At 57.8% G+C, this 57671-nt stretch carries 44 protein-coding genes (2 of these 44 only partly in view); 17 read left to right on the forward strand and 27 right to left on the reverse strand.

Translation table 11 applies throughout. The features are described from left to right. The 3 genes from AC27VJ_RS16420 to AC27VJ_RS16430 all read right to left on the reverse strand — a co-directional run. Positions 1 to 516: the 5' portion of a type I secretion system permease/ATPase gene (locus AC27VJ_RS16420; RefSeq protein WP_488684913.1), read on the reverse strand. The gene continues 1659 nt to the left of window position 1, outside the view; the window shows 516 of its 2175 coding nt (coding positions 1-516); it begins with the start codon at positions 514 to 516; its stop codon lies beyond the left edge, outside the window. 24 nt (positions 517 to 540) lie between these two features. Continuing rightward, a complete protein-coding gene (locus tag AC27VJ_RS16425) occupies positions 541 to 2556 on the reverse strand; it encodes a hypothetical protein (RefSeq protein WP_488684914.1) in 2016 nt (671 codons plus the stop codon). A 161-nt stretch (positions 2557 to 2717) separates the two neighbouring features. After that, complete coding sequence (locus AC27VJ_RS16430; RefSeq protein ID WP_353578481.1) at positions 2718 to 3704, reverse strand: fibrinogen-binding protein; 987 nt, start codon at positions 3702 to 3704, stop codon at positions 2718 to 2720. Positions 3705 to 4561: 857 nt separating this feature from the next. On the opposite strand from AC27VJ_RS16430, the gene AC27VJ_RS16435 reads away from it, so the two are divergent. The 3 genes from AC27VJ_RS16435 to AC27VJ_RS16445 all read left to right on the forward strand — a co-directional run bounded on the left by AC27VJ_RS16435 (position 4562) and on the right by AC27VJ_RS16445 (position 7600). After that, a complete protein-coding gene (locus AC27VJ_RS16435) occupies positions 4562 to 5338 on the forward strand; it encodes a helix-turn-helix transcriptional regulator (protein WP_488684915.1) in 777 nt (258 codons plus the stop codon). A 173-nt stretch (positions 5339 to 5511) separates the two neighbouring features. Next, the gene (locus AC27VJ_RS16440) at positions 5512 to 7257 is read left to right on the forward strand and encodes a chemotaxis protein (RefSeq protein WP_488684916.1); all 1746 of its coding nucleotides are present in this window, start codon (positions 5512 to 5514) and stop codon (positions 7255 to 7257) included. Between the two features lie 109 nt (positions 7258 to 7366). Further along, positions 7367 to 7600 carry a DUF2171 domain-containing protein gene (locus AC27VJ_RS16445; protein WP_113087652.1) on the forward strand — a complete coding sequence of 78 codons (234 nt, stop codon included), beginning with the start codon at positions 7367 to 7369 and terminating at the stop codon, positions 7598 to 7600. An 84-nt stretch (positions 7601 to 7684) separates the two neighbouring features. Here AC27VJ_RS16445 and AC27VJ_RS16450 read toward each other — a convergent pair whose 3' ends face one another. Both AC27VJ_RS16450 and AC27VJ_RS16455 read right to left on the reverse strand, forming a co-directional pair. Then, positions 7685 to 8854, reverse strand: a complete 1170-nt coding sequence (locus AC27VJ_RS16450; protein WP_488684917.1) for an acetyl-CoA acetyltransferase — start codon at positions 8852 to 8854, stop codon at positions 7685 to 7687. Positions 8855 to 8894: 40 nt separating this feature from the next. Then, positions 8895 to 10517 carry an ABC-F family ATP-binding cassette domain-containing protein gene (locus AC27VJ_RS16455; RefSeq protein ID WP_488685003.1) on the reverse strand — a complete coding sequence of 541 codons (1623 nt, stop codon included), beginning with the start codon at positions 10515 to 10517 and terminating at the stop codon, positions 8895 to 8897. 159 nt (positions 10518 to 10676) lie between these two features. On the opposite strand from AC27VJ_RS16455, the gene AC27VJ_RS16460 reads away from it, so the two are divergent. From AC27VJ_RS16460 to iolB, 5 genes are all read left to right on the forward strand, one after another. After that, on the forward strand, positions 10677 to 11492 hold the full coding sequence (locus AC27VJ_RS16460; RefSeq protein ID WP_488684918.1) for a MurR/RpiR family transcriptional regulator: 816 nt from the start codon (positions 10677 to 10679) through the stop codon (positions 11490 to 11492). Between the two features lie 117 nt (positions 11493 to 11609). After that, complete coding sequence (locus AC27VJ_RS16465; RefSeq protein WP_488684919.1) at positions 11610 to 13532, forward strand: bifunctional 5-dehydro-2-deoxygluconokinase/5-dehydro-2-deoxyphosphogluconate aldolase; 1923 nt, start codon at positions 11610 to 11612, stop codon at positions 13530 to 13532. Further along, positions 13529 to 15352 carry a 3D-(3,5/4)-trihydroxycyclohexane-1,2-dione acylhydrolase (decyclizing) gene (gene iolD, locus AC27VJ_RS16470; protein WP_488684920.1) on the forward strand — a complete coding sequence of 608 codons (1824 nt, stop codon included), beginning with the start codon at positions 13529 to 13531 and terminating at the stop codon, positions 15350 to 15352. Before AC27VJ_RS16465 ends, iolD begins: the two co-directional genes overlap by 4 nt. Before the next feature lies 1 nt (position 15353). After that, positions 15354 to 16253 (forward strand): myo-inosose-2 dehydratase, encoded by a 900-nt coding sequence (gene iolE, locus AC27VJ_RS16475; protein WP_488684921.1) that lies wholly within the window; start codon positions 15354 to 15356, stop codon positions 16251 to 16253. A gap of 15 nt (positions 16254 to 16268) precedes the next feature. After that, the gene (gene iolB, locus AC27VJ_RS16480) at positions 16269 to 17078 is read left to right on the forward strand and encodes a 5-deoxy-glucuronate isomerase (protein ID WP_488684922.1); all 810 of its coding nucleotides are present in this window, start codon (positions 16269 to 16271) and stop codon (positions 17076 to 17078) included. Between the two features lie 210 nt (positions 17079 to 17288). Here iolB and AC27VJ_RS16485 read toward each other — a convergent pair whose 3' ends face one another. Then, the gene (locus AC27VJ_RS16485) at positions 17289 to 17948 is read right to left on the reverse strand and encodes a peroxiredoxin (RefSeq protein ID WP_488684923.1); all 660 of its coding nucleotides are present in this window, start codon (positions 17946 to 17948) and stop codon (positions 17289 to 17291) included. A 515-nt stretch (positions 17949 to 18463) separates the two neighbouring features. Between AC27VJ_RS16485 and AC27VJ_RS16490 the strand changes: the two genes are divergently transcribed. After that, positions 18464 to 20281: an ABC transporter ATP-binding protein gene (locus AC27VJ_RS16490; RefSeq protein ID WP_488684925.1), complete on the forward strand. Its 1818-nt coding sequence runs from the start codon at positions 18464 to 18466 to the stop codon at positions 20279 to 20281. Positions 20282 to 20324: 43 nt separating this feature from the next. On the opposite strand, the gene AC27VJ_RS16495 is transcribed toward AC27VJ_RS16490, so the two are convergent. The 4 genes from AC27VJ_RS16495 to AC27VJ_RS16510 form a co-directional block, all read right to left on the reverse strand. Further along, positions 20325 to 21347, reverse strand: a complete 1023-nt coding sequence (locus tag AC27VJ_RS16495; RefSeq protein ID WP_488684927.1) for an LLM class flavin-dependent oxidoreductase — start codon at positions 21345 to 21347, stop codon at positions 20325 to 20327. An 87-nt stretch (positions 21348 to 21434) separates the two neighbouring features. Further along, complete coding sequence (locus AC27VJ_RS16500; protein WP_488684928.1) at positions 21435 to 22526, reverse strand: quaternary amine ABC transporter ATP-binding protein; 1092 nt, start codon at positions 22524 to 22526, stop codon at positions 21435 to 21437. Continuing rightward, positions 22519 to 23406: an ABC transporter permease gene (locus tag AC27VJ_RS16505; protein WP_488684929.1), complete on the reverse strand. Its 888-nt coding sequence runs from the start codon at positions 23404 to 23406 to the stop codon at positions 22519 to 22521. The genes AC27VJ_RS16500 and AC27VJ_RS16505 overlap by 8 nt, the downstream gene beginning before the upstream one ends. A gap of 99 nt (positions 23407 to 23505) precedes the next feature. Next, a complete protein-coding gene (locus tag AC27VJ_RS16510) occupies positions 23506 to 24507 on the reverse strand; it encodes an ABC transporter substrate-binding protein (RefSeq protein WP_488684930.1) in 1002 nt (333 codons plus the stop codon). Positions 24508 to 24890: 383 nt separating this feature from the next. Here AC27VJ_RS16510 and fba point away from each other — a divergent pair, with 383 nt between their 5' ends. Further along, on the forward strand, positions 24891 to 25955 hold the full coding sequence (fba, locus tag AC27VJ_RS16515; protein ID WP_488684931.1) for a class II fructose-bisphosphate aldolase: 1065 nt from the start codon (positions 24891 to 24893) through the stop codon (positions 25953 to 25955). 320 nt (positions 25956 to 26275) lie between these two features. Here the strand turns inward: fba and AC27VJ_RS16520 are convergent, their stop codons facing one another. The 8 genes from AC27VJ_RS16520 to AC27VJ_RS16555 all read right to left on the reverse strand — a co-directional run bounded on the left by AC27VJ_RS16520 (position 26276) and on the right by AC27VJ_RS16555 (position 34703). Continuing rightward, on the reverse strand, positions 26276 to 27997 hold the full coding sequence (locus AC27VJ_RS16520; RefSeq protein ID WP_488684932.1) for an ABC transporter substrate-binding protein: 1722 nt from the start codon (positions 27995 to 27997) through the stop codon (positions 26276 to 26278). A gap of 76 nt (positions 27998 to 28073) precedes the next feature. Beyond that, on the reverse strand, positions 28074 to 28355 hold the full coding sequence (locus tag AC27VJ_RS16525; RefSeq protein ID WP_062451179.1) for a DUF2160 domain-containing protein: 282 nt from the start codon (positions 28353 to 28355) through the stop codon (positions 28074 to 28076). Between the two features lie 15 nt (positions 28356 to 28370). Continuing rightward, positions 28371 to 29189, reverse strand: a complete 819-nt coding sequence (locus AC27VJ_RS16530) for a carbohydrate ABC transporter permease (RefSeq protein ID WP_488684933.1) — start codon at positions 29187 to 29189, stop codon at positions 28371 to 28373. Between the two features lie 14 nt (positions 29190 to 29203). After that, complete coding sequence (locus AC27VJ_RS16535; RefSeq protein WP_488684934.1) at positions 29204 to 30070, reverse strand: carbohydrate ABC transporter permease; 867 nt, start codon at positions 30068 to 30070, stop codon at positions 29204 to 29206. 3 nt (positions 30071 to 30073) lie between these two features. Then, positions 30074 to 31144, reverse strand: a complete 1071-nt coding sequence (locus AC27VJ_RS16540; protein ID WP_488684935.1) for an ABC transporter ATP-binding protein — start codon at positions 31142 to 31144, stop codon at positions 30074 to 30076. Between the two features lie 12 nt (positions 31145 to 31156). Beyond that, complete coding sequence (locus AC27VJ_RS16545) at positions 31157 to 32239, reverse strand: ABC transporter ATP-binding protein (protein ID WP_488684936.1); 1083 nt, start codon at positions 32237 to 32239, stop codon at positions 31157 to 31159. A gap of 70 nt (positions 32240 to 32309) precedes the next feature. After that, positions 32310 to 33821 carry a glycerol-3-phosphate dehydrogenase gene (glpD, locus tag AC27VJ_RS16550; protein WP_488684937.1) on the reverse strand — a complete coding sequence of 504 codons (1512 nt, stop codon included), beginning with the start codon at positions 33819 to 33821 and terminating at the stop codon, positions 32310 to 32312. 102 nt (positions 33822 to 33923) lie between these two features. Continuing rightward, on the reverse strand, positions 33924 to 34703 hold the full coding sequence (locus tag AC27VJ_RS16555) for a DeoR/GlpR family DNA-binding transcription regulator (protein ID WP_488684938.1): 780 nt from the start codon (positions 34701 to 34703) through the stop codon (positions 33924 to 33926). A gap of 209 nt (positions 34704 to 34912) precedes the next feature. Between AC27VJ_RS16555 and AC27VJ_RS16560 the strand changes: the two genes are divergently transcribed. From AC27VJ_RS16560 to AC27VJ_RS16590, 7 genes are all read left to right on the forward strand, one after another. Further along, entirely contained in the window at positions 34913 to 36511 is a 1599-nt protein-coding gene (locus AC27VJ_RS16560) for a peptide ABC transporter substrate-binding protein (RefSeq protein ID WP_488684939.1), read from the forward strand. A 148-nt stretch (positions 36512 to 36659) separates the two neighbouring features. Next, positions 36660 to 37583, forward strand: a complete 924-nt coding sequence (gene oppB / locus AC27VJ_RS16565) for an oligopeptide ABC transporter permease OppB (protein ID WP_488684940.1) — start codon at positions 36660 to 36662, stop codon at positions 37581 to 37583. Next, the gene (locus tag AC27VJ_RS16570; protein ID WP_113087676.1) at positions 37576 to 38706 is read left to right on the forward strand and encodes an ABC transporter permease subunit; all 1131 of its coding nucleotides are present in this window, start codon (positions 37576 to 37578) and stop codon (positions 38704 to 38706) included. The genes oppB and AC27VJ_RS16570 overlap by 8 nt, the downstream gene beginning before the upstream one ends. Position 38707: 1 nt before the next feature. Next, a complete protein-coding gene (locus tag AC27VJ_RS16575) occupies positions 38708 to 40318 on the forward strand; it encodes an ABC transporter ATP-binding protein (RefSeq protein WP_488684941.1) in 1611 nt (536 codons plus the stop codon). Between the two features lie 162 nt (positions 40319 to 40480). Then, positions 40481 to 40777 (forward strand): hypothetical protein, encoded by a 297-nt coding sequence (locus tag AC27VJ_RS16580; protein WP_488685004.1) that lies wholly within the window; start codon positions 40481 to 40483, stop codon positions 40775 to 40777. Positions 40778 to 40936: 159 nt separating this feature from the next. Beyond that, entirely contained in the window at positions 40937 to 43270 is a 2334-nt protein-coding gene (locus AC27VJ_RS16585; protein WP_488684942.1) for a bifunctional diguanylate cyclase/phosphodiesterase, read from the forward strand. Positions 43271 to 43502: 232 nt separating this feature from the next. After that, entirely contained in the window at positions 43503 to 44639 is a 1137-nt protein-coding gene (locus tag AC27VJ_RS16590) for a polysaccharide biosynthesis/export family protein (protein ID WP_488684944.1), read from the forward strand. Positions 44640 to 44940: 301 nt separating this feature from the next. On the opposite strand, the gene AC27VJ_RS16595 is transcribed toward AC27VJ_RS16590, so the two are convergent. From AC27VJ_RS16595 to tssE, 9 genes are all read right to left on the reverse strand, one after another. Next, complete coding sequence (locus AC27VJ_RS16595) at positions 44941 to 45804, reverse strand: protein kinase domain-containing protein (protein WP_488684945.1); 864 nt, start codon at positions 45802 to 45804, stop codon at positions 44941 to 44943. Further along, entirely contained in the window at positions 45791 to 47218 is a 1428-nt protein-coding gene (gene tagF, locus AC27VJ_RS16600; protein ID WP_488684946.1) for a type VI secretion system-associated protein TagF, read from the reverse strand. Before tagF ends, AC27VJ_RS16595 begins: the two co-directional genes overlap by 14 nt. Positions 47219 to 47300: 82 nt before the next feature. Further along, the gene (gene tssM / locus AC27VJ_RS16605; RefSeq protein WP_488684947.1) at positions 47301 to 50789 is read right to left on the reverse strand and encodes a type VI secretion system membrane subunit TssM; all 3489 of its coding nucleotides are present in this window, start codon (positions 50787 to 50789) and stop codon (positions 47301 to 47303) included. Further along, complete coding sequence (gene tssL, locus AC27VJ_RS16610) at positions 50786 to 52300, reverse strand: type VI secretion system protein TssL, long form (protein ID WP_488684948.1); 1515 nt, start codon at positions 52298 to 52300, stop codon at positions 50786 to 50788. Before tssL ends, tssM begins: the two co-directional genes overlap by 4 nt. Further along, positions 52297 to 53637 carry a type VI secretion system baseplate subunit TssK gene (gene tssK / locus AC27VJ_RS16615; protein WP_488684949.1) on the reverse strand — a complete coding sequence of 447 codons (1341 nt, stop codon included), beginning with the start codon at positions 53635 to 53637 and terminating at the stop codon, positions 52297 to 52299. The genes tssL and tssK overlap by 4 nt, the downstream gene beginning before the upstream one ends. Then, positions 53627 to 54832 carry an FHA domain-containing protein gene (locus AC27VJ_RS16620; protein WP_488684950.1) on the reverse strand — a complete coding sequence of 402 codons (1206 nt, stop codon included), beginning with the start codon at positions 54830 to 54832 and terminating at the stop codon, positions 53627 to 53629. The genes tssK and AC27VJ_RS16620 overlap by 11 nt, the downstream gene beginning before the upstream one ends. 10 nt (positions 54833 to 54842) lie before the next feature. Beyond that, positions 54843 to 55847, reverse strand: coding sequence for a type VI secretion system baseplate subunit TssG (tssG, locus tag AC27VJ_RS16625; protein ID WP_488684951.1), 1005 nt, complete (start codon positions 55845 to 55847; stop codon positions 54843 to 54845). 10 nt (positions 55848 to 55857) lie between these two features. Then, entirely contained in the window at positions 55858 to 57642 is a 1785-nt protein-coding gene (gene tssF / locus AC27VJ_RS16630) for a type VI secretion system baseplate subunit TssF (protein WP_488684952.1), read from the reverse strand. Continuing rightward, positions 57635 to 57671, reverse strand: partial view of a type VI secretion system baseplate subunit TssE gene (tssE, locus tag AC27VJ_RS16635; protein WP_113089249.1) — the end only. The gene runs 473 nt beyond the window's last position; only the last 37 of its 510 coding nucleotides appear in the window; its start codon lies beyond the right edge, outside the window — the gene reads right to left on this strand; the stop codon is at positions 57635 to 57637. The genes tssF and tssE overlap by 8 nt, the downstream gene beginning before the upstream one ends.

Consider the following 57671-nt stretch of genomic DNA (forward strand, 5'->3'; position numbering starts at 1 on the left):
GTTGCGGCGAACGGCGGAGATTCCCTTTGCAAGGCTTGCAGCGAAGTTGACGGGTTCGCTGCGTTTGTGAAAACCGTGCTGGTTGCCTCCGCCGCCCCCGCCGCCACCGCCATTGAGGTCCGGTTCCTTGCCGTTGCCGCCGCCACCCGTGGTGGGGCGGCGCTCATTCTCACGGATCGGACCGTCATTATTGTCGATGGTCTTGACGAAGGGGAGTTCAGGGCTGGATTTGAGATCGGCTTTTTCGCCCGGTGCATCGCGGGATGCAGGGTGAACCGGTGGGACTTCCTGCTCGGGCGTTACACGCGCTTCAATCACTTGTTCGGCAGCTTTTACCGTGTCCTGCGCCGCGGCCTCCTTGGCCGCTGCCGATGAAAGCTGACGCAGATTATCGACGGCATCGTTGATTGCGGTGATGCAGGCTTCGGTCAGGTTTCCATCACCCTCGCCATCCTTTTTTCCGGTCAGATCGAGAACGCGTCCCTTCTCGATCTCGTCTCTTGAAATATGATCCATATCCACGTTCCCCTGAAAAGTCCGTCACGCGACGGCCGTTTGCATCACATCGACGGGATGAGCCTGCGACCAGGAAAGGTCGTGCCCTGCATTGATGAGACCGTCTGTGTGGTCGCTGGTGGTGCTGGTGTCGTCATGAAGAAAAGCGATGGCTTCGTTGGCCAGCGCTGCCGGATGCGGATGGGCAGGGTCGTTCTCGATGAGACCGCCCTGTATCAGCACGGCGTCCGAATAGAGGTGGCCACCGACATAGGTGGATCCGCCAAAGCTGTCATAATCGGTAATCTGCGCGATGTTGACGACGGCATTGCTGCCGGTATCGATGTGGACCGTGGCGTTCTCATTATTAGCCAGCACCTTCGAGGCGGCCTGGGTCACGTCATCGGAGTCCCCCAGAACGCTGACCTGCTTGACATAGGTGACGTCATAGAGATTGCCGGTGATGTAGAGAACATTGAGACCGGCATAGCCTGCAAAATTGGGGTCGGTCGAAAGCCCCTCGGGCATATGCGGATCGCGCTCATTGATCGCCTTGGCGGCCTCTACCATATAGTCGGGCATCGATGCGAAGCGATCATTGGCGCCGACATTGTGGATCGATGCCTCGTTCCAGATCAGGTTGTTGCCGGTCTGGACGGTCGCGCCGGATGTCGAACCGGCCAGCGCATGAATTTTGTCGTTGTCATAGAGAACCGCGACCTGCGCGATCATGTTCATGTCCAGCACATTGCCGCCGACGATAACCAGATCATATTGCATGCCGATGCCGAGGAAGTTGGCCAGATTGACGGCGCTGTTGCCGCCCGTCAGCACGCTCACATCCGCACCTGATGTCGTCACCGTCATGGTGTCGTTGTCGGAAACGAAGTGATATTGCTCGATCCAGTGGACGAAGGACACGTCGCCTTCGATATAGCTCACCCGCCATGCGGTCGGGAAAACCGCAGCGTCTGGCGTGCTTTCTGTGTGGCTGCCATCGGCGCTTTCGCCCCAGACCGTTCTCTGAAAGGCTGCGATATTGTTGGCGACGGTGCCTGCGTGATCCTCGCGGGTGAAGGCTGCATCGACCGTGTCGTGATCGCTATAGACATAGGACTGGGTGATGGCATCGATCTGGTGATAATCGCCCATCACGGCCATGACAGGTGCGACGACGCCCGTATTGACCACGGATACGATGTTGGCGACCACATTGGCGCCGGCGGCCACATCCAGACTGTTGCCAGCACCGGTGTGACTTTCCAGCGGCGTATCGCTCTCTGTCGGGTCCGTCGGTGGCTTGGCAATGCCGCGATCCGGCATGAAGTCATCGACATCAGGCAGTGCCGTTGCCGCGACGCCATTCACATAGGTGCCGGTAATCGAATGGCTGGCAACGACGAAATCCTGATCCGCACCGGTGCCGAGCGATGAGACATTGTTGTCTCTGGCCTGCGTGATGTAGTCGTGCAAATCCTTGGCGATAGATTGCAATCCATCATAGGTGTCGGTGCGGTGGTAGCTGTCGAAGGGGGTAAAGCGGGCGGCCTCGTTGTAATATTCGGTGGTGCGCTCGGTGACATAGGTCGTGTCGCGCGCAACATTGGGACCATCCGTCATGTTGAGATAGTCGTCATCTTGCAGCAGTGTTAGCTGCGACACATGGGCGATGGTGGAGCCGGGGCCGGTGTAGAGAACGAGCTTGGGCTGCTCCTGATACTCATCGACTTCACCCGGCATCCTGAAATGCGAGCCGGAGAAATCATAGGACGCGGCGTGCGAATGTCTGCGAATTGCGTCTTCGAAAGACAAAGCATGGTGCGTGCGTGTGACGCTGAACTGGTAATGCCCGTCGCGGTATTTTACGCCCGGATCGTAATCTTCAAGAGGTGTGTCATAGGTCTGGTCGAGGTCCTGGGCGCCCTCATGCGGTGGCAGCGCGGTGTCGTCATGCAGACCCTGGCCTCCAGCGTAATGCGCTCTCAGTCGTGTCTCTTCGATTTCGGTATCAAAAAGCCCAATAAAGTGGGCGATCATGTCTGAAATCTTGTCCATATACATGGTTTGTCCCTCCTCTTCAGACCCGTCCCTGTCTTGCTGCCGTGGAGGAAGCCGGGTTTCGGCTTCAGGCGGCGCGCCGTGCAGCTGGGTCTACCGGCTGTCCAGCCGGAAACTGCACCGGCATCAGCCGGTGCAGTCTTTTCGATCTAGAGAGTGAGGTCTCAGGAGCCGCTTGCGTCTTCACCAGTGTGGTGCGAGTCGCCGCCAATGACGCTACCGTCGAAGGAGTTGGTGAGAAGGTTTGCACCCTGCACCAGTTCCAGGTGGTAGCCGGAGTTCGCCAGTATGGAGGAGGCATTGGTCGAGCTTGTGCCCGAAGCATCGTCGCCAACCTTGAGGTCCCAACCCTTGCCGTCCATGTCCATACCCTGTGCACCGTGTGCTTCGCCACCGCTGGTGCTGAGGTCGTTATGGGCGTTCTGGTTGTCCATGGTCACATTGTAGGCCGTGTCCTGATCAGCCAGATGGCTGGCCTGCACAAGGCTGAATGCGCTGTCGTTGCCATCACCGTTCAACGAGTTGTTGAGGATGTTGTCGACATTGAGCGAGAAGGAGAAGTCGTCACCGAGGTTGAAGGCGATGTCACCACCGGCAACACCCAGATTGCCGACATCCTTGACGTGTTCGATTGTCGAGAAGTCGCTATCCGTCTTGGAGAAAGCTGTGTTGAAGCTGTCCGACGTGGTCTTGATGTCGGTATCCGTGTTGGAATAGCTGAAGTTCTTAGTGTCGGTATCTGTGTGTGTGTTGGTGATTGTTTTGTTGTCGTTGTCACTGATGCTCGTAGACTTGCTGTCGTAGCTCCAGTCGTAATCGCTTTTCACATTCGTGTCGTTATCGGTGACACTCGTGTTGTTCGAATTCGTGGTGGTGTTGGTGTCGATGTCAGTATGGGTCTTGCTGTCGTAATTCCAGTCATAGCTGTTATCGCGGTTGTCACCATTGTCGGTCGCGACCTGTACCTTGGCATCGACGTCCAGGTTCTGGCTATTGTCGGTATAGGTGTTGTCGCGGTTGCCACCGTTGCCAACGCCGACATTGCTGTCGTCAACGCTGCTGTCGTTTGTGGCTGTGTTGGCAAATCCATCGGCGAGAGCGCCGACTTTCGTGATATCGTCGCCTGCTGGCTGCTGTTGTGGGTAACCCATGTTTATATCCTCCGAAAAAGTTCGGAGCAGCTTTTCGAAATCCCTCTCATCTTAAATGGGATTTTACTCGCGCTTACTCCGAGGTTCACACATATGCAGACGTACTCACCGACGTTTCGTCTGCGGCTATTGGCCCGGATTTTTCAGGCCGTTGTTTTTGGGAATGCACAAGACACTGCTACGGACATGCGCATATCCAGTTCCGCAACCGCCAAGGCGCTTGCAGATGTCATGCTTTCTGTCTGTCTGATCATTTCGTCTCGGACTGCCCGTTCCATCGCAACATAAACAGAGATGGTAGGGTCGAACCGGTTGCGGTCTGTTGCAACGGGGCTGAATGTGTCCGAGATGTTTGCGGGTTTCCAGCTACCAAATGGGATTAAGCATTCTTTAACCCCGATGTGCGGATCGTGATCATTTTCGAAGGGATTATGTCCACGATCGGCACAATTTTCGAAATATGGTCACTTGCTGAAATAAAAAAATTGCGTCTTGGCTCAAGTGTTCGCCCTGAAAAGTAGCGAAAAGCCATCGCTATGAAGGAAAAAATACACAAGCAAAAATTATTGCATGATGTTTATGCAACTGAATAATGTAATTTTTTACTTATATTTTTATTGCGCGCGCGTAATGCATTAGAAAAATGAAAAACCCCCTACTTATTATGCCTTTAGCGCCACACTAACCCGTTTGGGCAATTTATTTCGGGTTCAATTTGTACTATTTCTCATGATTAATAAATAACTAAAAAAATGAAAGCAGTGATAACTTCGAAGCGCCCGTTCAATGGTACTTCGCCGGTTCACCGCGCGCCAGCATGGAACAGAGTATCTGCGTAACGCTACAGGGAGGCGTATATGTTCATGGTTGCATCACGGGTTATAGACGCAAAACAAAATAACAGAGTTCTGTCGACAGACGGCACGATACTTGTCGTGGCCAATGCGGATCTTTTTTCCGAATGTCTTGTGGAGGCATTGGGCAAGAAGTTTCCGGCATGCGATGTTCTCAGCGCCGCCTCGTCCACCTCCATACCGGAAGGGCAGCTACGAGACGTCAAGCTCGTTCTGCTTTACCGCTTGTCCGGCTCCAGACTCGGTGAGTTGCTGACGGAAGTCCGTACCAAACATCCTGACGCACAGATTGCGCTGGTGATAGATGCGATCGATATGATTGAGGCCTATCTCAAGCAACTGGTGGAAACACGCATTATAGATGGTGTCCTGCCGCTCAATCTACGGCTCGATGTCTTCATGGCGGCGGTCGATCTTCTTATCAAGGGCGGAGAGCATTTCCCCTCCGCACTGCTGGGCAGGCTGACTGCCGGGCCTGAGGTTTCCAGCCGCACCGTTTATGATACGCGTGCCGTGGTTGCGAACAGAGCTGATGCGCTAACTGCCCGCAAGAACGAGTTTTCCGCACTGACGACACGCGAAGTTCAAATTCTGGACCTGCTTTGCAAGGGCACCCAGAACAAGATCATAGCAGATCGTCTGCACCTGTCGGAAAACACCGTGAAAGTCCACGTTCGCAACATCTATAAGAAGATGAATGTCCGCAACCGGACCGAGGCTGCATCCCGCTTCTTCAACAAGGATGATGCCACGAACGACGGCAATAAATGGCACAACTGAGTGGCGATTTTCGCCACTCCATCTCTGACGCATTCCGTTAACCAGAGTATTTTACTCAACTGTTAACTGTAAATACCATTTCGGTTTTCTAGCCCTCTTTGATTTACCTGTCGTTTCCTAAATGCCGCTAGCGTTTGCTCGTAACGCAAGATCGGAAAACGACGATGAATGCCATGCTGAAACAGAAAGCGACCTACAGGATTGATCGGCAGGCCGAATTCAGCGGCAAGCTGACGGCAGCCCATGCCAAAATCGAGAAGACGTTTCTCGATGGCGGTGCAGTGCTGGTCTCCGTCATGGAAATTCTTGGCAATCTTGTTGGTATTCTCGATGGAATGACCGGAACGATTGATGGAAAGACGGCGCAGAACACGCTTGATGGGCTGCGTCAGACCATCAACGATCTGGCCCAGTTGCCCAAAACGGAGCAGGCCCGTCAGGCCGCCTTCAATTCGCTGGCAGCCATGTGTTCGTCTACCGGCGGCCATATAGACGATATCCATGAGACAATCCGCTATCTGAAGACCTTTGCCGTGACCGTTAAGATCACTGGCGCTGGCCTTGCGGAATTCGCAGGCTTCGCGGATGAAATTCGCGAACGCATTCAGTCCGGCGCGGACGAGGTTGGTCGCTTCGCGAAGAATTTGGATGCAATGCATTCGCAGCTCGTTAAGGCCCGTTCCTTTTCCAGCACCACGCTGGCGGATTTCGACGCCACCATTCCGCACATCATTTCCGGCCTGAACGAAAATTCCGAGCGCATCTCCAAACAGCATCAGGAAATGACGGATATTGCCGCGCAGGTGAAGAAGATCGCCCAGACCATTCAGGGCAAGATCGGCTCCGTTCTGTCCTCGCTACAGATCGGCGATATCACGCGTCAGCGTATCGAACATATTCAAAGCATGCTGGAAATGCTGGACGAGTTTGCGTCGTCCGCAGAAGGCAAGGAGCTTGATGGCACGGAACATGCCATTCTTCAGGAAGCGGTCCTGCAAATGGCCAGCGCCCAGATGGATGAAACCGCTGCCGATTTCCATCGCGACTGCACCAAAATTTTCGCCAGCATTTCCAGCTTCGCGGATGATGCCGCACGCATTCTGTCGCTGCGCGACGAGTTGATCGACAAGACACGCAATGGCGATAGCAGCACTCTGGCGCTCATGGAGCAGGGCATTGTCGAAGCCTGCGCTCTGGTGGCCCGCGTACAGGAAAGCAGTGCGGATGCCGACGACGTGGTTCTTTCGGTCACCAACAGCGCGCAGGAACTGTCGCGTGGCATCGAAATTCTGCGGTCTATCAAGATCGACATTCACTATATGGCGCTGAACTCCAATCTGCGCTGCTCCAAACTTGGTGACGCCGGCAGGTCCGTCAACGTCGTCAGTGGTGAAATGCGCGTCTTTGCGGGCAAGCTCGAAACGCCAGCCGACGCCATTGTTGAAGAGTTGCAGCGCGTGGAAAGCGCAACAAGCCAGCTTGCAAAGCAGGGGCAGGGCCTTTCCGCCGATATGGCCGTGCCTTTGAACGATGCCCTTCACGCCATTCGCGGCGCCAAGGAGCAGATGGACGCCGGTATCGAGTCGCTAGCCGAAGAAGGCCAAGCCGTTTTCAGCCGCATCAGCTCTGCGGTCGTCACGCTCGATTTCGAAAACGCGCTCGGCCACACCTTCAATGAATGCTGCCAGATCGCAGCGCAGCTCTCCGAAGGTTTCGATGCCGACGTCTCCGGCTTTAGCGACAAGGTCGAGGGCTTCAGCCACCGGGTTTACAAGCTTTACACCATGTCTCAGGAACGCGACATCCACGTCCGCTTTCTGCCCGCCTATGTCGCGACAGCCAATGCTGCCGCTGTTGCATCGGCCAGCCAGTCCGCTGCCGCTGACGACGACGATCTTTTCGCAGATGCGCTGTTCTAAACGTCGATAGGCTGATTGTCAGAAATTGTTTCCCGTTAAAAGCGGGAACGAAACCGAAGCATTTCCATTTCCTCCTCGCAACTTGAAAAACAAACAGGAGGAAACAGAAATGATTTCTGGTGACCAGATTCGCGAGCACATGGAAGTGCGTTCCGCCGATGGCAGCCATGTTGGCACTGTCGACCATATGGACGGCAAGAGCCGCATCAAGCTGACCAAGACCGATGCAGCCGATGGCAAGCACCACCTCATTCCGCTGGAATGGGTCGATCATGTAGACGCCCATGTCCATCTCAGCAAGTCGGCTTCCGACGTGCGCAGCGGTTGGGAAACCCTGAACTGATTTCTTGAGATCGGTTCAAATATTCCAAAAATGCGGCCAGCCAGGCCGCATTTTTTTGTGGGCAAATTGCGCCGTATGTCTGCGCTATTTCACGCGTTCCAAAATTGAAACGTAATTGGCTACCGACGTTCCACCCATGTTGAAAACACCGGCGAGCTTGGCGTTTGGTATCTGCATGTCACCCGCATCCTCGGCCAATTGCATCGCGGCCATGATGTGCATGGAAACGCCTGTCGCACCAATTGGGTGACCCTTGGCTTTTAGCCCGCCGGATGGATTGACGGGAAGGCGACCGTCTTTTCGCGTAATGCCCTCGCGCACCACACGGTGTCCTTCGCCGGGCTTTGCCAGTCCCATCGCCTCATACTCGATGAGTTCGGCGATGGTGAAGCAATCATGCGTTTCGACCAGCGACAGATCGTTAAGGTCAATACGAGCCGTCTCCAGCGATTTCGCCCAAGCCCGCCGCGCGCCCTCGAATGCCAACGGGTCGCGGCGGCTGAGCGCTATGATGTCATTGGTCTGCGTGCGCGCTCTAAATCCGATGGCCCGTTGCAGCGTCGCGGCAATCTCTTCATCGGCCAGAATGATGGCTGCGGCTCCATCCGAAATCAGCGAGCAATCCGTGCGCCGCAGCGGCGGCGCGACATAGGGGTTCTTGTCCGACACCGTATTGCAGAACTCGAAGCCGAAGTCCTTGCGCATATGGGCGAAGGGATTTCCCATTCCATTTGCGTGGTTTTTGGCGGCAATCATCGCCAGTTCTTCGGAACGGTCGCCGTAGCGCTGGAAATATGTCTGAGCGATGCGACCGAACTGTCCGGCAAACCCGCCGGGAATATCGCCTTCTTCCGCACGGTAGCTGGCCGAAAGCAGAATATCGCCCACCTCTTCGGTCGGCAGCGCAGTCATTTTTTCCGCACCGACCACCAGTGCAATGCGCCCACGACCAGCTTCGATGAAATCCATGGCGCTGTAAAGCGCGGCAGATCCCGTGGCGCAGGCGTTTTCGAAGCGGACAGCTGGCGTATGCGCCAGCCGCTCGTCGCTCATGGCAACGAGGGCTGCCTGAAAGTCCTGTTTGGAAAAGCCGTTATTCATGACGCCGACGAAAATTCCGTCGATATCTGCAGCCTCGATGCCTGCATGGGCTATGGCCGGAGCAACGACGGAGGCCATCAGTTGCTCGGTATTTTCGAGCGGTGATTTGCCGAACTGGCCATGCGCCCAGCCGACGATCTGCGCTTTACCCATTCCTGGTTCCTCCCAAAACCTTAATGTACCTCAAGCAGTCCTATGATAGCAGCCCGGGAGCCTCCGCGCCCGTTCTTTCGACATACTCCGTATAGCCGCCACCGTATTGGTGGATGCCCTCGGGCGTCAGTTCCAGAACGCGGTTGGAGAGGGCTGCGAGGAAATGGCGGTCATGCGAAACAAAGAGCATGGTGCCTTCATATTCGCCCAGCGCCTTGATCAGCATTTCCTTGGTGTCGAGGTCAAGGTGGTTGGTCGGTTCATCCAGAACGAGGAAGTTCGGCGGGTCGAACAGCATGGCCGCCATGACGAGGCGGGCCTTTTCACCGCCGGAGAGAACGCGGCACTTCTTGTCGACATCATCACCCGAAAAGCCGAAGCAGCCACAAAGCGCGCGCAACGGAGCCTGTCCGGCCTTTGGAAAACGCTGTTCCAGCCATTGCAGGATCGTGGCCTCGCCATCCAGCAAATCCATCGAGTGCTGGGCAAAGTAGCCGAGCTTAACGCTGGCGCCGACATTGACGCTGCCGACATCCGGTTCGGCTGTACCTGCAATCAGCTTGAGAAGCGTGGATTTACCCGCCCCGTTCACGCCCATGATGCACCAGCGTTCCTTGCGGCGGATCATGAAATCCAGACCTTCATAGATCGTGCGCTGGCCATAGGCCTTATGCACCTGCTTCAAGGACACGACGTCCTCGCCGGAGCGCGGTGGGGTCTGGAAATCGAAGGCCACCGTCTGCCTGCGCTTGGGCGGCTCCACGCGGTCGATCTTTTCCAGCTTCTTGACACGGCTCTGCACCTGCGAAGCATGGGAGGCACGAGCCTTGAAACGCTCGATGAACTTGATTTCCTTGGCAAGCATCGCCTGCTGGCGCTCGAACTGTGCCTGTTGCTGCTTTTCGCTCTGGGCGCGCTGCTGTTCATAAAAGCCATAGTCACCCGTATAACTCGTCAGCGATCCCGCATCGATTTCGATGATCTTGTTGACGATGCGGTTCATGAACTCGCGGTCATGCGAGGTCATCAAAAGCGCGCCGTCATAGGTCTTCAGGAAGTTTTCAAGCCAGATCAGGCTTTCGATATCCAAGTGGTTGCTCGGTTCGTCGAGCAGCATCACGTCTGGGCGCATCAAAAGAATGCGGGCCAGCGCCACGCGCATCTTCCAGCCGCCCGAAAGCTTGCCGACGTCGCCGTCCATCATTTCCTGGCTGAAGCTTAGACCTGCCAGGACTTCGCGCGCGCGTCCCTCGAGCGAATAGCCGTCAAGCTCCTCATAGCGTGCCTGCACTTCGCCGTAACGCTCGATGATCTCGTCCATCTGGTCGAGTTGATCAGGATCGACCATGCGGGCTTCCAACTCGCGGAGTTCGGTCGCGACCGCGCTCACCGGTCCGGCACCTTCCATGGCTTCCGCCACGGCGCTGCGGCCTGCCATTTCGCCGACATCCTGATTGAAGTAGCCAATGGTCACATGTTTGTCGGAGGCAACCTGACCTTCATCCGGCTGTTCCTGACCGGTGATCATGCGAAACAGCGTGGTCTTTCCCGCGCCGTTGGGGCCAACCAGACCGACCTTTTCGCCCTTATTGAGCGCAGCGGAGGCCTCGATGAAGAGGATGCGGTGGCTGGCGGATTTGCTGATGTTTTCGATGCGGATCATAGAGACGTAACCGATAAGCTGGAGGATTGGCGTCCCTATGCCACGCCGGGCTCCCACTGTCATCAGATGAATCGCCATGGAAACATTGTGAAATATTTTGGAATAGATATTCCATTTTGCTATGGTCATTATTCCATTCGTAGAAAAGAAGGACGTGCGATGAACGCAAATGCGGCCCCGGCAACAGTTGAAGCTTTTCAGGAGCGATTGCTGGAGGTGACGGACAGCCTGCCGAAACGCCTGCGCCAATGCGCCGATTACGTCGCCGGTCATGCAGATCGCATCGCGGTGTCCACCGTGGCAGAGCTTGCGGAAAGTGCTGGTGTCCAGCCATCCGCCATCATGCGTTTCAGCCAGATCATGGGCTTCACCGGTTTTTCGGACATGCAGCGGCTGTTTCGCGAGCATTATACCGGCGGCTGGCCGGATTACACCACACGGCTGAGCAACCTGCGCAACAATGGCGAAGACGGCGGCGCGCTGCTGCTTGCCGAATTCGTGGATGCAGGCCGTGCCTCACTTGAAAGCGTGTTGAATACCGTCGATCCGCAGGAGTTCGAAACTGCCATCAAGGTTCTTGCCGAGGCGGCTACCATCCACATCATCGGGCTGCGCCGCTCATTCGCGGTCGCAAGTTATCTCGCCTATGCGTTTGAAAAGATGGGTGTTCCCGCCATGCTGCATGCCTCTGTCGGGCAGTTGCACAATGAAAGCGCGATCCGCAGCGGCGATGTCGTGCTCGCCATAACCTTCTCACCCTACTCGGCGGAGACGATGGACCTCGTCTCGTCCAGTCTGGCAAGACGTGTCCCGGTCGTTGCGCTGACGGACACGGCGGTCAGCCCGATGCGGAAGCTTGGTGCGACCATCCTTGCGGTTTCAGAGGTGGATTTCGGTGCTTTCCGCTCGCTTTCGGCAACGCTTTGTGTTGCCATCGCGCTGGCCGTCGGCGTCGGCACATATCGGCAAAATTGAATATTTATGTTGAAAATGGGAAAAATGGAATTTATAGTCCAAAAATAATCTGACATGGAATGATGGTGGAGTGTCATTCCAGATGCAGGGTTCGCGTCACAGCGAGGGAGGACGGTCGTGAAGAAGCTCGATCTCATTACCATTGGCCGTTCGTCGGTCGATCTTTACGGCGCGCAGGTTGGCGGGCGGCTGGAGGATATGTCCTCCTTCAACAAATATATCGGTGGTTCACCCACCAATATCGCCGCCGGTGGCGCACGGTTGGGCTTGAAGACCGCCGTGATCACCCGCGTGGGTGACGAGCATATGGGCCGCTTCATCCGCGAACAGTTGGTGCGCGAAGGCGTCGATATCAGGGGCGTCAAGACCGACCCGGAACGCCTGACGGCTCTGGTGCTGCTCGGCATTCGCGACCAGTCGCAATTTCCTCTGATCTTCTACCGTGAAAACTGCGCCGACATGGCGCTGTGCGAAGACGATATCGATCCCGCCTTCATTGCCGATGCCGGTTGCGTCTGCGCCACCGGCACGCATCTATCGCATCCGCGCACCGAAGCCGCTGTGTTGAAGGCGCTGCGTCTGGCGCGGGAAGGCGGTGCAAAAACCGCGCTCGATATCGATTACCGCCCCAACCTCTGGGGTGTTGCCGGCCATGGCGATGGCGAAAGCCGCTTCGTGGAATCCCAGGCGGTCACCGCCAAGCTGCAATCCACGCTGCACCTCTTCGACCTGATCGTCGGCACGGAAGAGGAGTTCCATATCGCTGGTGGCTCCACCGATACGTTGGAAGCGCTGAAAGCCGTTCGCAAGGTGTCGAAGGCGACGCTGGTCTGCAAGCGCGGGCCGATGGGCGCAGTCGTGTTTCCGGGTAATATCCCGGCCAGCCTCGATGATGGCGAATCCGGCGAGGGTTTCCCCATCGAGGTCTTCAACGTGCTGGGTGCGGGCGATGGCTTCATGGCCGGCCTGTTCCGCGGGTGGCTGCGTGGCGAAGACTGGCCGACGACACTGAAATACGCCAATGCCTGCGGCGCATTCGCCGTCTCCCGCCACGGCTGCACCCCCGCTTATCCCAGCTGGGAAGAGTTGCAATATTTCTTCCGCACTGGCATCAAGAACAAGGCCCTGCGCAAGGATGAGGCGCTAGAGCAGGTGCATTGGGCCACCAACCGCAAGGGTGACTGGAACACCATGCGTGTCTTCGCCTTCGATCACCGGATGCAACTGGAAGCGATGGCAGATGAGGCGGGTGTTGCGCACGACAAGATTGGTGATTTCAAAAAGCTTTGCCTGAAGGCAGCCCTTCAGGTGTCCGGCGGCGACGCCGGTTACGGCATTCTCTGCGACAGTCGCTTGGGCCGCGACGCGCTTTACGAGGCGAGCGGCACGAACCTCTGGATTGGCCGCCCCGTGGAATGGCCGGGCTCTCGCCCGCTGACATTGGAGCCTGAACTCGGCCTCGATTTCGGCGGGCTGAACGAGTGGCCCGCCAATAATGTCGTCAAGGTTCTGTGCTTCTATCACCCCGACGATGCAGCCGAGCTGCGCAAGGAACAGGAAGACACGGTGCTTCGCCTGTTCCAGGCCGCGCGCCGCAACCGTCTGGAACTGCTGCTGGAGGTCATTCCCTCCAAGGTCGGTCCTGTGGATGACACGACGACGGCCAAAATTATCGATCGTTTTTACGAGATCGGCGTCTACCCCGACTGGTGGAAGCTGGAGCCGATGAAAAGCGAGGCCGCGTGGAAGAACGCGACCGATGCCGTGCAGCGCAACGATGCCTATGTGCGCGGCATCGTGGTTCTGGGTCTCGATGCACCGCAGGCGGAACTGGAGGAAAGCTTCCGTCTGGCCGCAGGATTCGATCTGGTCAAAGGCTTTGCCGTTGGCCGCACGATCTTTGCCGATGCTGGCCGTGCATGGCTTTCGGGCAAGATCAGTGACGGCGACGCCATCGCGCAGATGGCGGATCGCTACAGCGCGCTCTGCCGCATCTGGGATGAGGCGCGCGCCGCAGGAAACAAGGGAGAGGCAGCGTGACGACACTTCGATTGACGGCAGCGCAGGCAATGATGCGCTATCTGGCTGCACAGATGAACGAGGATGGCGAGACCTATATCGCCGGTGTCTGGGCCATTTTCGGCCACGGCAATGTCGCCGGCATCGGTGAGGCGCTCTACGGCATCCGCGATGAGCTGAAAACCTATCGCGGCCAGAACGAACAATCCATGGCACATGCGGCGATCGCTTACGCCAAGCAGCTCGGCCGCCGCCGCGCCATGGCGGTCACATCCTCCATCGGACCCGGCGCGACGAATATGGTGACGGCAGCAGCACTTGCCCACGTCAACCGCTTGCCTGTCCTGCTCATCCCCGGCGATGTCTTCGCCAATCGCGGCCCGGACCCGGTGTTGCAGCAGATCGAGGATTTCGGCGATGGCACCGTTTCCGCCAATGATTGCTTCAAGCCCGTCAGCCGTTATTTCGATCGTATCATGCGCCCCGAGCAGCTTCTCACTGCCTTGCCACGCGCCATGCGGACCATGACCGACCCCGCCGATTGCGGCCCGGTTACGCTGGCCTTCTGTCAGGATGTGCAGGCGGAAGCTTACGATTATCCGGTCAGTTTCTTCGAGAAAAAAGTCTGGCGTCAGCGCCGTCCTGAACCTGATGTCGCAGAGTTCGAAGACGCCGTCGCTGCGTTGAAAGCCGCGAAAAACCCGGTCATCGTTGCCGGTGGCGGCGTTCATTTCTCCGGCGCGACAGACACGCTGAAACGCTTTGCCGAAACGCACGCCATTCCCGTCATTGAAACGCAGGCGGGCAAGTCGGCTCTCGCCTGGGATCACGACCTGAACTTTGGCCCCGTCGGCGTAACAGGTGCAGATAGCGCCAATGCCATCGCCGAAAAGGCCGATCTCGTCTTCGGTATCGGCACCCGCTTTCAGGATTTCACCACCGGTTCCTGGGCGCTGTTCAAGAACCCGGATCGCAAGCTGCTGGCACTGAACGTCCAGCCCTATGACAGCGCCAAGCACAATGCCATCAGCCTGACGGCCGACGCCAAAGTCGGCCTGGAAAAGCTGTCGGCAGCCTTGGGCAGCCATCGTTTTTCAGCACCTGACACTGCCTTGAAACAGCAATGGTTTGCCAAGGCCGATGCCGTAACGGCTGCACCTATCGAAGCCAACAACCTGCCCACCGACATGCAGGTCATCGGCGCGGTGCAGCGCGCTTCGCGCGACAACACCGTCGTCATGTGCGCCGCTGGCACCATGCCGGGCGAGCTGCACCAGCTGTGGAAAGCCAAGCTGCCGCTCTCCTACCACATGGAATACGGTTTCTCCTGTATGGGCTACGAAATCGCCGGTGGCCTCGGCATCAAGATGGCCGAGCCGCATCGTGATGTGATCGTCATGGTGGGCGATGGCTCCTATATGATGATGAATTCGGAGCTCGCCACCGCCGTTGCCATGGGCGTGAAGATCACCCTCGTCATCACTGATAACAGGGGTTACGGCTGCATCAATCGCCTGCAAATGGGCACCGGCGGCGCGGAGTTCAACAACCTCTACGCCCACACCAACCACACCAACCCCATCGCCATCGATTTTACCGCCCACGCCGCCAGCATGGGGGCGGATGCTCACAAGGTTTCCTCGATTGCGGAGCTTGAAACCGCACTCAACGCGGCACGCGAAGCAACAGTCACGACGGTCATCGTCATCGATACAGACCCGTACCCGACACCGGATGCCGGTGGTTACTGGTGGGATGTAGCGGTGCCTGAAGTGTCAGACCGAACGGAAGTCAACAATGCACGCGCCGCTTACGAAGCCGCGTTGAAGGAAAGACAGTAAGATGATCCTTTACGGCACCAACCCCATCGCCTGGAGCAATGACGACGACCGCACGCTGGGCGCCCATATCAGCCTCGAACAGTGCCTGGATGAGACATCGAAAATCGGTTTCGACGGCATCGAAAAGGGTCACAAGTTCCCGCAGGAACCGGACGCACTCAAAGCGGTGCTGGAGCCGCGTAATCTGTGCTTCGTATCCGGCTGGCATTCGCTGAACCTGTTGACCAACTCCATCGAAGACGAGAAGGCCGCCATGCAGCCCGCGCTCGATCTTCTGAAAGCCATGGGCTCCAAGGTCATCATCGTCTGCGAGACCTCCAACGCTATTCACGGCGATGATGGAAAGCCGGTCAACGACCGCCCCAAACTTGCCGATGCCGATTGGAAAAAGTTTGGTGAAGGCGTGGAAGCCCTGGCGGCATTCGCTGCGGAGCAGGGCATAGCACTCGTCTACCACCATCACATGGGCACGATTATCGAAAGCGAAGAAGAAATCGACCGGTTGATGGAGAACACCGGCCCGCATACCAAACTGCTGCTGGACACTGGCCACACACTGTTTGGCGGCGGGGATCCCGCACGTCTCGCTAGCAAGCACATGGCCCGCGTCGGACATATTCATGCGAAAAACGTTCGACCCGATATTGCAGCCCAGGTGCGCAACGAAAAGCTTTCGTTCCTCGAAGGCGTGCGTCGCGGTGTCTTCACCGTTCCCGGCGATACGGACGGCGGCGTCGACTTTCCATCCGTCCTGAAAATCGCTGCCGAACATGGCTATAGCGGTTGGCTGGTGATCGAGGCCGAACAGGACCCGGATGTGCGCAATCCCTTCGAATATCAAAGCCTCGGTCTGAAATCCCTGCGGGACTTCGCCAAGCAAGCCGGGCTTGATAAAGCCTGATCAAAGGAGACGACCATGGCCAATCTGCTGCGCAAGCCGACCGGAACAACCGGCAAGGTCCACGACATCACGCCGGAAAGTGCTGACTGGGGCTATGTCGGCTTCGGTCTCTACCGACTGAAGCCGGGCGAGACCGCTGCCGAGCAAACCGGCGACGCGGAAGTCATTCTGGTGCTCGTTGAAGGCAAAGCGGAGGTGTCGTCCGAGGACAAGAATTTCGGCGAACTTGGCGACCGCATGAATGTTTTCGAGCGCAAGCCACCGCATTGCGTCTATATTCCCGCCGGTTCGTCATGGTCAGCAACGGCCACAACCGATTGCACCATCGGTGTCTGCACCGCGCCCGCCCAGCCGGGCAGGCAAGCGCAGGTCATCGGCCCCACCGGTATTTCACTCAGCGAACGCGGCAAGGGTGCCAACACCCGCTACATTTTCCCCATCGCCATGGAAGACCGCGATGTGGCCGACAGCCTGCTGGTTACGGAAGTCTTCACCCCCTCCGGCCACTGGTCGTCCTACCCGCCACACCGGCATGACGAGGATAACTTCCCCGACATGACCTATCTGGAAGAAACCTACTACCACCGCCTCAACCCCGCCCAGGGCTTCGGTTTTCAGCGGGTGTTTACCGAGGATGGCTCGCTGGATGAAACCATGGCGGTTTCGGATGGTGATGTAGTGCTGGTGCCGAAGGGTCACCACCCCTGCGGTGCGCCTTATGGGTATGAGATGTATTATCTCAATGTTATGGCGGGGCCGATGCGGAAGTGGCGGTTTCAGAACCATCCGGATCATAATTGGATTTTTCAGCGGGATAACGGATGACGTAGCGGGCGGGGCTGACCCCCCTCTGCCTTGCCAGGCATCTCCCCCTCAAGGGGGGAGACCTAATCGTAGCGAGACCTTTCGGCCTTCTCAACGTTCGTGAATGAAGTGGCGGAAGTGCGCCTCGCCGATCTCCCCACCTGAGGGGGAGATGCCCGGCAGGGCAGAGGGGGGTAAGCCACACCCGATACGCCTAAATTCAGACCGCAATCACCCCTGCGGCTGCTTCGTCTTCCTCAAATACGGCAGCACCGTATCGAACGACCCAAACCGAGCAATCGCATCCTCATTAGAAACCGCAGCCGTGATGATCACGTCTTCGCCCTGTTTCCAGTTGGCCGGCGTCGCCACCTGATGCTTCGCGGTCAGTTGGATCGAGTCAATCGTGCGCAGGATTTCATCGAAGTTGCGGCCTGTGGTCATCGGGTAGGTGAGGATCAGCTTGATCTTCTTGTCGGGGCCGATGACATAGACGGAGCGGACGGTGGCATTATCGGCAGGTGTGCGTCCCTCAGAGCTTTCGCCTGCGTCATCCGGCAGCATGTCGTACAGCTTGGCGACCTTGAGGTCCTTGTCACCGATCAAGGGATAGCCGACCTCGAAGCCGGTGGCGGTCTGGATGTCCTGTTTCCATTTGGAATGGCTTTCCACCGGATCGACAGAAATGCCGATGACCTTGACATTGCGCTTCCTAAACTCGCCATCCAGACCCGCCATCGCGCCAAGTTCGGTGGTGCAGACCGGCGTGAAGTTCTTCGGATGGGAAAACAGCACCGCCCAGCTATCACCGATCCATTCGTGAAAGCTGATCGACCCTTGGGTTGTATCTGCGGTAAAATCCGGGGCGGTCTGGTTGATACGCAACGTCATGGCATGCTCCAAGCATAAGGTTAGAATTTGATTTTCTCTCGTCACGCGCCCAAAGTCGCCGAATAATCATCCAGAATATGCCAATAGACGAGGAGAAAAATTCTTCTTTTGGCATTTGGTGGCAATGGCTTTGCGACGCCGGTTTTTGGCTTGGACATATGAGATCTCGCAGCCCCTCCGCACCAGCGCTAAAGCGCCGCCTGTGACATCTCTGCCGCAGCCAGAGGTTTAGTGAATCATCGCGCGAAAAACGGGCTTGGCTTTTGAACCGAGTTGCTTATGATATGATCATCAACGTGAACGAGGGAGGTATTCAATGGCATATTTTTCCAACTCCCCGGTGGCATCGCCCATTCACGGTTGACGCTCTCTTTTTCTTTCGAACAAGAGATTGACGCGTAAAGACCGGTAGGCCGGTCCTTTTCTGATTTCCCCCAAATTCTTTCGCGCATCAATCCGGCGCGGATTCCGTTTTTCCTTCTTTTATGGGACCGGCCACTCGCCGGATGCACTTCATGTCTTTTGGTTTGAAAATGCGCCGTAGTCAGGCGTTTCGCAGCGTTTTTCGCTTTTGTTGGACCCATTGGCGTCAGCAACCCGGTCGCGTCGGCTTCATGCTGTTCGCGGTTCTGTTTTCCACGCTTGCCGATGTGCTGACGCCCATGTTCGCAGGGCGGCTGGTGGATGCCGTCGTATCCGGCACGGCGAGCGATCCTGTTGCGTGGAGCAACGCGCTCACCGCATTCTGCTGGCTGATGGGTCTTGCCGTGCTGGCCGTCATTCTGCGCCACGCCACCTTCATGACCATCATCAGCTTCACGCTGTGGTCGATGACGGATATTGCGGCGGATTCGTTTCATCGCATCCAGCGTTTCTCCTCGGATTGGCATGCCAACAGCTTTGCCGGATCGACGGTGCGCAAGGTCACGCGTGGCATGTGGGCGCTCGATCTGCTGAATGACGTGGTATTCGTCGCACTGTTTCCGTCCGTCGTCATGCTCATCGGCTCGACCGTGTTGATGACATGGTACTGGCCAATGATGGGCCTGCTCGTCGGGCTGGGCTCCTTGCTGTTCGTCGTGATTACGGTGTGCATGGCGCTTGGCTATGTTGCGCCTATGGCGAGCCTTGCCAATGCCTGGGATACCAAGCTGGGCGGCTCGCTGGCCGATGCGGTGACCTGTAATGCCGTGGTGAAAGCTTTTGGTGCCGAGGAGCGGGAAGACCGTCGCCTGACACTCGTGATGGGCAAATGGCAGGACAGAACCCGGCGCACATGGACACGCGGCACGATCAACGGCACCCTTCAGGCAGGTTTGCTCAGCATCATGCGGGCAGGCGTGGTTGGGCTTGCGCTGTTGCTCTGGTCCAGCGGCAAAGCCAATGCTGGCGATATCACTTTCGTTCTAACTGCCTTCTTCATTCTGCAAGGTTATTTGCGTGAAATCGGTATGCATATCCGTAACTTGCAGAAGTCGGTCAACGATATGGAAGAGCTTGTCGCTATCCATTCCCAGCCACTTGGCATCGAAGATGTGCCTGGCGCAAAAACGCTTGTCATCGATGAGGGCAGAATAGAGTTCGACCGGGTCAGCTTCCATTACGGCAGGCATCTGGCGCCGCTTTACAAGGACTTCTCAGTCATCATCAAGCCGGGTGAGCGGGTGGGACTTGTCGGTCATTCCGGCTCTGGCAAGACCACCTTCATCAAGCTGATCCAGCGTCTGCATGATGTCAGCCACGGCACAATCCGCATCGATGGGCAGGACATTTCGCAGGTGTCGCAGGCGTCCTTGCGCCAACAGATTGCCATCGTGCAGCAGGAGCCGATCCTGTTTCACCGATCGCTTGCGGAAAACATCGCCTATGCGAGGCCGAACGCCACGCAGAGCGAAATCGAGAATGCGGCGAAACTTGCCAGCGCGCACGGCTTCATCACAGCTTTGCCGAAGGGTTACGGCACGCTGGTGGGCGAACGGGGCGTGAAGCTTTCGGGCGGTGAGCGTCAACGTATCGCAATCGCGCGGGCATTTTTGGCGGATGCCCCCGTCCTCATTCTCGATGAGGCGACATCCAGTCTGGATTCGGAATCGGAGATGCTGATCCAGAACGCGATGGAGAGGTTGATGCTGGGACGGACAACGCTTGTCGTGGCGCACCGTCTCTCGACCGTCCGATCTCTGGATCGGCTGCTGGTCTTCGATCACGGCAAAATCGCGGAAGAGGGCACCCATCTCAGCCTCATCCAGAAGAAGGGCGGCATCTATCGCGGTCTCTTCGAGCGGCAGGCTCTGGAACTGACCAAGGGGCTTGTGGTGGATGTTGCCGAATAAGGTGGAAAGTCCACGGCATCTCTTGATGCCGTGGACCTGATGTTTAGCGCCAGCCGAGTTCCGGCGCGACGTGTTTCAGGATCGATTCCAGCGCGTGGACATTGTAGTCGACGCCCAACTGGTTCGGGATCGTCAACAGCAGCGTATCTGCTTCGGCGATCGCCTCGTCCTTTGCCAGTTCCTTGATCAGCACGTCCGGCTCTGCCGCGTAGGAGCGACCGAAGATGGCGCGCGTGTTGGCATCCAGATAACCGATGCTGTCGCTCTCTTTGCTACCGCCGCCGAAATAGGCGCGGTCGCGATCATCAACCAGCGCAAAAATGCTACGGCTGACAGAAACGCGCGGCTCGCGGCTGTGACCGGCTTCCTTCCATGCCTGGCGGAACGCCCGGATCTGCGCAGCCTGCTGCACATGGAAAGGCTCGCCTGTTTCGTCGTCCTTCAGGGTCGAGCTTTGCAGGTTCATGCCCAGCTTGCCCGCCCAGATGGCTGTGGCGTTGGAGCCAGCGCCCCACCAGATGCGGTCGCGCAGACCTTCCGAATGCGGCTCCAGACGGAGAAGGCCGGGAGGGTTGGGGAACATGGGATGCGGGTTCGGTTCGGCAAACCCTTCACCTTTGAGCACTTCCAGAAAGACTTCGGTGCTGTTGCGCCCCATATCGGCATCGCTAGCACCTTCTTTCGGCTGATAACCAAAATAGCGCCAGCCATCGATCACCTGTTCGGGCGAACCGCGGCTAAGGCCCAGTTGCAGGCGACCATTGGAAATGAGGTCGGCAGCACCGGCATCTTCCGCCATGTAGAGCGGGTTTTCGTAGCGCATATCGATAACGCCAGTGCCGATCTCGATCTTTTTCGTTCTGGCACCAACGGCGGCCAGCAGCGGAAAGGGTGAGGCCAGTTGCCGGGCAAAGTGGTGGACGCGGAAGTAAGCACCATCGACACCGATTTCTTCAGCGGCAACGGACAGCTCGATGGATTGCTGAAGCACGTCCTTGGCGGTGCGCGCCTGCGAATGGGCACCGGGGCTCCAGTGACCGAAAGACAGAAAACCAATCTTCTTCATGATACTCACCTGAATTGCGTATGTTTCGTTGCCGAACATATAGTGCGCAATTCATGGAATGTACGGCCAAGATTGTGAACAGTCTGTTCAGGCCTTGGCGCGAACGATGCCCGAGGTGGAGTAAATGCCGCTTTCCCCTTCCGTCACCTGCGCGTTGACGATGGCGCTGGCAAGTTGGCGGAAACTGACCATGCCCAAAACCTCGCCGGAGGGGTTGGCGACGGCTGCATCGTCCTGACCGCTGATCGACAGCAGACGCATGGCTTCCTCCACACTGGTTCCCGCCAGCACTTGCGGGCCACTAAGCGGCAGGCCCGGCCTGACCGGTGACATGACGGCTTCCACATTGATGACGCGGCCGCGGTTCACTTCCTTGACGAAGTTGGCGATGTAATCATCCGCTGGGCGCAGCACGATGTCCTGACTGGTGCCCTGCTGGATGACTTCGCCATCGCGCAGAATGGCAATCTGGTCTCCCAGACGCAGTGCCTCATCCAGATCATGGGTGATGAAGACGATGGTTTTCCTGATTTCCTTCTGGATATCCAGAAGCACGGTCTGCATGTCGGTGCGGATCAGCGGATCGAGCGCAGAATAGGCCTCGTCCATCAACAGAACCGGCGCATCGTTGGAGAGTGCGCGCGCCAGCCCAACACGCTGCTGCATGCCGCCGGACAGCTGGTTGGGGAAACGCGTTTCAAAGCCTTTCAGCCCGACACGCTCAAGCCAGCGCATGGCGATGTCTACGCTTTGTGCCCGCGCCATGCCCTGAACCTCAAGGCCATAGACCGTGTTATCAAGAACATTCCGATGCGGCAGCAGCGCGAATTTCTGGAACACCATAGCGGTCTGGTGGCGGCGAAAGGCGCGCAGTTCCGTGGCATTCATCTTCACCACATCCACGCCATCGACCAGCACTTCGCCCGCCGTGGGGTCTATCAGCCGGTTGATGTGGCGGATGAGCGTGGACTTGCCGGAGCCAGAAAGGCCCATGATGACCTGAATGCAGCCGGATGGAATGTCGATATTGATATCCCGCAGGCCCAGAACATGGCCGTATCGTTCATTCAGCTCCGTCTTCGTCAGCCCGTTTCTCACCGCTTCCACATGGGCTTGAGGATTGCTGCCGAAAATCTTGTAAAGATTGCTGATCTTAATGCCGCCGAAAGCGTCAGCCATGGGCCATCTCCTGATGTTTCTGGAGCCTTTTGCCATAGGCCTGGCTGATACGGTCGAAGATGATGGCAATGCCCACGATGGCGAGGCCATTGAAGATGCCGAGCGTGAAATACTGGTTGGCGATGGCTTTCAGAACCGGCTGGCCAAGCCCCTGCACGCCGATCATCGAGGCAACGACGACCATGGCGAGCGCCATCATGATGGTCTGGTTGATGCCGGCCATGATGGTGGGAAGCGCAAGGGGCAATTGCACCTTGAACAGCTTCTGCCAGCCGGACGAGCCAAAGGAATCGGCTGCCTCCAGCACGTCCCGGTCCACCAACCGTATGCCGAGATTGGTCAGGCGTATCATCGGCGGAATGGCGTAAATGACGACCGCGATCAGCCCCGGGACCCTGCCAATGCCCAGCAGCATCACGACCGGAATGAGATACACGAAACTCGGCATGGTCTGCATGACATCGAGGATGGGGTTTATGACCCGCTGCACACGGTTGGAATGCGACATGGCGATTCCGATGGGAATGCCGATGATGATGGATAGCACCGTGCAGACGAAGATCATCGAGATCGTCCGCATCGTATCCGTCCACATGTCAAAATAGCCGATGGCGAGCAGGGTCAAAAGACAGCTGAGAACGATTTTGAGATTGCGGCTGGCAAACCAGGCAATGGCCATGATGATCAGGATGATGATCGGCCAGGGCGTTTGCGTCATGAAGCGTTCTGCTGCAATCAGAAACTGTTGCAGGGGCGAAAAGAAGCCCTCTATAGTACCGCCCCAGGCACGCGTGAATTCACGAAAGCCGTCATCGATCATCTTTTTCAGATTTCGAAGCGTCTCATCGTTCATGTGCGGAAACGTGTAAAACCAATCCATACAATTCCCCTATGATCGCGGCGACATGCGACTGGTGTTGCCAATCGCATGTCTATTTGCGTGGCTGCCGGACTGTGAGTCATGCAGCAGGGAAGGTCGTCAGAGCGAAGCCTTGATCTTTTCCGCAGCGTCGGCAGACACCCACTTGGTCCAGATGTCGGGGTTCTCTTTCAGGAAGTGCTTGGCGCTGTCTTCGCCCGTTGCCTGATTGTCCGTCATCCAGGCCATCAGCTTGTTGACGGTTGCGTTGCTCCAGGACCGCTTGTTGAGATAGTCCATGACGGCGGGACCGGCCTTTTCCGAGAAGGGCTTGGCGACCAGTGTGACGACCTTATCGACCGGCCATGCGTTCGGCTTCGGGTCCGGGCAATCGGCAACCGTGTTGCAACGCTTCCACTCGGCAGGATCAGCGGCAACGCCGGGCTCCAGCTTCACCATTTCATATTTGCCCAGAAGCGCGGTGGGTGACCAGTAGTAGCCGACCCATGGCTGCTTGCGCTCATAAGCCTTGGCGATGGAGCCATCGAGACCAGCAGAAGAACCGCTATCGATGAGGTTGAAGCCAGCCTTTTCAGCGCCGAATGCCTTGTAAAGCTGAGCCGTGACGACGGTGCCGCCCCAACCCTGCGGGCCGTTGACAATGGCGCCCTTGTCAGGATTTTCGGCATCCGGGAAAAGCTTGGGGTTTTTCAAGAGGTCGCCGATGGTCTTGATATCAGGATGGGCGTCGGCAACGTATTTCGGTATCCACCAGCCCTGAATGCCGCCATCCGGCAGAGCCGTTGCGGCAACGACGAGTTTGCCCTCATCCACGCCACGCTTGACCACATCTGGCAGCGTATCTGCCCATGCTTCCGGCGCGATATCCGGCTGGCCTTTTTCCACCATGGAAGTGATGGTCGGAACCGTGTCGCCAATGGTGATATCGGCGCTGCAACCATAGCCCTCGTTGAGAATGATCTTATCAATGGCAGAGAGCACTTCGGCGCTCTGCCAGTTCATGCTGGCGATGGTGGGGCTACCGCATTCTGCGGCATTCGACGCAGATGCGCCACCCAGCAGACCGAACACCAGACAGGTCGATGCAAGCAGTTTCTTCATATCTGTTCCCTTTATTGGCGGCGCTTATAAGAGGCAAACCTGCCGCGGGGCATGCCACTGTTCTTGTCTTTTGCAAGGTTGAAGGGATGATGGCGCGAAGCTGGCCCATAACCTACGCAAAATGCGACGGCCATCCGCCAAACCACGACAGGTCACGGTATTTTAATCTTTGCGTAACTTTCCTGCCTTCGCGCCCGAATTCTTGGCAATTCAGAGCAAATCAGGCGCAGGAATGCGCCCGGCGCGGCCATTCTTTGCTGATGAATGTCAAAAAAAGCTGGATAGTTGGTTTTCTCGCGGCAATAGTACCAATCTGTCCATCAACGGACGGGATGGTATTGAAATATGCCGTTTTCAAATCAATTCGTTTAGGGGGAAATACCTTGGCTCGAATAACGCTCCGTCAGTTGCTCGATCACGCGGCAGAACACGGCTATGGCGTACCTGCCTTCAACATTAATAACATGGAACAGGCGCTGGCCATCATGGATGCGGCGGATGCCACCAATTCGCCTGTCATCATGCAGGCATCTCGCGGCGCGCGCGCCTATGCCAACGACATCATGCTCAAGCACATGATGGATGCGGTCGTGGAAATCTATCCGCATATCCCGGTCTGCGTGCATCTGGACCACGGCAATGAGGCCGCCAGCTGTATGACCGCCATTCAGGCCGGTTTCACCTCCGTCATGATGGATGGTTCTTTGAAGGCCGATGGCAAGACGCCGGGTGACTGGGATTACAATGTCGGCGTCACCCGCCAGGTAACCGACATGGCCCATTACGGCGGCATTTCCGTTGAGGGTGAACTGGGTGTTCTCGGCTCCCTGGAAACCGGCATGGGCGAGGCGGAAGACGGCCACGGTGCCGAAGGTGTTCTCTCGCATGACCAACTGCTGACCGACCCGGACGAGGCGGTAAAATTTGTGCGCGAAACAAAGGTGGATGCGCTTGCCGTTGCCATGGGCACCAGCCACGGTGCGTACAAGTTCACCCGCAGGCCTGACGGTTCTGTGCTGGCGATGAATGTCATCGAAGCCATTCATAATAAGCTGCCGAACACGCACCTCGTCATGCATGGATCATCAACAGTGCCGCAGGACTTGCAGGATATCATCAACACCTATGGCGGCGCCATCAAGCCGACCTGGGGCGTGCCGATCGAGGAAATCCAGCGCGGCATCAAGAACGGCGTGCGCAAGATCAACATCGATACGGATTGCCGCATGGCCATCACTGGGCAGATCCGCAAGGTTCTGGCGGAAGACCCGGCTGAGTTCGATCTGCGCAAGTATCTAAAGCCTGCGCGTGACGCCATGACGAAGCTCTGCAAGGAGCGTTTTGAATTGTTCTGGACGGCAGGGCAAGCATCGAAGATCACGCCTATCCCGCTGCGGGAAATGGCGAAGCGTTATGCGTCCGGTTCGCTGGACCCGGTGATTTCGTAAGCGGTTAGAGGGAGACTGAAACCTCTCGGTCGTCATGCTCGGGCTTGTCCCGAGCATCTGACACGGTAAGTCTTGCTCGACGGTAGTTGGCCCTTGATGCAGAATATAAAAACAAAAAAAGCCGGAGGCGATGAATTCGCCTCCGGCTTTTTCCGTTCAGGGCACAGGTTTCCGTCGAAGCCTGCTTGAACGTTGGTAGACCCCCGGGACAAGCCCGAGGGTGACGGAAGTGGATGGTGTGTGCGCCCGAGCGTTAAGTGTGGTCCGCCGCATAACCGGGGGCAGTGAGCCACCCCCGATCTCCTTTCAATCCCGCAGAATTACTTCTGCCAGCTCTTGACCAGTTCGTCATAATTGACGGTCATCGGCTTTTCTTTTTCATCCGCGATCTTCAACTGTGGTGCAAGGTTGCCCTTGGAAACGGCGTCCTTGTTCCAATATGCAAGATCGTGCTCTTCAGCCAGCTTCGGTCCGATTTCTCCCTGAACGCCTGCACGTTCCAGACGCTGCATGACCTTTTCCTGTTCGGCGCACAGCGAGTCCATCGCACCCTGCGCTGTCTTGGCACCTGAGGACGCATCACCCACGGCCTGCCACCAGAGCTGTGCCAGCTTTGGATAATCAGGAACGTTGGTGCCGGTTGGAGACCACTGAACGCGGGCAGGTGAACGATAGAACTCGATCAGGCCGCCGAGGTCCTTGGCGCGCTTTGTGAAGCTTTCGTGGTTGATCGAGGACTCGCGAATAAGCGTCAGGCCGACATGGCTCTTCTTCACGTCCACGGTCTTCGAGGTCACGAACTGCGCGTAGAGCCATGCTGCTTTGGCGCGGTCGTCAGGTGTGGATTTCATCAAAGTCCAGGAACCCACGTCCTGATAGCCGAGCTTCATGCCGTCTTTCCAGTAAACCCCATGCGGGGAGGGGGCCATGCGCCACTTTGGCGTGCCATCCTCGTTGACCACAGGCAGTCCCTTCTTGACCGCATCAGCCGTAAAGGCCGTATACCAGAAAATCTGCTGCGCCACTTCGCCCTGCGCCGGAACGGGGCCGGATTCGGAGAAGTTCATGCCCTGTGCTGCTGGAGGCGCGTAGGCCTTCAACCAGTCGAGGTATTTCTGGATGGCGTAGACCGAAGCAGGGCCGTTGGTGTCACCGCCACGGGCAACGCAAGAACCAACCGGCTGGGACTTCTCGTTGACCTTGATGCCCCATTCATCGACCGGCAGGCCGTTTGGCAGGCCCTTGTCGCCGTTGCCAGCCATGGACAGCCACGCATCGGTAAAGCGCCATCCGAGCGACGGGTCTTTCTTGCCATAGTCCATATGGCCGTAGACCTTCTTGCCGTTGATTTCGCGACCGGTGAAGAAAGCGGCGATGTCTTCATAGGCAGACCAGTTAACGGGAACACCCAGCTCGTAGCCGTATTTGGCTTTGAAGTCGGCCTTGTTTTTGGCGTCGTTGAACCAGTCATACCGGAACCAATAGAGGTTGGCGAACTGCTGGTCGGGCAACTGGTAGAGCTTGCCGTCAGGTGCCGTAGTAAACTTGGTGCCGATGAAGTCCTTCAGGTCGAGACCGGGGTTGGTGACATCCTTGCCTTCGTTGGCCATCCAGTCCGTCAGATTGCGGGCCTGTTGGTAACGCCAGTGGGTGCCGATGAGATCGCTGTCGTTGATATAGGCGTCATAGATGTTTTCGCCGGATTGCATCTGTGTTTGCAGCTTTTCCACCACGTCGCCTTCGCCGATCAGGTCGTGCGTCAGCTTGATGCCGGTGATTTCGGTGAAGGCTTTCGCCAGCACCTTGGATTCGTATTCATGCGTCGTCAGCGTTTCCGAGACGACCTTGATGTCCATGCCGGCGAAAGGTTTTGCAGCATCGATGAACCACTGCATTTCCTTTTCCTGATCGGCACGGCTCAGGCTTGAAAGGTCACCAATTTCCTTGTCCAGAAAGGTTTTGGCTTCATTCATACCGGCATTTGCTACGCCGGTTATGGCCAGCAACGCCGCTGCCGTCGTTGTTAAAAGATGCACTCGCATAATCATCCTCCCAGTGTTTACGATTGCTTGCAGATGTATCCGGGCGGTCCTCCCTCCCGGTATTTCAGTCGGCTGTCTAAACGAAGCGAAACACGCCAATCGCATAGACAACCGAAAGAGCCAGTGCCCACCAAAGGCCGGGGCCAACAAAGCCGAGCCATGCCAGGTGGATGAATGCGGAGCCGAGCAGCGACACGAACAGCCGGTCGCCGCGTGTCGTCTCGAAGCGCAAGATGCCGACGCGCGGATTGCCGCCAGGCGAGATATATTCCCAAACCGCCATGCCAATCAGCAGCAGCAATATGGTCAGAAAAAACAGCGCCGTCGGCAGCGTCCATGCCATCCAGGAAAAATTCATGCGGCTTCTCCTTCGTTAGACGCGGCCGAGGGCAAAGCCCTTGGCGATGTAGTTTCGGACGAAATAGATGACCAGCGCGCCGGGAATAATGGTCAGCACACCCGCGGCAGCCAGCACGCCCCAATCCATGCCGGATGCGGAGACGGTACGGGTCATGGTGGCGGCAATCGGCTTGGCGGCAGTTGTTGTCAGCGTTCTGGCCAGCAGCAGTTCCACCCATGAGAACATGAAGCAGAAGAAGGCCGCGACACCGATGCCGCTGGCGATGAGTGGCATGAAAATCTTCACGAAAAAGTGCGGGAAGGAATAGCCGTCGATATAGGCGGTTTCATCGATTTCCTTGGGAACGCCGGACATGAAGCCTTCGAGAATCCAGACCGCCAGGGGAACGTTGAACAGGCAATGGGCAATCGCGACCGCGATATGCGTATCGATCAAGCCGAAGGCGGAATAGAGCTGGAAGAAGGGTAAGGCGAAAACGGCAGGCGGTGCCATGCGGTTCGTCAGCAGCCAGAAGAACAGGTGCTTGTCGCCAAGGAAGCGATAGCGCGAGAAAGCATAGGCGGCGGGCAGCGCGGCAGCGACCGAGATCACCGTGTTCATCACCACATAGATGATGGAATTGATGTAGCCATTGTACCAGGCCGGATCGGTGAAGATGATGGTGTAATTGCGCAGCGTCGGGTTTTGTGGCCATAGCGAAAACGCACCGAGAATCTCGCCGTTTTCCTTGAAGCTCATGTTGACGAGCCAATAGATCGGCAGCAGCAGGAAGACGATATAGACCGTCGGGATGAGGAAGGAGAAACGGGCGATGGATCTGGAATTGCTCATGATGTTCTCCTTTCTCAAGCCTGTTCGTCGCTATTGGTCATGACGGTGTAGAAAATCCAGGACAGCGCGAGGATGATCAGGAAGTAGATGATCGACATCGCCGCTGCCGGACCCAGATCGAACTGTCCCACTGCCATCTTCACGAGATCGATGGACAGGAAGGTGGTGGAGTTGCCGGGGCCACCGCCGGTGACAACAAAGGGTTCGGTGTAGATCATGAAGCTGTCCATGAAGCGCAGCAGAACGGCGATCAGCAGCACGCGCTTCATCTTCGGCAACTGGATGTAACGGAACACCGACCAGCGCGATGCGCCATCGATGCGGGCTGCCTGATAATAGGCATCGGGGATCGAGACGAGACCGGCGTAGCACAGCAGCACGACAAGGCTCGTCCAGTGCCAAACATCCATGATGATGACGGTTGCCCAGGCATCTACAGGGTCTTGTGTGTAATTATAATCGATGCCGATCTTCGAGAGATAGTGGCCAAGGAAACCGATATCGACGCGCCCGAAAACCTGCCAGATGGTGCCGACGACGTTCCACGGAATGAGAAGCGGCAGCGCCATCAGCACGAGGCATACCGGCACGCCGAGGCCGGTTTTTGGCATGTTGAGCGCAATCAGAATACCGAGCGGGATCTGGATGGCCAGAATGACCATCGAGAAAATCAGGTTGCGCATCAGCGCATCCCAGAAGCGGGGCGAATGCAGCATCTGCACGAACCAGTCGGTTCCCGCCCAGAAGAACTGATTGTTGCCGAACGTATCCTGAACCGAGTAGTTGACGACCGTCATCAGCGGGATCACGGCGGAAAATGCGACGAGGATCAGAACCGGGATAACCAGAAACCACGCCTTGTTGTTGAACGTTTTTTCCATGGCTCAGGCTCCCGTGCCAACGCGCCAGCTATCGGCGTAGATGCCGATGGCCTTGGGATCGAAGGTGACATGCGGTTCGGACGGAATGTCGCCATCTTCAGGCACAACCACGGTCAGTGGGTGACCGGCAAAGCTGGCGCGAACGATTTTCTGACGGCCGATATCCTCGACCTTGCTGATCGTCACCGGCATGCCTTCGCGCCCGAGAGAAATGAATTCCGGGCGAATGCCGAGTTCCGTTTTCGCACCGGTTTCGACACTTGGTGCTGCGTCGAGCAAGACATGCTGATCGCCGATTTTCGCCTGCGCGCCATCCAGCGCAACAGGCATGAAGTTCATGCCGGGAGAGCCGATGAAATAACCGACGAAAGTGTGGCTGGGCCGCTCGAAAAGTTCGGCAGGGGTGCCGATCTGCACGATCTGGCCGTCATACATGACGACGACCTTGTCCGCGAAAGTCATGGCTTCGGTCTGGTCGTGTGTGACATAGACCATGGTGAAGCCGAACTGTTTGTGCAACCGCTTCAACTGCGAGCGCAGCACCCACTTCATGTGTGGGTCGATCACGGTCAGCGGCTCATCGAAGAGAATGGCGTTCACGTCGTTACGCACGAGACCGCGACCCAGCGAAATCTTCTGCTTCTGGTCGGCGGTCAGGCGATGCGCGCGGCGTTTGCCCCATGCGCCGAGGTCGATCATTTCGAGGATTTCGTTGACGCGCCTGTCGACATCGGCCTCCGGCACGCCGCGATTGCGCAAGGGAAAGGCCAGATTTTCGTAGACCGTCATGGTGTCGTAAATGACCGGAAACTGAAACACCTGCGCGATATTGCGCTGTTCCGTCGGCAGGTTCGTCACGTCCTTGCCATCGAACAGAATGCGGCCATCGGACGGATTGATAAGGCCGGAAATGATGTTGAGCAAAGTGGTCTTGCCGCAACCGGATGGGCCGAGCAGCGCATAGGCGCCGCCATCGCTCCACTCGTAATTCACTTCCTTCAGGGCATAATCATTGGCCGCTTTGGCCTTGGCGTTGTAGGCGTGGCGGATGTGGTCGAGACTGATGCGTGCCATGGTCTCTTCTCCTCACGCGGCTGCTTGTTGCGGGGTTGCAAGCGAGCGGCCATTCGCATCGAATGCCATCAGATGGCGGGTATCCAGATAGATATCGATCTGCTTGTCCGGCTCGATATCGAGAATACCGCGCGTCAGCATCACCCAGCGATTGCCGGCAAAATCGACGTGAATGAAGCTTTCTGAACCGGCGATTTCGGAGATCAGCGTCTTTGTGGAAAGTTTGACTGCGCCGCCATGGGTAGGCGTTGGGTAAAGATGGTGCGGGTGGAACGCCACCGTCACCGGCCCATCTGCAATGCCCGAAAGGTGTGCCGGAACGTCGAAAACAGGCTGGCCATTGTGCAGAAACGAAGGGCCGGAACGGGTGAGTGCAATGATGTTGAGTGGCGGGTCAGCAAAGGTCTTTGCCGAGACGAGATCGACAGGGTTTCTATAGAGATCGATGGTGCTGCCATATTGGGCGATGTGCCCCTGATGCATGGTCGCCGTGTTGCCGCCCAGAAGCAGGGCTTCGGATGGCTCGGTCGTCGCATAGACGAAGATCGCACCGGAGAGAGCGAAAATTTTCGGCAGCTCTTCGCGCAATTCTTCGCGCAGCTTGTAATCGAGGTTGGCGAGTGGCTCATCCAGCAGCACGAGGCTGGCATTCTTGACGATGGCGCGGGCGAGCGCGGTGCGCTGCTGCTGTCCGCCGGAAAGGTTCAGCGGTGTGCGGTCAAGGTAAGGTGTCAGCCGCAAGAGATCGGCAGCGCGCCGCACTTCGCGGTCGATGGTCGCCGCATCCTTCTTGGCGATCCGCATTGGGGAGGCGATGTTTTCGTAGACGGTCAGTGCCGGGTAGTTGATGAACTGCTGGTAGACCATGGCAACGCTGCGATCCTGCACGCGCTTGCCGGTCACGTCAGCGCCATCGAACAGCAGTTGGCCCTCGGTCGGTTTGTCCAGACCGGCCATCAACCGCATCAGCGATGTTTTTCCAGACAACGTCGGCCCCAGCAGCACGTTCAACGTGCCTCGCTTGAGGGTCAGATTGGTTGGGTAGATGTGGTAATCACCACCCACCATCGTAGCAATGTTGCGTAATTCCAGCATGCTGTCCCGAGGCCTCCCAACCTGCAAGATATCTGCTTCAATATTTTAAGAGCGCCCTTTCGGGCTCTCGTCAGGCGGCCACTGCCGCCTTCATATAGTCGTCGAGTATAGTCGCTTGCTCAGATGAAAAATGCAGGCCCTGCTTCGTTCTGCGCCACAACACGTCATCGCTGGTTCTGGCCCATTCCTGACGGATCAGCCACTCGACTTCGCGCTCGTAAAGATCGCCTCCGAAATGCTGACCGAGCGCCTCCATGCTCGCCGCACTCCCAAGAATAGCATTTGCCTTCGTTCCGTAGAGGCGAACCAGTCTGCGCGCCTGACGCTCGGATAGAAAGCTATATTTTGTGTTGAGCTTTTTGACTTCCGCCTCGTAACCGGTGGCCGCGAAGTCCCCGCCCGGAAGCGAGCTCTTGCCGGTCCACGGTTTGCCCTTGTCGCCAATTGCTTCCGCCACTTTCTCCAGCGCATGTTCCGCCAGACGGCGATAGGTGGTGAGCTTGCCGCCGAAAACGTTGAGCAGCGGGGCCTCACCGGAAGTATTCTCAAGCTTCAGAACGTAATCGCGCGTGGCTTCCTGCGCGCTGGATGCGCCGTCATCGAACAGCGGACGCACGGCGGAGTAAGTCCAGACGATATCGTCTTTCGTCACCGGCTCTGCGAAATACTCGCTGGCCGCGTTGCAGAGATAATCGGTCTCTTCGCCGCTGATCTTAACATCGGCGGGGTCACCCTGATAATCCCGGTCGGTGGTGCCGATCAGGGTGAAGTCGGTCTCGTAAGGGATAGCGAAAATGATGCGGTTGTCGGGGTTCTGGAAGAAGTAGGCGCGGGGATCGTTGAACTTCTTTTTCACGATGATGTGGCTGCCCTGAACCAGCCGCACATTGTGCACCTGATTTTTGCCCGCCGCGTTGGACAGCACCTTGTCCACCCACGGGCCGGAGGCGTTGACCAGCATGCGTGCCTGAACGGTTTTCACAGTTCCGGTCGCATTGTCCTTGACGTCGACATTCCAAAGCCCACCTTCGCGACGAACCGAAACCACCTTCGCACGGCTCATAATGTCTGCGCCACGGTCGGCAGCGTCCCGCGCGTTCAGCACAACCAGACGCGCATCATCCACCCAGCCATCCGAATATTCGAAGGCCTTGGTGAAGAGCGGCTTCAATGGCTTGCCCGCAGGGTCGCGCCGCATGTCGAGGGATTTCGTGGCGGGCAGAAGCTTGCGACCGCCCAGATGGTCGTAGAGAAAAAGCCCGAGCCGGATCAGCCATGCCGGACGAATACCGCCCTTGTGGAAGGGTAGAACGAAGCGCATGGGCCATATGATATGCGGGGCCATGGCCCACAAGACTTCGCGCTCCATAAGGGCTTCGCGAACCAGCCGGAACTCGTAATGTTCGAGATAGCGAAGGCCGCCGTGGATGAGCTTGGTCGCGCCTGAAGAGGTGCCGGATGCGAAATCATTCATCTCGGCCAGTGTCACGGAATAACCGCGACCGGCAGCATCACGTGCGATTCCGCACCCGTTGATGCCACCACCGATCACGAAAATATCGCGGACCGCCTGCTCACTCACTTGGTCTCTCCCTGACGCGGCATTGTGCCGCTTATTCTTGGAATTCGAAATTGAGGGGAGTTAAAATGAAAACAAAGTGAATGTCAAACGAATGTTAATCGTTTAATTTTCCGGCTTCTCACCTTGGGTTTCGATGAGTTCGACGCCGTTTTCGCGGCAGATGGCGCTGACTGATGGCAGCGGACAGTGGTCGGTGATGAAGGTGTGAACCTGAGACAGATGACCGATTCGCACCGGTGCCGTGCGCTCGAACTTGCTGGAGTCGGAAACCAGAATGACGTGCCGGGCATTGGCCATGATGGCCTGCGCCACTTTCACCTCGCGGAAATCATAATCCAGCAGCGCGCCGTCCCTGTCGATTGCCGACACGCCGATGACCGCATAGTCCACCTTGAACTGGCGAATGAAATCGACCGCCGCTTCCCCGACGATACCGCCATCTGAACCGCGCACCACACCGCCAGCGATGACGACCTCAATGTCGGGGAATATCCTTAACCTGTTGGCAACATTGATATTGTTGGTAATGACCATCAATTCGTGGTGGTTCAGCAAGGCTTCGCCAACGGCTTCCGTCGTCGTGCCGATATTGATGAAAAGCGAAGATTTATTGGGAATGAGCGCTGCCGCGGCACGGCCAATCGCCTGTTTTTCCGTCGCCGCGATGGATCGTCGGGCTTCGTATCGGACGTTTTCCGTGCTACTGGGAAAGATCGCACCGCCATGGATTCGCGTCAGTGCGCGCGCTTCGCATAATTCGTTCAGGTCTTTGCGAATCGTCTGCGAGGTGACCGAAAACTGCGTCGCCAGATCCTCGACGATGACCTTGCCTTCGGACTTTGCGAGTTCGATGATTTCCAGCTGGCGCGGTGTGAAGAACATTATGCGGTGACCCGTTGGTATGTGCAGACTTTCGTTTTTATTTCATTTTGATGAAAAGCGAAAGTGGCGGGTTTGTTTTGTACGCCGACGTTTTCCACAATCAATTGTCGCAACACCCTCAATTTTCCCAGTCGGTAAATATTGGGGTTGCGCCTCGGCGCGTTTTGTCCTTGTTTGCGCGTTCTCACACTTTATGGGGAAATAAAAAAATGCTTTCGATAAAAACAACAACGCGCGCCGCACTCCTGCTAGGCTCGCTTCTGATTGGCGCAAGTTCAGCTCTCGCGGAAACCGTTCTGCACCGTGGCAACGCGGGGGAGCCGCAGACCCTCGATCAGGCTCAGACTTCGATCAACATCGAAGCCTTCATCCTGAAGGACCTCTATGAGGGTCTCACCATTTACGACGCTGCTGGCAAGATCGTTCCCGGCACGGCGGAAAGCTGGACCCTGTCGGATGACGGCACCGTCTACACATTCAAGCTTCGCGCTGACGCCAAGTGGTCGGACGGTTCGCCTGTTACGGCTGAAGACTTCGTCTTCTCCTACCAGCGCGTCGAAGACCCGAAGTCCGCTGCGAAATACGCAAATATTCTCTATCCCATCAAGAATGCCGAAAAGATCAACAAGGGCGAGGCCAAGCCTGAAGAACTCGGCATGAAGGCTGTGGACGAAAAGACGCTCGAAATCACTCTCGAGCGCCCAACGCCTTTCTTCCTTGAGCTGCTGGCCCACCAGACGGCGCTTCCTGTTTCCAAGGCCAGCGTCGAAAAGAACGGTGCCGACTTCGTCAAGCCCGGCGTCATGGTCTCTAACGGTGCCTACACATTGCAGGCCCATGTTCCCAATGATAGCCTGACGGTCGTCAAGAACACCAACTTCTGGGATGCTGCAAACACCAAGATCGACAAGGTCATCTTCTACCCGATCGACGACCAGGCAGCCTCCGTTCGCCGATTCGAAGCGAAGGAAATGGACCTTGCCTTCAACTTCTCGGCTGACCAGCTGGATCGTCTGCGCAAGGCCTATGGCGATCAGGTTCGCGTCTCTCCGACGCTTGCGACCTACTACTACACCTTCGATACGCGTGAAGCGCCTTTCAACGACACCCGCGTTCGTCGCGCCCTTTCCATGGCCGTTGACCGCGACTTCCTTGCCAAGGAAATCTACAGCGGTTCGCAAATCCCTGCCTATTCGATGGTCCCGCCCGGCATGGACAGCTATGGTGAGCCTGCGAAGGCCGATTTCGCCACGCTTTCGCAGCTGGATCGTGAAGACGAAGCGCTGAAGTTGATGAAGGAAGCCGGTTACGGTGAAGGCGGCAAGCCGCTGTCCATCGAAATCCGCTACAACACCAACCCCAACCATGAGCGTGTCGCAACCGCCGTTGCGGATATGTGGAAGAGCACATTCGGCGCCAATGTGTCGCTAGTGAACCTCGACGTTGCCTCGCACTATGGCTACCTGCAGGAAGGCGGCAAATTCAACGTTGCCCGCGCTGGCTGGGTTGCCGACTATGCGGACGCCGAAAACTTCCTGGCGCTGTCTGTCTCGTCCAACAAGACCTTCAACTATTCGAAGTTCAACAACGCCGAATATGATGCGTTGATGAAGAAGTCTTACGACGAGAAAGACCCGATCGCTCGCTCCAAGCTGCTGCATGAAGCCGAAACGATCCTCATGAAGGAACAGCCGGTTGCGCCGTTCCTGACGCAGGCGGATCTTTGGCTGGTATCCAACCGCGTCAAGGGCTGGGAAGACAATGCGGCCAATGAGCACCTTAGCCGCTTCCTGAGCGTTTCCGAATAAGCAGTGCTGCCACGGTGGTTCTAAAACATGTCGCGCAAGAGCCTTGAGCTTTTGCGCGACATGATCTGTAGAACGGGTTAAGGTTGCGCGGCGAATGAACGTCGCAACGAACTTTAGCCGCCGTGCCATGCCCGGAGCCTAAAATATAATGATCTCTTTTATCCTGCGCCGTTTGGCGAGCGCCGTGCCGACCTTGCTTATCGTCGTCACGATTTCTTTTTTTCTGATGCGGTTTGCACCCGGTGGCCCGTTCAATCTTGAACGTCCCCTGCCGCCGCAGACGATGGAAAACCTGATGAAAACCTATCATCTGGATGAACCATTGTGGCGTCAGTACCTGATCTACATGAAAAATGCCGTGACCGGCGATTTCGGCCCTAGCTATATCTACAAGGACAACACCGTTGCCCAGTTGATCGGCAAAGGTTTGCCCTATTCGCTGGAGCTTGGTTTCTATGCACTCATGCTGGCATTGATCGGCGGCGTGCTGGCCGGGACGTTTGCGGCTTTGAGGCAGAACAGTCTCTTTGACTTCTCACTGATGTCGGTTTCTACCGTCGGCGTGACCGTGCCCAACTTCGTCGTTGCTCCGGTGCTGACGCTGATCTTCGCCGTTCTGCTCGGTCTTCTGCCAGCCGGAAGCTGGGGCGATGGTTCGCTACGCTATCTCATTCTGCCAATGATTGCGCTCGCTTTGCCGCAGCTTGCCGTCATCGCACGCCTGACGCGCGGATCGATGATCGAGGCTTTGCGGATGGACCATATCCGCACCGCGAAAGCATACGGTCTTCCAGGCCGCACCGTCGTCATCGTTCATGCCATGCGCGCGGCGATGTTGCCGGTCGTGTCCTATCTTGCGCCCTGCGCTGCTGCCCTGCTGACGGGTTCTGCCGTCATCGAAACGATCTTCACCATTCCCGGTGTCGGTCGTTACTTCGTGCTGGGCGCCATCAATCGTGACTATACGCTTGTCATGGGAACCGTGGTTCTCATCGCGCTTTTCGTCATCGTTTTCAATCTTGTGGTCGATATTCTGTACGGCCTTCTTGATCCGAGGGTCAGACATGACTGATATCCCCGGCACATCAGCCGTTCCTGCTTCGGTGAAAAGCCGAAGCCTCTTCCAGCTTGCCACCATGCGTTTCCGTCGTAACAAGGCGGCCATGGCCGGTTCGATCATGCTTGTGCTGATCACGCTGTTTTCGTTCCTCGGGCCGCATTTCATCAGCCACACCTACGATCAGGTGTTTTCGTCCTATGTCTCGGTTTCACCAAGCCTCGATGCCCGCCCTGACGTCAATAATCTCCAGGGTGTCATGGAAGGCATTGCTGGCCGTGCACGAGTGGAGCTGAAGGAATTTGCCGTTGAAGGGCAAAAATTCACCGCAACCGTCACGTCTTCTGGCGAGATCGATCCGCGTACGACGCGTTACTTCGACCGTGCCAACGAGTTCGAAAATACCAAGGTTGTGGCAACCGAGGATGACGGCCGCACGCTAAAAATCGAAGGCGATGTGAACCGCGAATACTTCTTCTTCGGCACCGATAGCAACGGGCGTGATCTTCTGGCGCGCGTCATGCTCGGCGGACAAATCTCGATTGCCGTCGGCGTGCTGGCCAGCCTCGTGTCGCTCGGCATCGGCGTCGTTTACGGCGCAACCGCTGGCTATATCGGCGGGCGTGTCGACAATGCGATGATGCGTTTCGTGGAAATCCTCTATTCGCTGCCCTTCGTGTTTCTCGTCGTCGTGCTCGTCGTCTTCTTCGGGCGAAGCTTCATTCTTATCTTCCTAGTTATCGGGGCGGTGGAATGGCTGGATATGGCGCGTATCGTGCGCGGGCAGACGCTGGCGCTCAAGCGGCGTGAATTTGTGGGTGCCGCACAGGCGCTGGGCCTGACGGACTGGCAGATCATCCGCCGTCACATCATTCCCAACACGATTGGCCCTGTGGTCGTTTTCGTCACGGTCGTCGTGCCGAAGGTTATCCTTCTGGAAAGCTTCCTCTCCTTCCTCGGTCTTGGTGTTCAGGCACCTTTGACGAGTTGGGGCGCGCTGATTTCCGAAGGTGCCAGCAATATGCAGTCAGCCCCGTGGCTGCTGATATTCCCGGCGATCTTCTTCGTGCTGACGCTGTTTTCTCTGAACTTTGTGGGCGACGGGTTGCGTGATGCGCTCGATCCCAAGGATCGTTGACATGAATACGACATCTGAAACCATACTGACCGTGCGCGACCTGAAGGTCGACTTCACGACACCGGACGGCGCCGTCAATGCCGTCAAGGGTATAGACCTCGACGTGCGGCAGGGCGAAACCCTTGCCGTGGTCGGTGAATCCGGTTCGGGCAAAAGCCAGACCATGATGGGTATCATGGGTCTGCTGGCCGCCAATGGCCGGGTTCAGGGCTCCGCGAAATATCGCGGGCGTGAGTTGGTCGGCCTGCCGGTCGATGATCTGAACGACATCAGAGGCGCGAAAATCACCATGATTTTCCAGGAACCGATGACCTCGCTCGATCCGCTCTACAAGATCGGTAAGCAGATTGCCGAGCCGATCATCCATCACCGTGGTTCCAGCAAGGCCGAAGCGCGTGCAAGGGTGCTTGAACTGCTGAAAGTGGTGGGCATTCCTGACCCCGAACGGCGCATCGACAGCTATCCGCACGAACTTTCCGGCGGGCAGCGCCAGCGCGTCATGATTGCCATGGCACTCGCCAATGAGCCTGATCTGCTGATTGCCGATGAGCCGACGACCGCGCTCGACGTAACCATTCAGGCACAGATTCTCGATCTGTTGAAATCCCTGCAGCAGCGTTTCGGCATGGCTGTCGTTCTCATCACCCACGATCTGGGTGTGGTGCGACACTTCGCGGATCGCGTTGCGGTCATGCGTCGTGGCGAGATTGTGGAAACCGGAACGACGGAAGACATCTTTGAACGTCCGCAGGCGGATTACACCAAGATGTTGCTGGATGCCGAACCTAGTGGCCACAAGCCACCTGTTGGCCCGGAAGCGCCTGTCGTTCTCTCTGGCCAGAATGTGACGGTGGATTACGAAATACCGGGCGGCATTTTTACCAAAGCTTCGGCATTTCGAGCTGTCGATGGCGTCAGTGTCAATCTGCGCCAGGGCCAAACCATCGGCATCGTCGGTGAGTCCGGTTCGGGCAAATCCACGCTTGGCCGGGCGCTGTTGCGGCTGACGCCGTCTACCGGCCGGCTGTTCTTCGGCAAGAAGGAAATCTCCGGTCTGGACCGGAAAGCCATGCGGCCCATGCGACGCCAGCTTCAGCTGGTGTTTCAGGATCCGTATGGTTCGCTGTCACCGCGCCAGACGGTGGGTGAAATCATCACCGAAGGTCTGTTCGTCCATGAGCCGCAGCTGAGCCGTGCTGAGCGCGACAAGAGGGCGATCGAGGCACTGAAGGAAGTCGGTCTCGATCCGGCAGCACGCAACCGCTATCCGCACGAGTTTTCCGGCGGCCAGCGTCAGCGTATCGCCATTGCGCGTGCCATCATCCTCAAGCCAGACGTCGTCATTCTCGATGAACCGACATCGGCGCTCGACCGTTCGGTGCAGGGGCAGGTGATCGATCTGCTGCGCGACCTTCAGAAAACGCATGGTCTGTCCTATGTCTTCATCAGTCATGACCTGTCGGTCATCAAGGCGATTTCCGACTATGTGATCGTGATGAAGGACGGAAAGATTGTGGAAGAGGGCGAAACGGACAACATCTTCAACAATCCGACGGCGGATTATACCAAAACGCTCATCCAGTCCGCTTTCACGGCGGAAGTTGCGGCGTAACCCTCAGCCCGGCCCTTGTGGCCGGGTTCTTTACTTTATGCTGCTAAGGAACAAGCACCTCACATCCGCGTTATCTCCGCGTGAATAATAATGTGTCGTCTGAAGCGGCACTGAGGAGGTAATATGCTCAAGGTGATCCAGATTGCCGGTCTTGCCGTCACTATGGCGGTTTCGGGTGTTGCTCTGTCCGCGCCTGCAAGCGCGCAGGATATGGAGTTGAGAATTGGCCGCGATGGCGTCCGCCCTGTCATTCGTGACCGCGACCGCGACATGGACCGCCGTGGCCCACCCATGCGCGGATGCAGTGAGCGCGAAGCACGCTCCGCCGCCCGTGCCTCCGGTCTTCGCGATCCGGAAATCGTTCGCGTAACACCGCGCCGCGTGGTCGTTCAAGGCTATACCCGCCGTGGCTCCGATACGATTACTTTCGCAAATGAGCGTGGCTGCCCGGAAATCTGAAAAGTAACTCTTTCCAAAAATAAGTTGTGTTACATTGAAACTCGCCTTTAGCGGGTTTCTTTGCATTGAGGCCATCCACTAAAATTTGGATTAGTAATTTCTAAATTTAACTGTACTAATAAACATAGATGGTTGCACATTATTGGGGGTATATCCGCAGTGTTCGCCGTACTTGAATGTGTTGCGTTACAACATGATCGACGGATCGTTGTTCTGGCTGCCGTAATCGCACTTCTCGGAATGCTATCCTTCTATCATCTCCTGCTTCGGGCCGATGAGAGCCCTTTGAAGCGCAGACCCTATTGGGTTTTGGTGGCGGCTTTTGCATCTGGCCTTAGTGTATGGGCCACGCATTTCATCGCCATGCTTGCCTATCAGGGTAGCGTTCCCATTGGTTTCGATTTTCCCTTCACCGCTTTATCCGCCGTCATCGCCGTCTTCGGCTTCTGGCTCAGCCTCCAGTTTTTGTGGCGCGAACGTGGTGCCGCACTCTACTCCGGCGGTATCATTACTATCACCGTTGGCGCGATGCACTTCATTGGTATGGCCGGCATGCAGGTTGCTGCCACGCTGGAATATCGCATCACTCCCATTCTGGTGGGAACCGCTGTTGCAGCAGTACTATTCTCCCTTTCGTTTCTTCTGTTCCGGCGTTTGCGTGGCTGGAAACAGGTAACGAGTGCAGCCTCGGCCGCAATTCTCGGCGTATTGGCGCTTCACTTCACCGCCATGTCATCCACGATCCTGATACCGAACCCCAGCGTGCCTGGCCCCCAGATCGACGGACTGGATCGCATGTTCCTGATGGCCGCGATCAGCGGTGTGACGTTCCTCGTGCTGGCCATCACGGGTGCCGCCGCGCTTGTGGACCGTTATCTCGTAGACCTCAAAGGCCTCGTCGGCGCGACGCTGGATGGACTGGCCGTGGTCCGGGATGGCCGCATCGTTGAGGTCAACAGCCGCTTTGCAAAACTGTTCGATGCAAGCGAAGCCTCGCTCATCGGTGAAAATGCCGCTGAGCTGATGCACGCCGATGACGGCAATGCTGCTCATCTTCCCCGCGCTGTTGCGGTGGAGGCGGTGCCGAACCGCGGCGATCGATCCCGCACATTCGAACTGGCAGTTCGCACCATCGAATATCGCGGACGCCCTTGCGAAGTGATGGCTGTGCGTGACCTGACAGAGAAGCGCCGTGCGCAGCGCGAGATCGAATATCTCGCCCGCCACGATGTGCTGACCGGCCTTGCCAACCGCACGCTGTTTCAGGAGCGGCTGAAAAACCACATTACCATTGCCCAGAACAGCGATGAATTCGCGCTGATGGCGCTCGATCTCGACCGCTTCAAGGCCGTGAACGACCTGTTTGGCCACGCTGAAGGCGACCGCGTTCTGAAAGACGTTGCGCGGATGTTGAAGCAGGCGGCACGTCCCGGAGATCTGGTGGCGCGTCTGGGCGGCGACGAGTTCGTCATCCTCACCGCTTTCGGCACAACGGGAGATGAAGCCCGCGAACTTGGCGAGCAAATTCTCTCCACCTTCCGGCGCGAGATGGATTGCGTCAGCGATCCGACGGCGGTGGGCGTTACCATTGGTATCGCCGCTTTCCCGGCCAATGGCGATGACAACGAAACGCTGATGCACGCCGCAGATCTTGCGCTTTACCGCGCCAAGATCAACGGTCGTGGCATCATCGCCTTTTACGATCCGGCCATGGATCAGGAAACAAAGGAGCGTCGGCGGCTGGAATCCGACCTCCGTCAGGCCATCAGCCGTAATGAACTGGAGCTGCTCTATCAACCGGTGCATTCGGTGGAAAACGGGGAAGTGGCGAGCTATGAGGCGCTGGTGCGCTGGCAGCACCCCACGCGCGGCATGGTGCCGCCCGACGTCTTCATTCCCATTGCGGAAGAAAGCGGCATCATCATTTCGCTGGGTGAATGGATATTGCACGAAGCCTGCTCGGCAGCCATGCGTTGGGATCCACATATCAAGGTGGCGGTCAACGTCTCGCCGGTTCAGTTCTCACTGGCAAATCTTGCCTATACCATCTGCTCCACGCTCGAAAAAACTGGCCTGCCGCCTACACGCCTTGAACTGGAAATGACGGAAGCCGCTCTCTTGAAGGATCGGGGCGTGACGCTGTCCACCATGCGGCAACTGAAGCGTCTGGGCGTGACGATCGTCATGGACGATTTCGGCACCGGTTATTCCTCACTCAGCAATCTGCGAAGCTTCCCCTTCGACAAGATCAAGATCGACCGCAGCTTCATCGCTGCCATGAAGCAGGATGAAAACGCTCACTCGATCGTGCGTGCCATCATCGGCCTGGGCCGCAGCCTCGACCTGCCGGTCACGGCGGAGGGTATCGAGACCGACAGCCAGTATCGCATGGTTGTGGATGAGGGCTGTGCGCAGGCGCAGGGCTACCTTTTTGGCAAGCCTGGGAAGGTGCCGAGCCGCAGCAAGAAGGCTAGCAAAGCGGTTTTCGGGTGAGACGTGAGACCCTGTCTTGCCTGGACTAAGCAGACAAGATAACTGGCTTTTGGCTCTGGATTCAAAGAGGTTAGCACGGGGTAGCCACATCACGTAACGTGACTGGTTGCCGTTTGGACACAGAGGGTCAATTACCGATCAAATCTTTTTCAATTTTCGGCTTCAAAGTTATTGCAGCTTCATGTCTTGATGCTATTCCTGCGTGTAGGTGATTCTATCATGGGGAATTGGGATGAAGAAGCTTACGTCGGTTCTTCTTTTGGCTTTGCTGAGCGGTTGTGCAAAGCCCTCGGATGGTCCGACTGCCGGGAATATCCGGTCGGCAACCTTTCCCCTGACAAATGAAAAAATTCGCGTCGTTGATCTCGCCAATGCACCGGCTGCTTCGATAACGCCATCGTCGCTCGAAAGCGCAACCGGTCCCGGCCTCACCATTCTTCGCAATACGGGTTACAACTCGCAGCGCCTGCGTCGCGGCGATGTGGTTGATATTACCGTGCTGGATACGGGCGAGGACGGCTTGTTCTCCTCCACGCAGAGCAAGACGCTCAATCTAGGCCGTTTCACGGTCGATCAGAGCGGCAGCGTCAACCTTCCCTTCATCGGCAGGCAGCGTGTGGTCGATTCCACACCAGAAGGCTTGCAGTCGCAGGTCGTCAGCGGCCTCAAGGGCTCCGCGGTCAACCCGCAGGCGGTGGTCACGGTGGTCGATAAGCCGACCAGCGCCGTCATGCTCAGCGGTTCGGTCAAGACACCGGGCAAGATCGTTCTGACTGCGCGTCAGGAACGCGTTATGGATGCCATCAATCAGGCCGGCGGCCCCACCGTTGCACCGGGTGCGGCCAAGGTAACAGTTGTTCGCGGCACGCAACGTGCAACCGCGTCGCTCGACCGCATCATGCGCGAAGATCGCCAGAACATCCGTCTTTCGCCCGACGACCAGATCATGATCGACGGCGAAGCGTCGAGCTTTACCGCGCTCGGCGCGTTCAAAAGCGCTGGGGAATTCCAGTTCGAAACCGGCAAAATGACACTGGCGCAAGCCGTTGGCCGCGCCGGCGGATTGCTGGATGACCGCGCCGATGCCCGCAACGTTTATGTCTTCCGCAACGAGGTCGTGCAGGTTTCATCGTCTGTCGCGTCCACCTCCAAGGGTCCAGCGCCGGTTGCAACGACCCTGCGTCCGGTGATCTACCACCTCAATATGCGCGACGCCTCCAGCATTGCCTTGATGCAACTGTTCCAGATGCAAAAGGGCGACGTGCTCTACGCCAGCAATGCGCCGCTGGTCGATACGGCAAAGCTGCTGACGGTGTTCCAGAAGAGTGTGCCGACAGCTGCTGCTCCACAGCCGGGTGGGCTGAACTGATAGATTGGCTGGGCGCGGTTTTGCGCCCTTAGCTTTTTGAATGTCGGAGAGGTGTTTTGCTTCGGCGGGGCGGCTTGAGTGCTGTTCGAACCGGCAGTGGGTGTGGGCCCCCCTCTGTCCTGCCGGACATCTCCCCCACAGGTGGGGAGATTGAATCGTGGTTAGCTCTCGGCCATCTCTCATGTTGAGTGTGAAGCGAGATTGCGCGCCCAGCTAATCTCCCTCCTTGTGGGAGAGATGCCCGGCAGGGCAGAGGGGGGTAAGCCAAACCGAATGCCGCTGAACGAGCGCACGACCTATTTCACAAAACCCCAAGCGCCTCTTCAGCAGACTGTGGACGCTCCAAACCCTCCTTCGTGCAGACCTCTGCAAACATACTGAGCTTATCATCCTCTACACCCGGTGACGCATTCAACATCCGCTGCACCAATCTCCCCAGCCCATAAACATCCTGCCTCGGATGGGCCGGCATGCCCGCCAGTTGCTCCGGCGCAGCAAATTCTGGCGATCCGGCAAATGCTATGCCTGCATCCGAGGGACTTTCCCGAATTTCGCGCGCAATACCAAAATCCCCAAGCTTCGCGCTTTCGATTTCGCCATCGGGCAGCAGAATGTTTGCTTGGGTAATATCGCCGTGCACATAACCTTCCGCATGCATGGCAGCCACAGCCTGCAACAGGCGACGGAGCAAGGACGAAATCTCATCTAAAGTCAGTGGTCGCATGGCCAGTCTGGACGGGAGGGTGACAGGCATCCAAGGCTGTAGAAGTCCGGGCCGTCCATCCGCCAGTCGCAAAAGGGCTGAAGTCTCTAACAGGCAAGGATGGCGGAGCGCGGTCCCAATTTCGGCCTCTCGGCGCAAGCGTTGGATCAATTGCGCATCATCGCGTCGCCCTTCAGGCATCGTCTTGATTGCGAAGCATGTGCCGAGGTCGCGATGTGTGACCTGCAATATTTGGGTCGTTTCCGTTTGATAGGCCACGGCATCGACGGCAAAACTGCTTTCGATGAAGTGCGGCTGCTGTTTCGCTAGCCCATCAGCCTTGCGGTCCAATGCATCACGAATACGGTCGATCGTATCTAGAGGCCGCTCCGAGGCGCGGATCGCGGTCCAGAGATCCGCGAAACGTTGCGCCACATCTCGGTCTTCCTCAGCGCTGTTCAAGCTTGTTTCCGATGACGATGGCGCTGATATTTTCGCGGGTGTTTTCGATCAAAGCTTCCTGCATCAAGGCATTGGCGCATTCATTGATGGGCGTATCGTGCAGAATTTCCGCGACGATGCGCTCCTTCAACGCCTGCATCAGCGGGAAGCTGCACAACAGCAGCCGGTCATGCGTGCCCCAATCATCGCTGATCATGCTGGGGCGGAACTGCTGCGATTGGCCGACGCATTGCGACAGCTGCTTCTTCATCCCGACGATGACGTGGTCTCTCGTCAATGGCTGCATTGTGCCGTCCCGCAGCAGATAGGCGCGAGCATCGCCCGACCATGTGATGCTCCCCGTCTGACCGACGAGAGATGCGACCACGACACTGGCCATGGGCCGCACCATGTCCGTCGCGAACTGACGGGAGAGCAGCAGGCTGTTGACGGTTCCGAGCTTGCCTTTGATATCCTGCGTGATGGCATCGATCCTGTCGCTCTCGGCAATATCCGTCAACGCATTGGTCGTCAGCCGTGCGGCTTCAACGGCGGCACCGCCATCTCCCAGACCATCGGCAATGGCAAATAGCGCTGGCGTCTTGGAAACGAACAGCGCATCGGCATTGACTGTGAGGCGTGTGCCGGGATGGGTGGCGTAGCTGTAGATAATCGAAGCAGGGATTGCCTCTCTCGTCTTAGCTTGCGGCGGCGCTGCGCTTGCCGTCCGCACATCAGGCTTTGCCTCATTCGTCGCAGGTTTAGGCTCGGCCTTGGCCGCAGAGGGCTGTTCTTTTTCCGCGGCAGTCTGGTCCCTGAACAGCTTTACGAAATCCGTCGCTGCCGGTTTGCCTTCGAACTTCACGCCGCGCGGCCGTCGGCTTTCGGAGTCGATATACCACCACAGGCTCGTCGGCTGGCCGGTTTGGGGCGAGGCGGGGGCGTCCTCATCGTCGCCTTTTGGCTTTGGCATTCGCAGGCGTTTGATGGAACTCGTGAAGCGCGACATGTCGAAATCGAGCGTCATCGATGTCTCGGCAAGCGCTTCTGCCGCCATGAACCATGTGTCATCGAGGTAAAGCGTTCTGGGGTGTTGGCGAAAATCGACCATTTGGGCGAGGATGATCAGCGGATATTTGCGTCCCACCCGGTCCTTGCTTGGTAGCAGCACACCCGCATAGGCACTGCGGCCCCAGATCCCGCGTTCGATGATGAAGCGGAGGGGCGGGGAGTTGGTGAAAACAGCACTCCAGCGATCCGCGAAAATATCCGCGCAGGCATGCAGACCGGATCGCAGCCAGCCATCGAGAGCACCAAGAAGCTCGCGGTCCAGACCTTCCGAGATGAAATCTCCGTGGCTTGGAATCTTCCCGTAAAAGCCGATCCTGTCGGTCTCGACAGCGGCTTTTACGGGTTTTGTGTTCGGATTTGCCATCAGCCAGGCAGGCCTGCGCTGCCGTGCCGTTCCATGATCGTTTTCATATCCCCTCCGTTACTGTTTGGTCTGCCTCATCCCGTTAGAACTGGGCCGGGCAGGCGAATTTCGAGAGTGCATCCAGTTTGAACGGATTGAGAACCGAGCCAAACTGTATGTCGAATTCAGCGGCTTGGCCGCTATTTTCAAACCTTGCTCTCAACAAATCTCCTGACTGGTTTTCGATCTGCGCATCGTCGAACAGGCGGAAGGGCGACCAGTCGCCATTTTCCGTTTTCGCCTGCTGCCAGCCGCCGGGCTGGAAGGCGATGCGCGAAAGATTTGCGGAATTGGTATCTGATGGCCAGGTGATGGATTTCGCCTGTATTGGGCCGTGGTAATAGACCACACGCTCGCCTTCGATTTCCAGCATGACAGCACTGGATTCATCGGTCAGAGACACCGGCTTCACGTTGATGGAGACCGCCGGAACTTCGCTTCCATTCGGGAAGAAGGCCCGGAAAATCTTGTCCGCATTCTCGAACTGTTCAATCGCGTCGCTCGGAATGCCGGCAGCTCCGAAGGTGCCTTTCCAGCCCCATGGGCTTGTCGTCTTGTCGACGAAGGGCTCCATACGTTGCTTGAAGAAGCTCTGGAAGGTTCCCGTCGGCCCGAAAAGTCGCGTGAAATCTGCCATCGCAACATCTCTTGGTGACGCGCGATCAAAAGGATAGCGTCCCGAGACGATGGATGAGCACAGCGAAGCACCGTCCGCTGCCCACAGATCGGCAATCCGGCTGCGTGCGGATTTCACCGCAAGCGAACCGACATCTGCAGCCAGCCCGGCGACCCAGACATCCAGCGGTGCCGGTAGCTGGCGGGCCTGTTGCAGCAGGTCCTGATTGGCCTTGGTCAGTTGACTGTCGACGTCGAAGACCTTGGCGACTTCGTCCGATGTTGTCGAAGAGCGCGCAAGCTGCTCATGCAGAGACTTGATGTTGGACAGTAGCTGTTCTGATGGCGAACCTGCTTTGGCACCATTGGTCTGACCGCTGGAAGCCGTTTCAGGCGAACCCGACCCCTTGGCCGCCAGCATTTCGCGCAGGCGGGAATAGGGGTCGGCGGCATCGACTGTTGCCGAAAGAATGGCGGAGGTCGCGTCACCATCGGCAGTGGAAGCGAGTGTGGTGAGGCTGGCACCGGCATTGGGCCGCAGATCCGTCGCCTCGGCAATGGATTTGGCTGTCTCAATCACGATGTTTCTGTCATTGGCCAAAATGCGCGTGGTTTCCACCGCGTCACCCAGGCTTTGCGAAGGCTTGATCCGCACATCGGACAGAAGGTCGTTCCAACGTTTATCGAAACGATCGAAGTAGATTTGAAGTGCCGCCTGCGCGACATTCTCGACCGTCGCGCCACGCAGCGCATCATCGGAGCCACGCACCCATGCTTCTGAAAGCGCGACCCGAGAGGCATATGCCACCTGCGGAATGACGACGCTGCGATAGCCATTGGCCGTAAACAGACCTTCGATGCCATCCACCATCGGCACCTTGCTCGCACGCTCCACGGCGCGTTCACCGAGTGGACCAAATGCGGCTGATGGGCTCCAGTCGGGAAGGGCGCGGGCTTGCGGCAGGCCCGCCAGAATGTCATAGGCGCGCGCGCCGATGGCCTGGCTGCGAATGGTGTCGCGGGCCTTGTCGATTAGCCGTGCATCCAGTTCAATCGGCGCAAGCAGGCCATCCGCCAGCGCACGGGCATGCCGGTTGAGCGCATCCCGTGCTGCCGCCCGTCCATCGCCTGGATAGAGCGAGGCAAACATATCGCGAGACTGCACGGTCAGGAAATCGCGGTCCAGCGTGCCAAGACCGCCCAACATTCCGTAGAGCTTCAAAGAGTTGAAGGTGCGGGTCACATCATTCTGGTCTTCCAGCTGCTTTTGTAGCTGCACGATCATGCGCGGCAACAGCAGGGCGTTGAGCGCGCGCTGATAGGCATCACGCTGCCTGCCTTCAATCTTTTCCTCTTGATCGAGCCCAAAGCCGACCTTCCAGACTCTGTCCTTGTCAAAGCCGGAATTCACATCGCGCAGATTATCCAGCGCCGGAAGAATGCGCAGGAAGTCGGCATCCGAAACATTGCGAACCGGAATGCCCTGAACCAGCTGCTGGTAAGCATTCAGCTTGCGGTCTGCCTCTGCCAAGGCCTGCGTGTTGGAGAAATAGGTGGAAATCCAGCCGGTGAAAACAATGGCCACCAATGCCGCTGAGACACCGTAGGCAATGCGCCGGACCAGAAGCTGCCTGCCGGACAGGCGCTTGTCGCGCATGACGAGTGCAGCTTCCGGGAAGATGACTTCCTTGAACAGGCGGGCGAGGAAGTAGCTGCGGCGAGCGCGAGGAGCCGCCGTTCCAGCTTCGGCCTGTGTGCCGGAGGCGAGATAGACGCCGCGCAGCAACGGCGCTTCGATAAGCGGGGAGCTTGCACAAAGCTCGGTCAGCGCCTCATACAGACGGTCCTTCAGCTTGGCGAGTTCTGCCGGGAAGCGGAAAATACGACCGCGGATCTCGGCATTCTGCTCCTGTTGCAGACGTTCGATCAGCATCGCATCCACGCGTTGCTGCAAAAGCTCGAATTCCTCAAGGAAGCGCTGCGGCAGGTCCTGCGCGGAATAGCTTTCGTCCAGCTTGAACGTGGTTCCCCAGACCTGATGACGATCCGTCTTGTTGAAGCCGTCGAAAAACTCGACGAAACCATCCAGAAGGTCGGCCTTGGTCAACACCACATAAACAGGCACGCGGGCGTGCAGATATTCATCCAGTTCCGACATACGCTGGCGGATCGAGCGCAGTTCCTGACGCTGCTCTTCCGGGTCGCGGCTCAGAAGGTCGGGGATGGAGAGCGTAACCAGCGCGCCGTTGATGGGTTGGGAGCGGCGATAGCGGCGCAGCAGGTTGAGAAAGCCTTCCCACCCGGCCTTGGACGAGCCATCAAGATCGTCCTGCGTGGTGTATCGTCCAGCGGTATCGATGAGGATCGCCTCATCCGTGAACCACCAATTGCAGTTACGCGTGCCGCCGATGCCCTTCACGGCGCTTTCTCCAAGGGCGTCGCCCAGCGGAAATTGCAGGCCGGAATTGGTCAGCGCCGTCGTCTTGCCGGAGCCAGGGGCGCCGAAGATGACGTACCACGGGAGGTCGTAGATATAGCCAAAGCGCTTCTTGGTCACGCGGCGCAGAAGCGCCAGCGCTTCCTTCAGCCGGGTCTGTATCTCGCCGACTTCGGCATTCCGGTTGTTCAGCGCCTCCTGCTCAATGCTATCGACAAGTTCCTTGTCCTGCTTGCGGGCGCGATAGGCCGTGATGACGATATAGACCACCCAGATCAGCAGAATGATGCCGATGGCAACCAGGCGGGCTTGCGTCGTTCCGAAGGGTTTGAAGGTGCCGAAGGCGACCAGATAACCGTAAAACCAGATGACGACGCAGAGCGCCACGGCCCACAGCAGCGAAATGAAGCGCCTGCCGATGAGCGATGCGTAGCTATCGACGTAGGACCGGATCGTATAAAAATAACTCAGCGGGTTCATTGCTGGGTCTCTCCTGATGGCTGTCCGGTTGTCGTTGTGACGGCGGGGGCAAGAATGCCCGCATCGCTGAGCTTTTCGTCAGGATTGGTCAGCACCATGATTTCGGTTCTGCGGTTCTTTTCACGGCCATCCGGCGTCGTGTTCTCGGCAATCGGGTCGCTGTCCGCACGGCCTTCGGTGAGGATCGCTTCGGGTCCCGTGAACATGGACAGAAGGTCACCCACCGCCTTCGCGCGGGCTTCGGAGAGATGCCAGTTGGATGGAAATTCGACCGTCTTGATCGGCACGTTGTCGGTGTAGCCGATCACGACAGCGCGGAAGTTTTCCGCCGCAAGCGCGCCGCCGATCCGTTGAATAAGATCGCGGAATTGCGGACTGACCTGCGCACTGCCGACTTCGAACAGGCCGGAATTGTTGATGCGCACGCGCAGGCGACCGTTGACATTGGCCAGCGACACGAGATTTTTCTGCACCTCCGGCTGGAGGAAGGTCAGCAGGTTTTCAAGACGTGTCGGCTTTGGCGGCTCGACCACTTTTGGAGGCTGTTCGGCGATAACCGGTGGGTCCTCCTTAACGGTCTCCTCTGGCGGGGCAGGTGGGGTAGTGATCAACACGCTTGGCGTATCTGTGGGAGGCAAAGATGCCAACCGCTCGAATGTCGCGTCGGAAGCGCTGTTCAGGGTCAGCGTGAAGAAGAGATAGCCGAAGGCAAAGGCAAGCGCGATGAGTGACAGCAGCGTCCAGAGGGCGGCCATGGTGCGCAAAGGCGTATGCCGGGCCTCCACACCTTTCCAGTGCGGGGAAAGTTCACGCTCGAACACGCCATATTGGCCAATCAGCGTTTTGTAGAGACTGTCGCGAATGCGGGAAAGCTCCAGCGCACCTTTGGCAGAAACGCGTGTTCGGCCCTCGAAGGCCAGAGACAGGCACAGATAGATCAGCAGCAGCAGATCCTTGTTTGCGCCGGGTGACTGGTGGAAATGGTCCAGAATATCGAAAACCCGGTCACCACCCGTCACATCATTGTGGAAGGTAGAGACGAGGCCGGAGCGGGCCCAGCCGGCGCGCACGCCCCAAGGCTTGCTCAAGATCACATCGTCCACGGTGGCGCAGACCACGTAATGCGCTGCTCTCGCCCGTTCCGGGCTGATGCGTGCTGAGGCCAGATCGCGCTCGTAACGGGTGATGGCTTCCATGCAGGCCCGGCGTAGGTGGTCCGGGTCCGGCTGCGCATCGCTGAAGCGCAGCACGTGGGCAAGGTTCAGCAGTGGTGCTGCGGATTGCACCAGCGTCGGCACTTCTTCTCCGCCAAAACGGAAATTGGACAGCAGCGCATCGATGGGCAACGCGCTGTCTCCGCGCCGCTCGCGGGCAGGCGCCTCGTCGGTCTCGATGATGTCATCTAGAATGGCCGCCATGTTGCGGGCATTTTCATTTCTGCGGCGGCTTTCATCGGTGATTTCGACCACCGTTGGAAGATCCTGCCAGGAGGAGGGCTTTTCATTGCTCATTCGCGTAATGCCCACATTTCCATCTCAAGCCCTGGGAATTCACCAGCGAGATGCAGCGCAATGGCGCCGGAGGTTTCAAGCTGCTTCCAAAGAGGTGTCTTGGTATCGATTTCGAAATAGATGGTGCCGGAACGATAGGGCAGCTGGCGCGGCAGCACAGGTAGCGAGCGCACGGGAATGCCCGGCAGCGCGACGTTGACCAGTTCGGAAATCCGCTCCACCGGACCGACCTTGATCTGGGCGGGCAGCTTGCGCCTGATATCCTCCGCAGACATATCCGCCCGTACGGCCAACACGAAACCGGCATCGCGCAACAGCGTGCGGTCGTGAATGGTGCCAACCCGCACACCGTGCCTACGTTCGACGAGGTCGATGGCGACAGCGGCCTGTTCCAGAACCGCCGAGAGCGAGGTGCGCAGATCATCGAACACGGCGGCGAAGCTGGCCTTCAGGTCGTCATGGCGGTAGGGCGGGAAGTCCGTCGCGCGCTTTTTGTCCGTCGTGAATGTGGCCAGTTCACCGGCCAGCTGAATGCAATCCTCGTAAAAACGGATGGGGTGAAAGCGCGTGGCATTGGCGGAAAGATGGGCCAGCAATGGATCGGCCCGGTTCAAAATTTGCAAAAGAAAATAGTCACCAACTTCAGCCGTGCCGCGTATGGTCGGATCACCGATACGCTCGGAAATGGCCTGCGCGCGGTGCCGGACGATGCCCAGAAGCTCGGTCAGAAGCTCGCTGAGCCGCGAAGAAGCCGCGCAGTTGAGGGCGGGCGGTATGAAATCCGGATCCAGAATGACAGCACGATCAGATCGAACTTCAATAACCCGCGCTAAGCCTATGAGATCATATCCAGAAAGATCGTCTCCTGTTTTCAGGAATTTCAGGCTGAGACGCCCGACATCGATAGGGGCAACGAAATCCGTGTCCACATTGGCATCGGATGCTTCATAGCTTGTGGCAACGACGCGGACGCTGTTGGTATCGGCTTTGGTGCCGCTGGACATGTCTGCCTTGCCCGGCTGGCGGGCGGGAAGCGCCAGATAGACAATGGCGTTCTTGACACCCTCGTCCAGATCGAGTGGCGGCGGCAGATCGGAATCTTCCGGCGCTTCGAAGGGCGTTCCATCCGGCAGGATACCACGCAGGTTGGACAGAGCGAACTGCCCGATGGCCAGCGCGCTGCGGTCAATGCCGATCTCCGCTATACCCCATGGGTAGGGCGATAGGTTGCGCGTCGTGTTGCGCACCAGCCGTTCCGTCCAGCGATCAGATTGTTGAAAATGTTGGACGCGAAGGAACATGCCCTCGCTCCAGGCGACACGGTTTTCATGCCTCATTTTGGTTGCTTACCCCCTTGGTATCTGTGTGAAGCAGAGACGGCGTTTCCTCGGGCGCGGCGTCTGCGCGCGCGGCCCGTTGCAGAAACTCCCGGACAGACAATTGCCGACCGTCCTCTTCGAATTGGTGTTTAAACATTGACCAGTAGTCGGTTCTGGCAATGACCGACTTCCACTCCTTGCGGGCGATCTTGGCCCGCCAGTCATTCTGCGCGTCTGCCTTGGCCTCGATTAGCCTCGGCTCCAGCTTTTGCGTGCAGGTGCGGATCAGAACTTCCAGCGAAGATGCCAGTAAACGCTGCTGCCGGATCAACGCTTCGAGACGCGCTCTCTCGCCGGTGCCGTTCGCCTCGGTGCCGATGGCGGACTGATCGATATCGAGAATCGCCAGACATTCGGCGCTTTCTTTTTCCAGCTGGATCAACAGATCATCGACCGGATCATGCGCGGCAGGTGCCGCAATCGGCTGCGGTTCGATATCTGTCTCATCGGTGCCATTCGTGAAGACGGCGTCGAAATCCTCCACCGGCGCCGGTTTCTTGGCCGGGCGGGAGACAAGAACGGGAATGTTCATCGCATCGGTGTGTTCGTGCTTGCTGCTTTCGACCGGCTCTTCGTTCCAGTCATTGGGCAACACCGCACCCACGCCGCTGATGGAGGGAGGCGCGTTCCAGCCGACTTCGACATTGCGGGAAATGGACTTCGCCTTTTTTCCGGACGGGCTGGGCGTCGCTTCCGGCCAGTCATCATTGGAAGCACCGCCCGCAATCACGCCGCGCGCGGAGCGACCGTTGGGGGCGATGTCGGCCAGAATGGCGGAGATCGTCATCGCCTCATCGCTGACGCGTAGCGAACGCTCGGGGTCGCCGAAATCCATCTCGGCTTCACCACTGATGATGACCTCGAAGGTCTGCCCGCCGATGCCGATCTGCGAGCCGTTTTGCAGGCGCATCGTCTCGCCTTCCAGCAGCAGGCGGCCATCGACCTGCGTGCCATTGGCGCTGCGGTCGAGAATGGTGAAGCCTTCGCGGTCGCGGCTCAGCGTGCAATGCTGTTTTGAAACGCGGCGCGCATCGTCATTCACCTGCCAGTCGCAATCGGTGGAACGACCGATGATGCGGCTTCCCTGCTCGAAGCTCCACTGGTTAGGCTTTCCGGCCCCGTTGATCTGTTTTTCCTTTAGGACAAGTTTCATGCTGTCGTCCTCACGCTGAAAGAGCCGAGCCTTCGCGCTCGGTCACGATTGCGTCGGTGCTGTCTTTTGTCGCCGGTACCAGACGCGCCCAGCTGTTCCAGCCAAGGCGCGCGGGGGCATCCGCCTGTCCCAGCTGGCAGAAGGGAACGTCTTCCTTTTTGAGAATGACCTGAACGTCGAAATCAAAACCGCTGCCGACGAAAAGCCGGGCGACGGCGAATATCTCTGCCAGCCGTTTCGAGCCGGGGGTGAGCGCCAGATAATCGGCATAACCAACCGGCCCCAGCACGATGCGGAAGCTGCCGCTGAAATCCTCTATAGCGCTGCCTGCCGTCACGTTCTGGCCAAGTCGCAGGCCGCCGCTCTGGCCGAACTGGCTCTGCTCATGCACAGGCAACGGCACCCAGCGACGACGGAACTGCTCGACGGTAACAGGCAGGCCGGTGAACTCCTGCAACATGGAGGTCAGCGAGGTGGCATTGCGGTTACGGTTTGACAAAAGTCCGCTGAAGCGAAGAAGCACGTCTTCCTTGACGCCGACCTTCGCGCTCAGGCCCGTGGTGCCAAAGCCGGTGAGGGAAAGAAGCGTTTTGCGGAAGGCATTGTTCTCGCGGTTCTGGGCCCAGCGAAGGCTGCGTGCCAGCCGATATTTCTCGGTGGCTGAGACGAACAACTCGCTGAAGCGTGCGGCAAACAGATTAAAGAAACTCGTCAAGGCCTTGGAACGATTGCGTTCCTCGCGCTGCTGCAGTTCGCTATAGCTGGGCGGCAGTGAGCCGAGCGGGCCGACGATAGGCGCAAAAGCGGAGCGCAGTTCCGCTTTGCCACTCTTGCTGCGATAGCCGCCGATGGCGACAGGCGTTGGCCGCGCGCCGCTATGGGAACCGACCGTCAGCTCGTCCGCCAGGGCCAGATGCTGGGCAACGCGGAAGGCGGTCGCTGGTTCGAAACTGCCAGGATCCTTTGCCAGAAGGGCTGCCTGTTGTTCTCGCATCTCGATCTGCTGTTGCTGCATCAGCGCGCTCCTACAGCAATGGCCGGTCTGCCGCGCGGGCAGGCCAACGGGCCAGAGGTTCGGAATGGCCACGCATCGTTGCAGTCAGCCGCGTGAAACTGTTGATCGACGTATAGAGGCCGAAGAAATGGTTGAGCACGCTGGCAAAGATGAAGGCCGCGGGCCGGTCGATCAGCGTCGGGTCGAATTCCAGCGTAATATCGGTGCCCGGCACCATGGCCGATCCAATTCGGGCATGCGAGTTGCGAGCCTCGACAGAAGTGATGGCTTCCACCAGCTGCCGTGTCTCCGGAGAATCCCGGAAGGCATAGAGCGACAGAATATCCTTGAGCGGCGCGCCTCCATTGTCGAACAGCGACAGGTGGTTGAGCAGGAGATGAGATACCAGCCGCCACTCACGGGCAGAGCGTTCATTCATCCGCACCGCAGGTGTGGGCGGCATCAGCGCATGGATTGAGCCGATTGCCTCATTGCCCGCAGACAGTTGCAGAAACGGATGCCCGCCGCCAAAGGGAAGCTGGCTCGGCAGTTCGCGATTGATGCAAAGCGTATCGACGCTCGCCACCACATCCAGCGGGCCAAGCGGGCCGCGCTGTTGATCGACAAAGGCAATATCCGTGTCGGACGAACCATCATCGTCATCGAAACGGCGATAGGTCTGCCAGAAGATGTTGGAGCCGTTGCTGCGCTGGGTGCGACCGAAGAAGGGTGACGTCTTCTCGATCTGGCCCGAACGGCTAGTCAGCTGGACATTTTCCACGCCGTAGATTTCGCGGGTCCGCTGCCGTCTGGCATCGGGCAACAGGCGATATTCGGTGCGCGTGCCATCAAGGCTCAAAGGCTCGCAACTCTGCTTAAAGAGATTGATGACCGGCGATGCGTTCAGCACGAAATCCTTGGCCGACACCATCCGCTCCAGCCGCGCATCGGCAGCGTCGAGATAGATATAAAGCTCGCAGTCACCACCGTTCCACTGTTGCAGCCCCTCGATGTCGAGGAACAGAAACTTTTGCGGCAGCGCGAAGAATTCCGTCAGCAGGCGGTAGCCATCGAAGCTGTTGGCCGGATAGGGCAGCATGGCCTGATCACGGGAAAAGCCCGATGGTTTCAAATTCGAGGCGGGCAGAAAGACGGCGTTGCGATCTTCCGAGTGCTGCGCGAGTGACAGCCCGACGCAATGGTTGGCGAGCAGTTCGTAAAGCGCCGTCGCCTGCTGCCATGCGGATGAAATGAATATCTGTAGCGAATTCAGCCCGATATCGCGAAATGTTGCGGGGCGAGGTGAGGTCGTACGCAAAGAAAGCTTCAGGCAGCTTGCCGCACCGGCAGATGACGCGGAAAAGGGCGCATCGATGGGCTGGCTTGCCAGGGTTGCCGCCGCAATTTCCAGCGGAATGATATCGACATCCTGCGCCGTGCGAAACCGGCAGCTTTCTCCGCCAATGGGCTCTGCCAGAATTTCGCTGTGGCGTGGCAATGTCTGCACACTTGTCAGCGCCGGGCTGGGCGCGAAATGCACGACGCTCATAGAAGGCAGCGGCGCGAGGTAATGCGGGTACAGCGTCTCCAGCAGGCTGTCTGAGAGTTCGGGAAACTCGTCGTCCAGCTTCTGGCGCACGCGGGCTGCGGAATAGGCAAAACTCTGGATCAGCCGTTCGACATGGGGATCGTCAGCGACTTCGCCCGTCATACGCAGGCGACCCGCGATCTTGGGGAAAGCGGCTGCGAAACGCGATGCGCGTTTTCTCAGCGCGAAAAGTTCGTCATTGTACTTTTCCAGAAAACTGTCAGCCATTGCCAGCCTCCACAAGAAAGCGCTGGGTG

It is taken from the genome of Agrobacterium sp. 20P9.1.2, assembly GCF_057799395.1.

Excerpts from the sequence above, each read along its gene's own strand:
- AC27VJ_RS16620 (WP_488684950.1), bottom strand. The coding sequence starts at position 54,832 with ATGAAACTTGTCCTAAAGGAAAAACAGATCAACGGGGCCGGAAAGCCT.
- AC27VJ_RS16540 (WP_488684935.1), bottom strand. The coding sequence starts at position 31,144 with ATGGCACGCATCAGTCTCGACCACATCCGCCACGCCTACAACGCCAAG.
- AC27VJ_RS16530 (WP_488684933.1), bottom strand. The coding sequence starts at position 29,189 with ATGAGCAATTCCAGATCCATCGCCCGTTTCTCCTTCCTCATCCCGACG.
- AC27VJ_RS16570 (WP_113087676.1), top strand. The coding sequence starts at position 37,576 with ATGACTGATATCCCCGGCACATCAGCCGTTCCTGCTTCGGTGAAAAGC.
- AC27VJ_RS16485 (WP_488684923.1), bottom strand. The coding sequence starts at position 17,948 with ATGACGTTGCGTATCAACCAGACCGCCCCGGATTTTACCGCAGATACA.
- AC27VJ_RS16575 (WP_488684941.1), top strand. The coding sequence starts at position 38,708 with ATGAATACGACATCTGAAACCATACTGACCGTGCGCGACCTGAAGGTC.
- AC27VJ_RS16510 (WP_488684930.1), bottom strand. The coding sequence starts at position 24,507 with ATGAAGAAACTGCTTGCATCGACCTGTCTGGTGTTCGGTCTGCTGGGT.
- AC27VJ_RS16425 (WP_488684914.1), bottom strand. The coding sequence starts at position 2,556 with ATGTATATGGACAAGATTTCAGACATGATCGCCCACTTTATTGGGCTT.
- tssM (WP_488684947.1), bottom strand. The coding sequence starts at position 50,789 with ATGAACCCGCTGAGTTATTTTTATACGATCCGGTCCTACGTCGATAGC.
- AC27VJ_RS16435 (WP_488684915.1), top strand. The coding sequence starts at position 4,562 with ATGTTCATGGTTGCATCACGGGTTATAGACGCAAAACAAAATAACAGA.
- AC27VJ_RS16545 (WP_488684936.1), bottom strand. The coding sequence starts at position 32,239 with ATGCTGGAATTACGCAACATTGCTACGATGGTGGGTGGTGATTACCAC.
- AC27VJ_RS16495 (WP_488684927.1), bottom strand. The coding sequence starts at position 21,347 with ATGAAGAAGATTGGTTTTCTGTCTTTCGGTCACTGGAGCCCCGGTGCC.
- AC27VJ_RS16505 (WP_488684929.1), bottom strand. The coding sequence starts at position 23,406 with ATGGATTGGTTTTACACGTTTCCGCACATGAACGATGAGACGCTTCGA.
- tagF (WP_488684946.1), bottom strand. The coding sequence starts at position 47,218 with ATGGCAAATCCGAACACAAAACCCGTAAAAGCCGCTGTCGAGACCGAC.
- iolE (WP_488684921.1), top strand. The coding sequence starts at position 15,354 with ATGATCCTTTACGGCACCAACCCCATCGCCTGGAGCAATGACGACGAC.
- tssF (WP_488684952.1), bottom strand. The coding sequence starts at position 57,642 with ATGGCTGACAGTTTTCTGGAAAAGTACAATGACGAACTTTTCGCGCTG.
- AC27VJ_RS16555 (WP_488684938.1), bottom strand. The coding sequence starts at position 34,703 with ATGTTCTTCACACCGCGCCAGCTGGAAATCATCGAACTCGCAAAGTCC.
- AC27VJ_RS16450 (WP_488684917.1), bottom strand. The coding sequence starts at position 8,854 with ATGGGTAAAGCGCAGATCGTCGGCTGGGCGCATGGCCAGTTCGGCAAA.
- AC27VJ_RS16455 (WP_488685003.1), bottom strand. The coding sequence starts at position 10,517 with ATGATCCGCATCGAAAACATCAGCAAATCCGCCAGCCACCGCATCCTC.
- tssK (WP_488684949.1), bottom strand. The coding sequence starts at position 53,637 with ATGAGGCATGAAAACCGTGTCGCCTGGAGCGAGGGCATGTTCCTTCGC.
- AC27VJ_RS16500 (WP_488684928.1), bottom strand. The coding sequence starts at position 22,526 with ATGGCTGACGCTTTCGGCGGCATTAAGATCAGCAATCTTTACAAGATT.
- AC27VJ_RS16560 (WP_488684939.1), top strand. The coding sequence starts at position 34,913 with ATGCTTTCGATAAAAACAACAACGCGCGCCGCACTCCTGCTAGGCTCG.
- AC27VJ_RS16430 (WP_353578481.1), bottom strand. The coding sequence starts at position 3,704 with ATGGGTTACCCACAACAGCAGCCAGCAGGCGACGATATCACGAAAGTC.
- AC27VJ_RS16535 (WP_488684934.1), bottom strand. The coding sequence starts at position 30,070 with ATGGAAAAAACGTTCAACAACAAGGCGTGGTTTCTGGTTATCCCGGTT.
- AC27VJ_RS16590 (WP_488684944.1), top strand. The coding sequence starts at position 43,503 with ATGAAGAAGCTTACGTCGGTTCTTCTTTTGGCTTTGCTGAGCGGTTGT.
- AC27VJ_RS16580 (WP_488685004.1), top strand. The coding sequence starts at position 40,481 with ATGGCGGTTTCGGGTGTTGCTCTGTCCGCGCCTGCAAGCGCGCAGGAT.
- iolB (WP_488684922.1), top strand. The coding sequence starts at position 16,269 with ATGGCCAATCTGCTGCGCAAGCCGACCGGAACAACCGGCAAGGTCCAC.
- AC27VJ_RS16440 (WP_488684916.1), top strand. The coding sequence starts at position 5,512 with ATGCTGAAACAGAAAGCGACCTACAGGATTGATCGGCAGGCCGAATTC.
- AC27VJ_RS16460 (WP_488684918.1), top strand. The coding sequence starts at position 10,677 with ATGAACGCAAATGCGGCCCCGGCAACAGTTGAAGCTTTTCAGGAGCGA.
- AC27VJ_RS16520 (WP_488684932.1), bottom strand. The coding sequence starts at position 27,997 with ATGCGAGTGCATCTTTTAACAACGACGGCAGCGGCGTTGCTGGCCATA.
- AC27VJ_RS16525 (WP_062451179.1), bottom strand. The coding sequence starts at position 28,355 with ATGAATTTTTCCTGGATGGCATGGACGCTGCCGACGGCGCTGTTTTTT.
- AC27VJ_RS16490 (WP_488684925.1), top strand. The coding sequence starts at position 18,464 with ATGTCTTTTGGTTTGAAAATGCGCCGTAGTCAGGCGTTTCGCAGCGTT.
- tssG (WP_488684951.1), bottom strand. The coding sequence starts at position 55,847 with ATGCAGCAACAGCAGATCGAGATGCGAGAACAACAGGCAGCCCTTCTG.
- oppB (WP_488684940.1), top strand. The coding sequence starts at position 36,660 with ATGATCTCTTTTATCCTGCGCCGTTTGGCGAGCGCCGTGCCGACCTTG.
- tssL (WP_488684948.1), bottom strand. The coding sequence starts at position 52,300 with ATGAGCAATGAAAAGCCCTCCTCCTGGCAGGATCTTCCAACGGTGGTC.
- AC27VJ_RS16445 (WP_113087652.1), top strand. The coding sequence starts at position 7,367 with ATGATTTCTGGTGACCAGATTCGCGAGCACATGGAAGTGCGTTCCGCC.